Origin of the sequence: uncultured Maricaulis sp., assembly GCF_963976135.1 — a bacterium.
Classification (GTDB): Bacteria; Pseudomonadota; Alphaproteobacteria; order Caulobacterales; family Maricaulaceae; genus Maricaulis.
The window spans coordinates 1-40,568 of sequence record NZ_CAXBKN010000017.1 but is presented as its reverse complement, the minus strand read 5'-3'; the positions used below and the strand labels follow the sequence as shown (position 1 = coordinate 40,568).

Here is a 40,568-nt window from a genome sequence, read left to right as displayed (position 1 = left end):
CTAGCTGCGATGCTCCGGATTCTCGTAGTCGAAGCGGCAACCGGCTTTCCAGGCGTTTCGGTCATTGCCGTGACTGGGCAGGCCGCCGGCGGTTTTGAGCATGTGGGCCAGATGCATCAGATTCCAGCTCATGATGGTGGTGTTTCGCTGGGTGAAATCATTGTCGAAGCCGGCGCCGTCATCGCCATAGCTGGCACCGGGGCCGGCCTCGCCGATCCAGCCGCAATCGGCCTGGGGCGGGATAGTATAGCCGAGATGCCCGAGGGCGTAGAGAATGCCCATGGCGCAATGCTTGATGCCGTCCTCATTGCCGGTGATGACGCTGCCGCCGACCTTGCCATAGAAGATCGACTGCCCCTTCGCGTTCAGCTTGCCCGACTCGGCATAGAGCCGCTCGATCAGGCGGCGGCAGACCGAGCTTTCCTCGCCAAGCCAGATCGGCGTGCCGATCACCAGGATATCCGCCGCCATGACTTTGGCGCTGATCTGTGGCCAGTCATCGCGGGCAAAGCCGTGCCCGGTCATGTCGGGATAGACGCCCGGCGCCAGATCGAAATCGACCGGGCGCAGCATCTCCACCGCAACGCCATTGGCGGCCATGATGGCGCTGGAGACATTGAGCAGGCTCTCGGTGTGAGACGGCGTGCCGGCCGGTTTGAGGGTGCAGTTCAGGAAGAGCGCCGACAGGGATGAGAAGTCGAAATCATGGCCCTCACACAAGGCCTTCTGCTTCGCGTTGAGAACCATGGGCGCGCTCCTGTTTGGCTGGGCGAGATCGTGGGATGCAGGCAATGTAACGCAAAACACTTCGAGGTGACACGCACCCCTCGACCGAAAGCGCGAACCGGCGTTTGAGGTCTGTCACCTGGCGGCGATGCGGGCGCGGACCAGCTGCGCCAGGGCCGCTGGTTTTCCAGCCTGTGCCGGCGCAAACGCCGTGCTAGATCTGGAGGCCACGGGGTCAGCGGCCAGACCTTTCAGCCCGGGCATGGCGCCCGGCCGGAACAGGACCGCCAGCACAATCGGGGTTGTAGCATGGGAATTTCCTTTCAGGCGGGTGTGCTGGGCTTGAGCCTGGGCTTGATGACGGCGGCGTGCAGCGAACCGGCCGGGATGGAGGCGGCCCCGGCAGCCGGGACTGAACTGCCGGCCGCGACCGAAGCGGCACTGAATGCCCGCCTCGATGCCATGATGGAGGTTTACGCCCCGGTCGGATATTCCGTGGCGATTTTCCGCGGCGGGCAGCTCGTGTTTGAGCGCCATGACGGGCTCGAACGCCTGGGCCGGCCGGACGTGCCGACCGAGCATACGCTCTATGCCGTCTTCTCGATGTCCAAGCTTTTCTTCCTCATTGCGGTGATGCAATCGGTCGAACGCGGCGAACTCGACCTTGATGCCCCGATTGGCCAATATGTCGCCGACCTTCCCGAAGCGTGGCGGACGCTTCGCGTGCGGCAATTACTGGAGCACGCATCCGGACTGCCGGAATATTATTTCCACCCGAACGTGCCGGCAAATGCGCAGGACGCCATGACCTTGGTCCGTAACGCGGACTTCTTGAACCCGCCGGGCGATGTGTCCCGCTATAACCAGACCAATTTCCTGCTCGTTCTCAAGGCGCTGGAAGCCGTCAGCGGCCGCAGCTATGCCGATCTGGTCGGCAGCGATCAGATCGCGCGTCTCGGCCTGGAGGATTCAAGCTTTGGCGGCCGGATACTGGCTGATCAGGACCGGATCGTGCTGTATCGCGGACAGGACGCGGACGGAGCGTTGCTGGCTTCGGAATTTCCGGTCTACCCGCCCTATGTGCACTCTTCCGTCGGGCTCAATACCAGCCTGGCTGATCTGAAAGCCTGGACCCGGGCCCTGGTGGAGGGCGAACTGCTTGCCCGCCAGACCCTGCTCGATCACTGGCAGCCCATGCCACTCAATAATGGCCGCCCCGGCGCTTATGCCACTGGCTGGGAGTATCAGAACCTTGGCGAGTTCACGACTGTGGGGCATGGCGGCGGTGGCCGGGTCAATCTGATGCACGCCTTCCGGACCGGCGCGCCGGACGACAATGTGACCGTCATCTATCTCGACAATGGCGGGCCGCGCGAAACCTCGCAGCGGCGGCTGACCGCCGCGCTCGCCAATGAGATCGTGCCCGGCATTGCCACCAGGCTGCAAATCCTGTTCGAGGACCTCACCCCGGTCTACAGCGCACAGGGCTGGCCCGCCGTGCTGGAGCGACTCGATCGCCATGCGGACGCGGAAGGTCTTGACGGAGCCGGCCGGGAGGGCCTGCTCAACAGCTTCGGCTATAATCTGTTCAACGTCTACGGCCCGGCCGCGGCGCAAGACCCGTTTCGCACCAATGTCGAGCGCCATGCCAGCTCGCCCAATGTCCATGACAGTCTTGGCGAGGCGGTGTGGGCAGGCGGCGATCCTCTCTCTGCCCTTGGCCATTATCAGGCCGCGCTGGCCCTCGACCCGGGAAACCCGCGTATCGAGTCTGTCATTGCTGATCTCGAGCAGGAAATCGATACTGCCGCGGCGGCCGGCCCCGGCGAGGAATAGACAAGGCGCGCCGGCCCCGCTGCGGCGCCATGTCACCTGTGCTGCGGGGCCAGGCTTGATAAGTGTCAATACAGAACTTCGCACACGCTGGAGCGATCAATGACACTCTCCCCGACCCTGCTCAAATATGCCCGCCAGAATACGCCGCGCTATACCAGCTACCCCACGGCGCCGCATTTCCATGCCGGTATCGATGGCGATGTGTTTGGCGACTGGCTGGGGGCGCTGGACACGGATGCCGCCGGCTCGCTTTATCTCCACATCCCCTGGTGCCGCGAGATGTGCTGGTATTGCGGCTGCTCGACGCGGGCGACCACGCGCGATGAACCCGTCGCCAGCTATGCCGCGACCTTGCTGAAGGAAATCGATCTGGTCGCCGGCCGCATGGCCGGCCGGCGGCGCATCGCCCACATTCATTTTGGCGGCGGCACACCGACCATTCTCAGCGAAGACCAGCTCAGCGCCGTGATGGAAAGCCTGCGCCAGCGCTTTGACGTGCTGGATACGGCCGAAATCGCGATCGAGATCGATCCGCGCATTTTTACGGCCTCGCTGGCCAGTCATCTCGCCCGCCTGGGCTTCAACCGCGCCAGCCTCGGGGTGCAGACCTTTGATGCCGGCGTGCAGGCGAAGATCAATCGTATTCAGCCGCTTGAGACCGTCGCCGCCTGCGCTGACGCCCTGCGCGCGGCAGGCATCACCAATCTCAGCTTTGACCTGCTCTATGGCCTGCCCGGCCAGACGCTCGAGGCCTGCCGCGAGACCGTCACGGCGGCGCTGGCGCTGGAGCCCGACCGGTTCTCGGTGTTTGGCTATGCCCATGTGCCGCACATGAAACGGCATCAGAAACTGATCCGCGACGAGGACCTGCCCGGCACCGAAGCCCGCATCGAACAGGCCCTGGCCATCGCCGTCGCGGTGCAGGCGGCCGGCTATCATCCGATCGGGATTGATCATTATGCCCGCACCGGCGACGAAATGGCCCGGCAGGCGAATGCCGGGACGATGCGGCGCAATTTCCAGGGCTATACCACCGACCAGGCGAGTTTTCTGATCGGTCTCGGAGCCTCGGCGATCAGCCAGATGCCGGCGGGCTATGCCCAGAATACGGCCGATGTCGCCAGCTGGAGCCGGGCGATCGAATCGGGACATCTGGCGACAGCGCGTGGCATTGCCCAAAGCGGCGAGGATCGTATTCGCGGCGAGATCATCGAGCGCCTGATGTGTGACCTGGAAGCCGATCCCGACGCCATTGCGGCGCAGTTCGGCGGCGCCCTGGACCAGGCCGATCTCGATGATCTCCTCAGCGATGGCGTCATTCACCGGCAGGGGCGCCGGATCGCGATCGCCAATGATTACCGCATGCTGGCGCGGGTCGTGGCGGCGCGGTTTGACGGTTATCTGCAGGCCAATACCGCGGCGCGCCATTCCGTCAGCGTCTGATCGGCCCGCCAGTGCTGCAATTGCCGGGCCTGGTTTGCATTTCGGAAACCGTATCAGGCAAAGCTGCAGGCTGATCGCTATGGAGCCGAATCATCATGACGGAAAATCTCGAGGGCATGCTTGCCGAGCCGCTGGACGGTGAACGCGTCCGCGCCTTCCTGCTCTCCAATCCGGACTTCGTACGCGAGGATGCCGAACTGTTTGCGCAGATGGCGCAGCGCGAGACCGGCGAGGGAATTATCGATCTCGGGGCCGCAGCGCGAGCCAAGCTGCTGAGCGAATTGCGTCAGCTCAAATCGCTCAACTCCAGCATTGTCGAGACCGCGCGCGCCAATCTGGCGACCCAGTCGCAGATTCACATGGCCGTGCTGGCGCTGCTGGAAACCGACAATCTGGCCGCGCTCGACCGCAAGATTTCCAGCCGCCTGACCGGAGCGCTGGGCGTCGATGTCTGCCGCGTCCTCATCGAAGGACATGCGCCACTGGCGGCCGGGGAATCCATTCTCGGTGCAGCCGAGGGCTTTGTCGGCGAGGTGCTGGGCAATAAGGTCGAACGGCTGGGCCCGGTCAATCCCGACCGCGCGCACGCGCTCTACGGGCAGCAGGGCAAGCGCGTGAAATCGGAAGCGATTGTCCGGCTCGATTTCAACGGCCATGACGGGCTGATGGCGGTGGCGGCGCGCGACCACACCCTGTTCGAGTCCGGCCAGGGCACGGAATTGCTCAACTTCCTCGCCCGCTGCGTCGAACGGATGATCACACGATGGTTGCACGCGAGCTGAGCCTCCCCCTCGCCAATGCGCGAATGGTATTCGGCCAGCATCTGGCCGGCGAGCGCCGGCTGAGTCCGAAAACCGTCGAGGCCTATGGCCGCGATCTTGACCAATTTGCGGCGTTTCTCGGCAGGCATCTCGGACGCGGCGTCACGCTTGATGATCTGGCGGCATTGAAGGCGGCTGATTTTCGCGCCTTCATGGCGTCGCGGCGCCGCGACGGCCTGTCGGCACGTTCGCTGGCGCGCGCCCTCTCAGCGATCCGCACCTTCTACAGCTATGCGGAGCGGCGCTGGGGCGTCGAGAATGCGGCCCTGACCCTGATCGAAGGCCCCAGGCTGGGACGCTCCAAACCGAAACCCGTCAGCGAGGCCGGCGCCCGGGCGCTGATTGACGAGGCCGGACGCGCCCAGGGCGCGGACTGGATCGAGGCGCGCGATGTCGCCATTCTCTCGCTGCTCTATGGCTGCGGCCTGCGGATCTCCGAGGCATTGAGCCTGACCGGGCGCGACAAGGCCCTGCCCGACAGCATGCAGATCACCGGCAAGGGCGGCAAGACGCGGCTGGTGCCAATCCTGCCCGTCGTGCGCGAGGCGGTGGCAGCCTATGCCGCGATCTGCCCGTTCGAACTGACCGCCGACCAGGCCCTGTTCCGCGGCACGCGTGGCGGTGCGCTGGGACCTCGCACGGTGCAAAAGCTGATGGAAGACCTGCGCGCCCGCCTCGGCCTGGGTCCGACGGCGACGCCGCACGCCCTGCGTCACTCCTTCGCAACGCATTTGCTCGCCCATGGCGGCGATCTGCGCGCGATCCAGGAATTGCTCGGCCATGCCAGCCTGTCGACAACGCAGATCTATGCCGATGTCGAGGCGACGCGTCTGATGGCGATTTATGACGGGGCACATCCGCGCTCAAGAACGCGTTGATGCTTCGGCCGCTCAGGCGGCGAGCTGGGCCCGGTCGTGCGACCACAGGGTGACTTCAAACCCCTCTTCCGCATCCATATGCGTGGACACTTGTTTGAAACCGGCCTTTTCGAGCACCCGGTGAGAGGGATTGCGGTCGCTGCGGGTGCGGGCGATGACGCGTTTGACATTCTCATGGCCATAGGCCCAGCCCATCAGCGCGTTGACCGCCTCGGTCGCGAGACCCCGCTCGCGATAGGAGACCAGCATGGAATAACCGATTTCCACTTCGCCTTCGGCGGTGGGCGCGCCCTGGAATCCGCCAATGCCCAGAAGCCGGTTCATGATCGGCGAGACATAGACCCAGGCATACCAGCCAACCTGCTCGGGATGGGCGGCAAGCTGGTCACGATTCCACGACATCGCCGATGCATCCATCAGTTCGGGCGGCCAGGACGGCTCGCGCTCGACCCCGAGCGCCGCAAAGAAGGCCGGGCGATCATTGAGTTGCAGTTCCGCCAGCTCCCGGTCGAGAGCGACCAGCCGGAGGCGTTGCGAGACGATTTCGGTTCTGTCAGGCATTGAGCTGCGTTCCATTCACTCAACTCGGGCACCATTTCAGACCGATGGCGGCGCCGGAGTTTCGCTCTTCTGTGCGTTGTCATGCCGCATTATTCGCCGTTTGTCCTTACAAGATTTCGCGAGAACAGCCTGGCGCGGATCTGCGGATTCCGGCCAGTCCCGGCTCCCGCAGCAAACCCGAGCGTGAGTCGGAGCCTAGCAGAATTCACATCTCGTGTCAGGACTGCATGCTCCAGCCTTCCACGCCCATCGCCGCCTGACGCACCGCTTCGGTCAAGGTCGGATGCGGGTGGCAGGTGCGCGCGACATCCTCGGAGGAGGCGCGGAATTCCATGGCCAGACAGATCTCGGCGATCAATTCACCGACATTGGCGCCAATCATATGAGCCCCGAGAATCTCGTCAGTTTCCGCATCGGCAAGAATTTTTACAAATCCGTCCGTGGCATGATTGGCGCGGGCACGAGAATTCGCCTGGAAGGGGAATTTGCCCTTCTTGTATTTGCGCCCTTCCTGCTTGAGCTCGTCCTCGGTTTTGCCGACGGAGGCGAGCTCGGGATAGGTATAAACGACGCCGGGAATGACGCCGTAATTCACATGCCCCGCCTTGCCGGCTATGCGTTCGGCGCAGGCCACGCCCTCATCCTCGGCCTTGTGGGCGAGCATCGGGCCTGAGGTGCAATCGCCGACAACCCAGACATTCTCCGCCGAGGTACGGAAATGGTCATTGGCGATGACGCCGCGAGCATCAGGTTCGATGCCGACATTTTCCAGACCCAGACCTGCGGTAAAGGGCCGGCGGCCAATGCAGACCAGCACGGTGTCGGCCTCAATCGTCTCGGCCTCGCCGCCCTTGGCCGGTTCCAGCGTCACTTTCAGCGTGCCGGGATCGGAGCTGTCGACACCGGTGACCTTGGTTCCCAGGCGGAAATCCATGCCCTGTTTGGCAAAAATTCGCTGCGCGGTCTTGGCCAGCTCATTGTCCATGCCCGGCAGGATGCGGTCGAGATATTCGACCACGACAACCTCGGCGCCCAGGCGGCGCCAGACTGAACCAAGTTCGAGTCCGATCACGCCGGCGCCGATCAGGACCAGACGTCCCGGGACCTGTTTGAGATCCAGCGCACCGGTTGATGAGACGATACGCGCCTCGTCAATGGTCACGCCCGGCAGTGGCGTTACTTCGGAGCCTGTAGCGATCACGATATGCTTGGTATCGAGCACCGAAATGCCGCTATCGGTTTCGACCTGGACCTTGCCCTGGCCAAGGATCTTGCCCTTGCCGCGAATATATTCGGCACCGTTTTTCTTGAACAGGAATTCAATGCCCTTGGTCAAGCCGTCAACGGTCTCGTCCTTGTGCGCGAGCATGGCCGGCAGATCCAGCTCAACCTCGCCAGCAATGATACCCATGGCCGGAAATTCGGTCGTCGCGCTCTCGAACAGTTCGGAGGCATGCAACAGGGCCTTGGACGGGATGCAGCCGACATTCAGACACGTGCCGCCCAGCGTGCCGCGCATTTCGACGCAGGCCACTTTCAGCCCCAGCTGCCCGGCACGGATGGCGCAATTATAACCGCCGGGACCACCGCCGATAATGACAAGATCATAGGGTTCGGACATTTGGGCCTCACGGATTGGAAAGGAAGTCGGAATTGGACACGCTCACTATATGCAACCTTCTGGCAGCGAAGGTAAGGCCCGGCCTGCGGTCCGGGCCGGGTATGGCAGGCTGTCAGCCCGGCCGCTGCGGCCCGAAGCGCAAGACAGCGGCACCGAGCAGGACGGCGAAACTGGCGAGGTTCATGATGATATCGTGGATCAGGAAGGCCGGGCGGTCGACATTGAGATAGAGGGGTTCGGAGATAATCCAGATCCAGTATCCCAGATCCAGAGAAACAGCAGCGGCGGCCGTCAGAAAGGCCGGCTTGACGCCTTTCGGCCAGGCGACGATCAGCAGTATAGCGGTCGCCAGAAAGCCCGCCATATAGCTGGTCCAGATGGCCAGAAGCCAGGTGGGCACGTCCTGCAATGCCGTCAGGATGGCCGGCTCACTCGCGCCCAGGGGCAGGAACAGCCAGTCACCGGCCCAGGCTGCCAGCAAATAGGGCAGGCTGTAGGTGACGCGTCCGAGCGCGAGTATGATGATGATCCAGCGTAAGGTCTGCATTGGTACAACACTTATCCGTCGCTGGTTTTATCTTGGACCGGGTGCGCCCCGCCAGCTTCGTCCGATAGACGTCCCGGCCTAGAGATCGAACAGGAGACGCTGCGGATCTTCCAGATTTTCCTTCACGCGCACCAGCCAGGTGACGGCTTCCTTGCCATCAACAATGCGGTGATCATAGGACAGGGCGAGATACATCATCGGCCGGATCACGACTGCGCCATTCAGGGCGACCGGGCGCTCCTGGATCTTGTGCATGCCGAGAATGCCCGATTGCGGCGCATTCAGGATCGGCATCGACATCAGCGAGCCATAGACGCCGCCATTGGAGATGGTGAAGCTGGCGCCCTGCATTTCGTCAATCGTCAGCTTGCCGTCGCGGGCGCGCTTGCCCAGGCGGATGATTTCCTTCTCGATCTCGGCCAGCGACATCTGGTCGACATTGCGCACCACCGGCACAACAAGACCGCGCTCGGTGCCGACAGCGACGCCGATATCGTAGAAATTCTTGTAGATGATATCGCTGCCGTCGATCTCGGCATTGACCGAAGGAATCTCCTTCAGCGCCGCGACGCAGGCCTTGGCGAAGAAGCTCATAAAGCCGAGCTTGACGCCATGCTTGGCCACGAAAGCCTCCTGATGGGCTTTGCGCGCATCCATGATCGCGCCCATATCGGCTTCATTATAGGTCGTCAGGATGGCGGCCGCGTTCTGGGCATCCTTGAGGCGTTTGGCGATGGTCTGACGCAGGCGCGTCATGCGCACGCGTTCCTCGCGCGGCCCCGTATCGCGCGGCGCTGCGGCGGGAGCGGGAGCAGCGGCGGGCGCAGATGGCGCAGACGGAGCGGCAGCGGGCGCTGCGGCCGGGGCAGCGGCGGCCTGCAGCGCGTCACCCTTGGTGATACGGCCATCACGGCCCGAGCCCTCAATGGCGCCGGCATCGAGCTTGTTTTCCTCGATGATGCGGGCGGCCGATGGCATGGCCACGGCGTCACTGCCGCCGGCAGATGCGGCAGCGGCAGCCGGGGCGGAGGTGGCCGGAGCGGCAGAGGCTGCCGCGCCTTCGGTGATTTTCGCCACCACATCGCCCGGCGCAACGCTGTCGCCCTCGCCGACCATCAGCTCGGCGATCACGCCAGCGGCCGGTGACGGCACTTCGACAGCGACCTTATCTGTTTCGATCTCGACCAGGGCCTGATCGACGGTGACGCTATCGCCGACCTTCACCAGCCAGGCACCGATCGTGCCTTCGGTGACCGATTCGCCCATTTGCGGCACGGTCGCCTCGATCGTTTGACCGCCGCCGCTGGCCGGTGCGGGTGTCGCCTCTTCCTGAGCGGCCGGCTCGGCAGATGCAGATTCGGCCGCGGCGGCGGCTTCACCACCGGCGCTCATCGTCGCCAGCCTGGCGCCGATCTCGACGGTTTCGCCTTCCTCGACGAGGATGGTGCCAACGACACCGTCATTTTCTGCCCGGACCTCGACCGCGACCTTGTCGGTTTCGAGTTCGACGAGGACATCGTCTTTCTTGACTGTGTCGCCGGCCTTGACCGACCAGGTGCCAACGGTGGCTTCGGTGACGGATTCGCCGAGCTGTGGAACGGTGATGTCGGTCATGATGATGTCTTTCCTGTTGGCGACGGGATGGTCACGCGGCGGCCGGGGATCAACCCAGCGCCTCATTGACCAGCGTTTCCTGTTGATGCTTGTGCTTGGCGGCAATACCGGTTGCAGTCGAAGCGGAGGGCTGACGGCCGACATAGACCGGGCGTTTGGCGGCGCCGTCCAGCTTGCCGAGAACGAATTCGATATTGGGCTCGACGAAGGTCCAATAGCCCATATTGCGCGGCTCTTCCTGGCACCAGACGATCTCGGCCTGCGGGAAGCGGGCGAGTTCGGCGAGCAGCGCCTTGAACGGGAAGGGGTAGAGCTGCTCGACGCGCATCAGATAGACATCGTCGATATCCTTCTCCTCGCGCGCTTCGAGCAGGTCGAAATAGACCTTGCCGGTGCACAGGACGACGCGGCGGATCTCATTGTCCGGCTTGAGCACGGTGGTGGAATGCGAAATCTCGCCATCCAGCCGCGAGCTCGTATCAGCATCATCCCACAGGACGCGGTGGAAGGAGGAGCCTGGCCCCATCGCCGCGAGCGTCGAGACGCAACGCTTGTGACGCAGCAGGCTCTTGGGCGTCATGATGACCAGCGGCTTGCGGAAATTGCGATGGATCTGACGCCGCAGGATGTGGAAGTAATTCGCCGGCGTCGAACAGTTGGCGACCTGCATATTGTCCTGGGCGCATTGCTGCAGGAAACGCTCGGGACGGGCCGAGGAATGCTCGGGACCCTGGCCCTCATAGCCATGCGGCAAGAGCATCACCAGGCCGGACATGCGCAGCCATTTGCGCTCACCCGAGGAGATGAACTGGTCGATGATAACCTGGGCACCATTGGTGAAGTCACCAAACTGGGCTTCCCACATCACCAGCGTATTCGGTGCGGAAAGCGAATAGCCGTATTCGAAACCGAGCACGGCCTCTTCCGACAGCATGGAATCGACGACTTCATACTTCTTCTGGTCATCGCCGAGATGGTTGAGCATCGTATGGCGATCGCCCGTTTCCTGGTCGATAATGTGCGAATGGCGCTGCGAGAAAGTGCCGCGGCCGCAATCCTGGCCGGACAGTCGCACCGGGAAGCCCTCGGTCAAAAGCGTGCCGAAGGCGAGATGCTCGGCCGTCGACCAGTCAAGGCCCTCGCCGGACTCGATAGCGGCGCGGCGTGCGCCGATGACACGATCGAGCGTGCGGTGGATATTGATGCCTTCCGGCACCGTCGTCATCGCCATGCCGACGGCTTTCAGGCGCTCCATCGTCGCACTGGTCTCGCCCTTGCGATCATCGCTTTCGGGCAGGCCGAGGCCGGACCAGCGGCCGTCGAGCCAGTCGGCCTTCTCGCGTGAGAAGGACTTGCCGGCGTCAAATTCAGCCTCAAGGAAAAGGTCGAACTCGTTTTCCATCGCCTCGACTTCGGCCGCCGTCAGCGAGCCTTCGGCGATCAGCCTGTCCTGGTATTTCTTGCGGACCGGCGGCAAATCCTTGATCACCCGGTACATGATCGGCTGGGTGAAGGTCGGGTCATCGCCCTCATTATGGCCGTAGCGGCGATAGCAGAACATGTCGATCACGACATCCTTGCCGAAGAGCTGCCGGTATTCCGTCGCAATGCGCGTGGCGTGCACCACCGCTTCGGGATCATCGCCATTGACGTGGAAGATCGGCGCCTGGACCATCAGCGCCACATCGGACGGATAGGGGCTGGACCGGCTGTCCTTGGGATCGGTGGTGAAGCCGATCTGGTTATTGACGATGAAATGGATCGCACCGCCGGTACGGTGACCGCGCAGACCCGACAGGCCGAGACATTCCGTCACGATACCCTGGCCGGCAAAGGCGGCATCGCCGTGCAACAGAAGCGGCAGGACTTTCGAGCGCGGTGTGCCTGCCAGCTCGCGGCAATTCTGTTCCTGCTTGGCGCGTGCCTTGCCGAGCACGACCGGATCGACCGCCTCGAGATGCGATGGATTGGCGGTCAGCGAGAGGTGGACCCTGTTGCCGTCAAACTCGCGATCGGAGGAGGCGCCGAGATGGTATTTGACATCGCCGGAACCGAATTCTTCCTCGCCTTGGGTATTGCCGCCCTGGAATTCGTGGAAAATCTGGTGATAGGGCTTGCCCATCACCGCGCCGAGCACATTGAGCCGGCCACGATGCGGCATGCCGATAATGATGTCATCGACACCCATGGCGCCGCCGCGCTTGATGATCTGCTCCAGCGCCGGAATCATGGATTCGCCGCCATCGGCACCGAAACGCTTGGTGCCGGGATAGCGCTTGTGCAGGAATTGCTCGAAACGCTCGGTCTCGATCAGCTTGCCGAGAATGGCGCGCTTGCCGTCATTGGTGAAGCGGATTTCCTTGTCCGGCCCCTCGAAGCGCTCCTGCAGCCAGGCTTTCTCCTCCGGATTGGAGATATGCATGAATTCAATGCCGACCGGGCCGCAATAGGTGCGGCGCAGGATTTCCAGCATTTGCCGCGGCGTCGCCGTTTCCAGACCGAGATAGCCATCAATGAAGATGCTCTCATCCATCACCGACTCATCAAAACCATAGGTCAGCGGGTCGAGTTCCGGCTGCGCGCCCTGGTCGGCCAGGCCGAGCGGATCGAGATCGGCGGCCAGATGGCCGCGCATGCGATAGGCGCGGATCATCATGATGGCGCGGATCGAGGCCTGGGTCGCCTTGCGGATCGCGGCCGGGTCGGCCTGCGGCGCGGTGCGCTCCACATGGGCTGCAACTTTCTCGACCATCGCCGCCTCATCGGCACCGATATCGCCGAGCGCCGAGACCATCTCGCCATTGACGGCGCGCGGCCAGCCGGCGCGTTTCCAGCTCGGACCGGCCGCGGCGCGCCGGGAATCGGCAGCGGAATCGCCCATGGCGTTGAAGAATTGTCGCCAGCTGTCAGGAACACTCGCCGGATCGGCGGCGTAGGCGGCGGCCATCTGCTCGAGATAGACGGCGTTGGCGCCTTGCAGGAATGACGTATCCAGGAAGGATTGATTGTCGGAAGAGCGGGTCTGGTCAGACATGGGGGGAAGGCCTGAAATCGCAAAAAGATCCGTAACGGACTAAGCCGATACGGTTAACAACCATCTATGGCCGTTCTGTGGAAAACAGAAGGTTTTCGCAGGCGACTGGTGCCAACTTGCTGACAGGCGACGCCAGACATGAAAAAGCCGCGCCGGGACGGACCCGCGCGCGGCCTGTTCATGTCAGCGCAAAGGCTCAGCCCTTGAGCAATTCCGCCAGCGTGGTGCCGAGGCGGGCCGGGCTTGGCGAGACGGTGATACCGGCCGATTTCATGGCTTCGATCTTGTCTTCCGCGCCGCCCTTGCCGCCGGAGACGATGGCGCCCGCATGGCCCATGGTGCGGCCTGGCGGGGCTGTAACCCCGGCGATGAAGCCGACGGTGGGCTTGGAGCGGCCCTTCTTGGCCTCATCCTTGAGGAATTGCGCCGCGTCTTCTTCAGCCGAGCCGCCGATTTCGCCAATCATGATCATCGACTTGGTTTCCGGATCGGCGAGGAAAAGCTCGAGCATGTCGATGAATTCGGTGCCCTTGACCGGGTCGCCGCCAATGCCGACAGCCGTGGTCTGGCCAAGGCCGACCTGGCTGGTCTGGAACACGGCTTCATAGGTCAGCGTGCCGGAGCGCGAAACGACTCCGACCGAGCCCTTCTTGAAGATCGAGCCCGGCATGATGCCGATCTTGCACTCTTCAGGGGTCAGGATGCCCGGGCAATTGGGGCCGAGCAGGCGGGAACTGGATTTCTCCAGCCGCGCCTTGACCTTGACCATGTCGAGCACGGGAATGCCCTCGGTGATGCAGACGATGAAGGGGATTTCCGCCTCGATCGCTTCAATGATCGCGGCGCCGGCCCCTGCAGGCGGCACATAGATCACCGAGGCATCGGCCTTGGTGGCGTCCTTGGCTTCAGCCACGGAAGCAAAGATGGGCAGGCTTGCCGCACCGTCGAGCCCGGACGACCAGGTCGTGCCACCCTTTTTCGGGTGCACGCCGCCGACCATTTTGGTGCCGTAATAGGCCAGCGCCTGTTCAGTGTGGAACGTACCGGTCTTGCCGGTCAGGCCCTGGACGATGATGCGCGTGTCTTTATTGACGAGGATCGACATCTATTTGGCCTCCTTCACGGCGGCGACAATCTTCTGGGCCGCGTCGTCGAGATCGTCCGCGGCGATCACATTGAGACCGGATTCATTGATGATCTTCTTGCCGAGCGCGACATTGGTGCCCTCGAGGCGCACCACCAGCGGCACTTTCAGCCCGACTTCCTTGACCGCGGCGACCACGCCCTCGGCGATGACGTCGCAGCGCATGATGCCGCCGAAGATATTGACCAGAATGCCTTTGACGTTCGGGTCAGCGGTGATGATCTTGAAGGCCGCCGTGACTTTCTCGGTCGTGGCACCGCCACCGACATCGAGGAAGTTGGCCGGCTCGGCGCCATAGAGCTTGATGATGTCCATCGTCGCCATGGCGAGACCGGCACCATTGACCATGCAGCCGATATCACCGTCGAGGGCGACATAGGCGAGGTCATGCTTGGAGGCCTCGATTTCCTTGGCGTCTTCCTCGGTCGTATCGCGCAATTCCATGATGTCGGGATGGCGGAAGAGCGCATTGCCGTCGAAGGAGACCTTGGCGTCGAGCACCCGCAAATGACCGTCTTCCATGACGATCAGCGGATTGACCTCGAGCATGCTCATATCCTTCTCGGTGAAGGCCTTGTAGAGGATTTTCGCCAGCGAACCCATGTCGGCACGCGCTGTGCCGGTCAGCTTCAGCGCATCGGAAATCCGGTCCGCGTCGGCGTCGGTGACACCGGCGAGCGGTTCGATATTCAGCGTCTGGATCTTTTCCGGGGTTGCATGGGCAACCTCCTCGATATCCATGCCGCCTTCAGTCGAGACCACGAAGGCAACCTTGCCGGTTTCGCGATTGACCAGGATGGAGAGATAGAGTTCGCGATCGATATCGGCACCGTCCTCGATATAGAGGCGGTTGACCTGTTTGCCGGCCGGGCCCGTCTGGTGCGTGACCAGCGTATTGCCGAGCATTTCACGTGCGTTCTTGACCACATCCTCTTTCGAGAAGGCGAGGCGAACGCCGCCCTTGGCGTCAGGGCCGAGCTCCTGGAACTTGCCCTTGCCGCGTCCGCCGGCATGGATTTGGGATTTGACGACCCAGAGCGGCCCGGGGAGCTTGTCGGCGGCGGCCTTGGCCTCGTCGACGGAGAAAATCGCAACGCCTTCGGCGACAGGCGCGCCAAAGCTTTTCAGGACGGCTTTCGCCTGGTGTTCATGGATATTCATGTGTGCGGGCCTCGCGTGGGGAGAGATCGACAGATAGGCCGGATGGAACCCGCCTTATAACACCCGCCCGCTTCAGCGCAACGCCTTCGCTCGGACGGGTTTTCATTCAGATATGAACCACATTGGCCTGGTCATCGGGCGGCCGGGCCCGGTGGACGATATCGTTGAATTCCAGCGGCCGCGCCGGCGCGGGCATGCTCTGGTCGGCCCCGATCAAATCGCCGCTGAACAGCCGCACGCCAGCACTGACCGAAGCGCCGAGCAGGGACGCGTTCTCGACCTGGGTCAGAAAAGTCTCGGCCTTCATGTCCTGCGCGGCGGTCACCAGACCCAGCACGGCCTGGACCGTCGAACTGCTCACCTCGCCATCACCAAGGCGGTGGGGAATTTCCGTGCCGAACACACTGACGCCGCTGCCCTCGAACCGGCGCAAATCCGCGACACCATAAGGCAGGCGCGCAATGATTTTCGAACCGAAGGGCATCATGGAGCGAAACAATTCCTGCATCTGCGCCTCAGGCGCGCCGGCGGGAATCGCATCAATGCGCAGCTGGAAATGACGCCGGATCGGGACCGGGACAGATTGCAGAATCGCAAAATAGCTCATCCGTTCGGAGAGCGAGGAAATCGTGTCGTAATGCACCGGTATGATTATGCCGCAATTGCCGCCGCTCGTATGGACACGCTGGAAACCGCGCTGGGCCGCGATGGCGACGGAATGGTCGAGCAAGCGATTGAGCGGGCGCGAATCGAGGACCGAAAAGGTGTCTCGGCCATAGGCCGGCCAGCCATTGACCATCCGGCGGGCGACGCACAGATGGTGGGTGATGGCATTCATGCGGGCGTCCCAGCAGGGCTTGAAGACAATCTCGTCCCAGGGCGTCGCCCGGCTCTTGCTGGCCGCCGCCGTCCAGCGCGGCGATGTCGGCCCGGCTTCGCCACCCATCTCCGCTTCAGCCGAACCCATGGCTCGGGTTTCAGGCTCGTCTGGCTGCGTGCTGGCGATGATTTCAAGAAATTCCTCGGTCGAGACGCTGCGGGATTCCGCTCCGAGCTTCAAGCTCTCCAGCGCCCGGTCACCAAGGAAGAAGGTGCAGAGTTCGGCCGTGATTTCCGCGACTTTTTCCGCCGCGTCATCGCCGCTCAAAACGCCGAAGATAATCAGGAACCCACCCTGACAACGGAAGACCACATCGTCCCGGTCGAGTCGCTTCTCGATGAAATGGGCGCTGACATCATAGATCTTGGTACGCAGATGTTCCCAGTCAGAGCCGGCGCGTTGCTTCACCTCCTCGAGATTGAGGAATTGAAGCTGACCCATCTCGACCTTCGCGCGGCCCGCGAGCGCCAGTTTGAGTTTCATTTTGAGTTCGGGCTGCATCGCGTTCCTGCTCCAGCCTCCTAGAGAACACCCGGGAGTGCAAACAGACGGTTACGGCAGGCGCGTGGCGGGTGTTTTCAGCAGCCGGATTGGCGACAGGGGTCTAGCTCCCATATCCCAGCAATTCCTGGTCGGACTCGCGTATCTCCTCGGCGCGCGCCAGCAAGGCCGCAAATGGAACCGCCTGTTTGGGCACCGGCAAAGCGGTATCCGTGCCGATAGCATCGCCGGCAAATCCGCGGATACCGACACTGATGCCGGCGACCAAGGCTTCAAAACTGTCCACCTGGTTGAGCGCCGTTCCGGCCCCCTGCTGCTGCGCAGCCTTGGTTCGCCGGCCGAGCATTTCGATGTGCGCGTCAGAGATTTCCCCGGCGCGAATTGAAGCCGGGATGTCAGCTCCGAAAATATCGATCCCGCAATCTTCAAATCGGCTCAGATCCGTCTGATCGAAAGGAATCGTGGCGAATAGGTTTGACCCGAACCACTTCATCGAGCGGAACATGTCCTGCATCTGCGCCAGCGGTGCGTCGGCCGGAATATGGTCCACCCTCAGGAAGAAGTGCCGCCGCAGATGCGGAGGCACAACTTGCAGGATCGAAAAATAGCTGACGCGGTCAGCGACGGTTCGGATCGTGTCATAGTGGACCGGAATGCAGATATTGCAGCTATCGCCGCGCGCATACATTTTTTGAAAGCCACGCTGGGCGGCGATCGCCACGGCGCGATCGAGCGCGCTGTGCAGATCGGCGGCGCGACTGCCCAGCAGCGTGTCACGTCCATAATACACGGCACCACCCTCGAAGCGCCGGGCCAGACATATGTTGGAACAGATCGCATTCTCCGCCGCATCCCAGCACGGCTTGAAAATGATATCATCCCATTGCCGGGTCGAGTCGGCCTGCACCGGATCGGCCAGCGCCGGCTCACTCATCACATTGGCCGTTTCACTATCCTTCGAGCGCGCGATCCGCGGATTGCTCCCGGCGCCCTCTCGGCCGATCTCCACACCACCGGGGTATGGCGGCTGAGACGATTTTGAAGCCTCCCGTTCCTGCCATCGCCCGGTCGCCTTGGCCGCGTTTCGAGCTTCCGTCTGCAGGCCGGATTTCTGTGCGGGCGAAGCGGCATCGCCCTCAACCCACCGGGCGACGGGCTTGGGGACCGGCGATCCCGTTTCGCGGCCAAGCACCGTTGCGGACTTCTCGCGCTTGTCACCCTGAGCCCATTTGGCATCCTTGCCGGGCGCGTCATCGGGCGCCTTGGCCGCGCGCCGGCGCCCGCCGGCAGCGGCTTCGGCGGGATCGGCCTGGGCACTCATCTGGATAAATTGTGCGAACTCCGCCGCATTGACCTTGCGCGCGCACGCATTGATGTCGAGATTTTTGAGAATCTGGTCCCCGAGGAAGAAGACGTTGAGTTCCTGCGAGAGGACTTCGAGCCGGGCCCGTGATTCTTCCGCTGACAAATGCGCGAAAATCAGGATGAAACCGCCACGGCAGCGCACCACAACATCGTCGGGATGTACCCGCTTTTCTACGAAGTGAGCTGCGACGCTATAGATTTTCTTGCGGACATCGATCCAGCGGTCACCGGTCTCGACCTTGACCATTTCAAGATTGAGGAATTGGAATTCATTCATTTCTGCCGGAGAGCGGCCAGCCAGAGCTTTCTTCAAACGCTCCTCAAGTCCCGACGACATGCCTATTCCATTTCAACAACTTGCCCGTTCAAAGGCGAACGTGGCGAATACTGTCGGTGAAATGCGATCCGTTCAAATCATCAATAATGCATCGTTATGAAATGATTTACCTTTTTGAAATTTCGGCCAAGTCTGTCCTAGCGCAAGGTCGCCATGATGGCGCCGTCAACCGACAATCCGCCGCCCCCGCGAACACACAGATAAAAGGCCAGGGCGCCATACACGGCCGCGCTCGTCCAGGCCTGCGGGGCGACCCACCAGGCGAAAATCACGGCGGCCAGCAAGAGGGCCAGACCGACCAGACGCGTCAGGAAGCCGACGGCGAGCATGGCTGCCGCCAGATGGGCCCCCCAGACCGCGACCTGCGCCAATTGCGTGGGCGCCACCAGCGGCACGGCCCAGATCTCGGCAGCACCCACGGCTGCCGGGACCACTTCGGGCCAGTCGGCCGCATAGGCGCGGCCCCAGGCCCACAAGCCCGGGATCAGCGACCCGCGCAACGCCGCGCCGACAATCCAGTCCGGCATGAAACGCTCGGCGCGCGCTGTGGTTTCGATGTCCTGCATGCTCGTCCCCGATACCCCGGGCCTCCATCGGAGGCCGACTGGCGGCAAGCATGCATGCCGCGCCGGACGCTGGCAATCTCATGCACCTAACGCGCGAAATGGCGTCCGGCCCAGTGGTCGATCGAGACGCGTCCGGGCCCGTATCCGGCGAGAAAAATCGCCATCACCACCCATAGGGCATGCGCGCTCCACCAGGCCTCCGGATAGACGAAGACCTGGATCACCAGTGTCATGCCGAGCAAGGCCAGCGCCGAAAAGCGGGTCAACAGGCCCAGCACCAGAAGGATGGGGAAGCTGAATTCGGCCAGGGTCGCCATCCAGGCCGCGATCTCTGTCGGGATCAGGGGCAGCGCATATTCGGTCTCGAACAGCGTCAATGTCGACGCTTTCAGACTGAGCGGGATTTCCGGCAGGCGCAGATGCGAACGCTGCACCGCGAAATCATTGATCATCTCGGTGTAGGAGAAAGCCCCGGCAGTCTGCACCTTGGTCAGAAGCGAGCGCCAGAACACCCCGGCCAGGGTCAGCCGGGCGAGGAGTTTGAGGACATCGCCGGCCAGAAAGCGTTGCACCAGTTCAATCAGGCGCTGATGGGCCTGCGGCACGGTTTTGATACGGGCGGCAATCGTCATGATCTGGATCCTGCAAGAATTGAACTGGAAATGGCTTCACCGAACAGGTCAGCGGCCTTGTGGGCGGCATCGACCAGGGTGGCGGCATGGGCCGCATCCTGCAGGTTCCCGCCCTGCGCCAGCGTGGCCAGAAAAGCGTGATCGGCGGGAGCCAGGGCGCGATGGCGCACGGTGCCGCGATGGCGCCAGACAAGGGCAAAATCCGGTGCCGGCTCGAGCACGATACGCGCCGGTTCCGCATCATCGCGATTGCTGCGCCAGATCGCATAGGCAGGCCATTGCGAAGACCACAGACTAGCCGAAGGGTGCAGGCCCGGCGCCAGTTGCGGCAAGACATCCGGCGCCAGGCCTGCAAGCTGGCCGGCATCAAGGGCCGGCGCGTCGGCCGCGTGGTGGGCCTCCAGCCAGGCCCGGTCAAGGCGGGCGACATCACCGAGATAGACCAGCCCGGCCGCGGGCGCATAGGTGTCGATAAAGCCGGCAAAGCCTCCGCCATATTGGCTCATCACGGGATCAGTCGGCGGAACGGCCTGCCAATAGGCCTTGGCCATAGGCGCAAAGAAATCGGCGCCGACCAGCCGCTCGACCACCGGATATGCGGCACGCAGGACCTCGATCACGCCGTGAACGACATTATTGCGATAGACGGCCATGCGGCGCAGCGCAGACGGCGTTGTCAGCCAGGGTTCGAGCGTCGACGCATCGCTGCTCGTGATCGCGGCGGCAAAATCGGCATGAAAATCGTCAGACATGGCCGTGTTCCACCTCGCGGACGCGATCGAGCACGCCCTGCGCCCGATTACGTTCGGCAAGCAATTCGCCAAAGGCGGGAATATTATTGTCGCGCTCGATCAGAACCGGCCTGGGTCCGAGCCGTGCAATCACCGCCTCATAGAGTGTCCAGACCGCACCGGCGATGGGCGCACCATGGGTGTCGATCAGCAATTCATCGCCCAGCCCGGCATCGGCTTCATGGCCGGCAAGGTGGATTTCGCCGACCGCCTCGACCGGGATGGTGTCGAGCCAGGCCTTGATGTCGAAACCGAGATTATGGGCACTGACATGAAGATTATTGATGTCGAGCAAGAGCCCGCAGCCGGTGCGCCGGACGGTTTCGGCGAGGAAATGAGCTTCCGGAATCTCTTCGCGCAGCGGCAGATAGCGTGAAGGGTTCTCAATCAGGACCGAAAACCCCAATGCCGACTGCATCGCATCAACATGCTCACAAAAGCGGTCGAGCGCTGCGCCGGTCATCGGGGTGGGCAGGAGATCATTGAAATAGCTGCCTGAATGCACCGACCAGGCGAGATGTTCGGATATCCGCACCGGCTCATACCGGTCGATCAGGGTTTTCCAGCGCTGCAAATGCGCCGGGTCGGGCGGTTCCAGACCGCCCAGTGACAGGCCGACCCCGTGCAGCGAGACCGGCTTGTTCGCCCGTATGGCATCAAGCCAGGCCAGGCGCGGGCCGCCGGCCGACATATAATTCTCGGGATGAACCTCGAACCACAGGCCGGCCGCCTGCTCATCCAGAGCCGCGCGATAATGCTCCGGCTTCAGGCCAAGGCCTGCTGAAGGGGATGTTTCAGGGATGGACAAGCGACCTCGCCTCGCGATGCGCTCCCCAGGGGGCGGGCAGCGCAGTCAGGAGTGGTGGAAATCAGGGGCGTTCAACCGGCGTCAGCGAGCCATTGCCATAGGGCGTCTCGATATCGACGCAGGTGCCCGCCGGGACAGAGGTCCAGGCATTGCCCTGATAATCGACGGTCGATGTTCCGGCGCAGGTCGTGCCCGGACCGGCGGCGCAATCATTCTCACCGGCCAGGGCGACGCCATAGCAATGCTCCATCGCTGGCGCGTCTTGCGCAGTCCCTGCGTGAGCGACCGCGGCGGTCAGGGAAAGAGCAAAGGCGGAAGCGGCAAGGGCTGCGATACCGGTTTTTGGGGCAGGGGTTCTCATCGTGCGTAGTCTCCAGGTTCTGGCCGGTCGCCGTTGGGGGGAAGGTTTGCGACCGGCAGACGGACGATATCCATCCGCCGCCGGAACGCTACTCACGTCCCCGTCCGGTTGCTTCACCAATGCGTTATCGTTTGCGTGATCTTGCGCGAGCGCCCGATCGCAGGCCCGCCTGCTCACCGAGGGCAACCGGCTCATCGCAGGCCTCTCCCGAACATGGAGGCAAGATGAGCCGGCAATCACAAGCCCGCGAGCATGATCGTGTGCATCAGGCGCCCCGGTATGAAGGAGAGCAGGCCGGGAATGATCAGGGCGCCGTAGAACAGGCCCATGACCTGGCCGCGATGACCGCTCCGGTCGCGGCGGCGGGCCGAAAGCACCAGGCGGACAATGCCGATTATCGTCAGCGGCACGAAAATATGGATGAAGGAGAAATCGCCGCCATTGATTTGACGGATGAAGATCGCGCTGATCGCGGCTACCGCCATCAGCAGAACGAACAGCATCCCCATCGTGCGGTGTGGCAGGTTGCCCTTCGGCGCAAGCAATTGGATGGAGCCGATCAAGAGTGCCCCGACGGCGCTGAAAATATGCAGCTGGACGACGAAGGGGGCGGACAGAAAAGCTTCGGTATTCATGGTGATCTCCTCGATGGCGCTGGTCTGTGATCGACACAGAAACGCATCGCGGCAGGGATTGAAGCGCGATTGCGCAAACGGGCTGATGCGGTGCGCGAAATGCGCTAGGTGTTGATCCACGCTTCGTGAATGGACGTCATGAAACCGACCGGATCCAATAAGGGCCTGCTGCCAACCCTCGCCATCATCCTGGCGCTGGGCAGTTTTCTGTCCGTGCTTGGCCCCTATCAGACCCATCAACTCGGCTTCCCGGGCGTCTGGTTCTACTGGGTCGGACTGATGGGTCTGGGCTGGGCGTCGAATGCCCTGGTGACCCTGATTCTGGCACGCCTCACCGGTAATTGGCCCTGCCTCGCCCATTATGCCCTCGCCTCATTCCTGATCAGTGTTCCGATCACCGTCGGGGTGGTCGCGATACAGGCCCTGCTCTCCCAGCCCTTCCAAGCTGCGGCGTTGCCGGTCGTCTTCATCCTGGTCTGGGTGATTTCTGCAGCAGTCACAACGCTCGGCTGGCTGATGGAACGGCGCGCCCCTGCTCCGGAAACACCTGCCATCGGCCGGGCACTGCTCGACAAGCTGCCGCCACGCCTGCGGCGGGCGCCCTTGTTGGCACTGCAGTCGGAAGACCACTATCTGCGCGTCCATACCGGGGCGGGTGATACGCTGGTCCTGATGCGATTGAGCGATGCCATGGCTGCGGTCGGGAATCTGGATGGCCGCCAGACCCACCGCTCCTGGTGGGTGGCGCGCCAGGCCGTCGATACCGTTTCCCGCGGCGATGGACGCGCCATCCTCACGCTGAGCAATGGCGTGCAGGCCCCCGTCAGCCGCTCCCACGCGCCCGGCCTGCGGGAATCCGGCTGGTATTGAGCGCCACCGCGGCCTGCGGCGGCATGCCGCCTGATCGGGCTCTTGCCCGCCCGCGCCGCGCGTCACACACTCGCGCCACCCGATTGCCCCAGACCGCAGGATGACCGCGCCGATGAGCCCTCGTATTGATTTCAGACTGAACCCGGATCTCGACGTCGCGCATTATGCCCGCCTCTACGCCAAGACCGGTCTGGTTCAAATCCCCGACATTCTGCCGGAAGAGACGGCCAATGCTGTCCACGAGATGCTGGCGAGCCGGATTTCCTGGCGGATGGTTTTCGTGGCGCCCGCCGACGGCCAGGTCGCCGATTACGGCTCGGTCGTCTGTCTCGACCAGGCAGAAATGCAGGCCTTCGGCCGGGAGCGCCTGCAGCAGATCGTCAATGGTGTGCTGGAGATGGCGCGCAGGAATATCGGTTTCCTCTATTCCTCCTACCCGATGATCCAGGCCTATGCCGAGGGCTGGGATCCGGGTCACCCGATCCACCAGTTGACAGAATTCATGAACTCGCCGGCCTTTCTGGATTTCGGCCGCCAGGTAATCGGCGCCGAAAAACTGACCAAGGCGGACTGCCAGGCGACGCTGTATTCGCGTGGCCATTTCCTCACCCGTCATCGTGATGATGGCATGAATAACGAACGCCGGGCCGCCTACACGTTTGGCTTCACGCGCGACTGGCAAACCGATTGGGGCGGCCTGCTCATGTTCCTCGACGACAAGCAGGATGTCGAGCGGGCCCTGATGCCGCGCTTCAACATGCTCTCCCTGTTCGACGGCCACCGGATCCATTCGGTGAGCCCGATCTCGCCCTTTGCCGGCGCCGGGCGCTATCAGATCACAGGCTGGCTGCGCGACGACCTGCCGGCCTTCATCAGCTAGGTTAAGCCGCTCAATGCGCCAGAAGCACGGCGAAGGATGTGCCATCGATCAGTGAGGTCGTCTCGTCGCGGCCGATGGCACGCAATAATAGCGGCGCCCCGAATCCACCCATCACCAGGAGGTCGGCCCGCCCCGCGCTGGCCGCCTCGATCAACGTCTGGGCGGCGCTGCGCCCTTCCAGCGCAACCGTACTGGTCGTGGCGGTCACATCGTGTTGCTCGAGATAGGCCGCAATCTCGGACAATTGGTCCGACGCTTCGGCGTCACCGCCCGCGCGGTAGACGCCGACCGCCTCGGCGGCCTGCAGCATCGGCATGGCACCGACCATGGCGCGCATCGCTTCCAGCGAGCCGTCCCAGGCGATTGCGATACGCCTGAACCCGGCCTTCGCGTCACGCTTTGCCGGAAGCAGGAGGACAGGCCGGCCCGATTTTGTCGCCGCCATGCTGATTGATTGCAGCTCATGGGCTCCCGCCTTGCCTTCGGGCTTTGCCATCAGGATCAGATCACACACGCGGCCCTGATCGGCCATCGCCTCTTCGGGCAGGCCAACATATTCGATGAATTTTCCAATTACTGCATCATCGGCCTCATCAGCGATCGTGTTGAAGCTGGCATGCGCCGCGGTGCTGGCTTCCGCAGCGGCATCGGCCAGCGCTTCGAGCACGGCCTCCATTCCGTAGGTCGAAAAGGAATCGCCGAGGAAATCGGCGCCACTGGCCAGATTACGGCGGACGAAAAGCGCATCGAGGCGCGCGCCATGCTCGCCGCAAAGCCCCACACCCTGTTGCAGAAGCGGCCCGTCGGTCTGTGAGCCATCGAGCATTGTGACGATACGGCGCAGTTTCATGATGCAGTCTCCAATCTGGAAATCATTTGGTGATCGCCGGGGCGAGTCGCGCGCGATGCGTCCGCCAGTCACTGGCGCTCTGGCCCCAGATATCCACCAGAATGCCAAAGCCCGGGACTTCCACTTCCTGGCCGGTATTGGCCGAACCGATGCGCGCAGCGACCGCCTGGCTACCGCGGTTATCGGCATGGATGAGGTGGATGACGCTGTCCCAGCCGAGCGTATCAAAGGCGTGATCCATACAGGCGATCGCCGCCTCGGTCGCATAACCCTTGCCCCAGCTTTCCCGGTTCAGCGTCCAGCCGATTTCCGGCTGCGGCCAGCCATGCGGATACCAGGGCCCGACCCGGCCCAGCCATTGACCGGTCGCCTTCTCGATCACCGAAAAGAAGCCATAGCCGCGCAATTGCCAGTGCCCGGCAATACCACACAGGCTGCGCCAGGCCAGCTCCGGGGATTGCACCCCGCCGATAAAGCGGGTGGTGACCTCATCGGCCATCATGGTGCATAGCGGCTCGAAATCCGAAATATTCGTCGGACGCAACAACAGGCGTTCGGTTTCCAGGACAGGTTCGATCATGCCCTGAAAGCGACACCACCCCGCCACAAACGTCAAGTAGGCATAGAGGTGGCAAAAGCGCCCGCCTGGCCCCGCTGGCAGCGCGTTCCAATCATGGCTCGGCGATTGCACGGTGCCGCAGGGAAGCAGGCTTTAGGAGAGCATAAACCATCATGGACGCCAGCAACCGTCCCGGAGTGATACGCTTATTGATCTACATGCTCGTCGCGGCGGGCATGTCTGGCGGATTTGCGGGTTGGGTGCAGTCCAGTGAAGCGGCTCTGTGGACGGCGGACCTGAACATTCCCGACTGGACGCCAGTCGGAATTCTGCCCAACCTCATTTCAATTCTCATCATGCAATTGATCGCGATCAGCCTGTGGATCACCCAGCGCAGTGAGCGCGGCGCGTTCCGCTATGTCGCGGCTGCGCTGATATTGGGAATCGTCGCCGGACTGGTTCTGCAATTGTGCATCACCTTTGGCGGCCAGGACGTTCAGGCGGGCTTCCTCGCATCGCTTGTATTGTGGCTCTATGCGCTTTTCGCTCTCGCCATTGTCGGTCGTTGCTCCAGACCGGCGAGCTGGTTGCTCTGGCCGCTCTTCGCCTGGCTGACCTTCGTCGTAGCGCTGAGCTTCGAAGTCATGCGGCTCAACAATACCTCGACTTTCGTCGGCGGCCTCTGAGCCACAGCCGATCGGCAACAGGAAAACGGCCGCCGGATTGCTCCGGCGGCCGTACTCCATTTCCGACTGGTGCCCGGCTCAGGCGAGCGACGGATCGAGCGTCTTGCAGGCCGCGACCAGGCCTTTGACCGACTCGACCGAGACGTCGAACATCGCCTGCTCTTCGGCATTGAGCGAGATCTCGACCACTTTCTCGACGCCGCCGGCACCGATCACGACGGGCACGCCGACATACATGTCGTCCTGGCCGAACTGGCCGGTCAGATGCGCCGCGCAGGGCAGGACGCGCTTCTTGTCGCGCAGATAGGCGGTGGCCATCTCGATGGCGCTTTCCGCCGGCGCATAGAAGGCCGAGCCGGTGCCGAGCAGGGCCACGATCTCGCCGCCGCCGCCGCGCGTGCGCTTGACGATTTCTTCCATCTTTGCGTCGGTCGACCAGCCCATGGCGATCAGATCGGGAACCGGAATGCCGGCGACGGTGGAATAGCGCAGCAGCGGCACCATGGTGTCGCCGTGGCCGCCCATCACGAAGGCAGTGACATCTTCAACCGAAACGCTGAACTCATCGGCGAGGAAATGGCGGAAGCGGGCACTGTCGAGCACGCCGGCCATGCCGACGACCTTGTTGTGTGGCAGGCCGGAGAATTGGCGCAGGGCCCAGACCATGGCGTCGAGCGGATTGGTGATGCAGATCACGAAAGCGTTCGGCGCGTGCTTGGCAATGCCTTCGCCAACGGCCTTCATCACTTTGAGATTGATGCCGAGCAGGTCATCGCGGCTCATGCCCGGCTTGCGCGGCACGCCAGCGGTGACGATGCAGACATCGGCACCGGCGATCGCGGCGTAGTCATCGGCGCCGGCCAGTTTGGAATCCTTGCCGAATACCGGGCTGGCTTCAGCGATATCGAGGGCCTTGCCCTTGGCAACGCCGGCAGCAATATCGAACAGCACGACATCGCCGAGTTCTTCACGCGCGGCGATATGAGCCAAAGTGCCACCGATCATACCGGATCCGATGAGCGCAATCTTGTTACGGGCCATGGGGAGAGCTCCTCTTGAGGGAAGTGAATTGCTGCAGTGCGGTCTAACGCCGTGCGCGCGTCCGGGCAAGCGTGCTCATTCGTCACGCACCCGGGAACAGGCCTTGCGGCAATGCGGAATGCATTGTCCGCCCTTGCCCTTCCAGCCCATCTCCCGATCATGCAAGATCGCGCTGACCGCGCCTTGATGCACGCGCGACCGAATCCGGAGAGTCTGATGCGACGAATTCCAATCTGCCTGCTGCTATTTCTCACCACGAGTCCGGCCATGGCCGCCGACCTTGATGGCCTGGCCTGGATGAGCGGACATTGGCGCTCGGCCGAGGACGGGACAATCAGTGAGGAGATATGGACCGATGGTGCGGGCGGTCTGATGCTGGGCAGTAATCGAACGGTGCGGGGCGATCAGGCCGTGGCTTTCGAATTCCTGCGCATCGAGACGGACGGCACGCAGACGCGCTATTGCGCCCAGCCGGCAGGTGCCGCCGCGACCTGCTTTGCGATGACGGATCACGGCGATGGACGCGTCCGCTTCGAAAACCCGGAACATGATTTCCCGCAGGCTATCGAATACCAGCGGGACGGCGACGCCCTGACGGCAACGGTGTCAGACCTGTCCGGTGCGCATTCGCTGAGTTTTGACTGGCGGCGCGTGCCAGAATAGCCGGGGCGTCCCGCCCGGACCGCCTCAGCGCTTGATCGCCATCAGAATGCCGTCGCCAATCGTGGTGAAGGCCATGTCGACGCGGGAATCGTCGCGTATCTTGTCGGCCAGGGCCTTCAGGGCTGCGGTATCGGCATCGGCAGCGCAACGCTGCGGATCGGCGACACTGCCCGACCACAACACATTGTCGAACAGGACCAGCCCGCCCGGACGCAGGAGCTGTAGCGCCGCTTCGTAATAAGCGTCATAGCCGGTCTTGTCGGCATCGATGAATACCATGTCGACGCTGCCGGCGATCTCGCCGACCAGTCCGGCGAGGGTTTCGCGCGCATCGCCAATTCTGAGCTCGATCTGGCCATCAAGGCCGGCCTCCTGCCAATAGGAATGGGCGCGTCCGGTGTAATCATCGGAGATATCGCAGCCATAGAGCCGCGCCGCCGGCCCGTGCATCTCGTGCATGGCCAGCAGGGTCGCCAGAGCGGAATAGCCGGTGAAGACGCCGATCTCGACCGCGGTCCGCGCCTGAACCAGCCGGGCGCAGATTTGCAGGAAAGCGCCCTGCTCCGGGCTGATCTGCATCACTGAAACATCGCCCATCGCATCGGTTTCGAGCCGGCATCTCAGCTGCGCCGGATGTTCAACCCGATTGGCATTGCGAACATAGGCGGTGAGGCGGGCATCGAGCCCAAAGGACGAGGACATGGGCGTTCTCCAACATGGAAAGGGGTGGATCAGCTGGCCGGCCCAGTGTCGCGGGCCTGCCATTGTGCGGCAAGATATTCATGGCTGCGCATCTCGATCAGGCGCGAGGCGGTGCGTTCGAATTCAAAAGCACCATCGCCCTGCGGATAGAGGTCAGCGGGCTGGGCATCGGCGCTCATCACCAGCTTGGTCTTCGCCTCGTAGAGCGCGTCAATCAGGGTCACGAATCGCTTGGCCTCATTGCGCTTGTCGCGTTGAAGCTCGGGAACGCCGTCGAGCAATACAGTGTGAAACCGCGCAGCGATCGCGAGATAATCGGCGGCACCCAGGGGCCGGGCGCATAATTCCTCGAAGCTGAACCGGGCGACGCCGGCGACTTCGCGCTCGACGCGCAGCTGACGGCCCTGGATATCGAGCACGCAGTGCTGCGGCGTCGCGCCCTGGGTCAGCCGGGCCCAGGCGGCATTCATGGCCGCTTCGGCATCCGGCCCCAGCGGCGCGTAATAGACCGGTGCCGCCTCGAGCTGGCGCAGCCGGTGATCAACGCCGCCATTGAGCTCGACCAGATCGAGGCGGGATTTCAATTCCTCGATGAAGGGCAGGAAGAGCTGGCGGTTGATGCCGTCGAGATAGAGGTCGTCGGGATGGCGATTGGAGGTCGCGACCACCACGACACCCTCTTCAAACAAGCGATCGAACAAGCGTCCGAGGATCATCGCATCGGCAATATCGCTGACCTGGAATTCGTCAAAGGCCAGCAGACGGGCCTGCTGGGCCAGGGCGCGCGCCACCGGCGGGATCGGATCATCGCCGGTGCCGCGGACATATTCGGGCCGGCGCCTGCGTTCACTGTCGCTGAGGCCGCGCCAGGCGCCGATGCGGGCATGCACATCCTGCATGAATTCGTGAAAATGCGCCCGCCGCCTGGCCTCGACCGGCGCGGTATCGACGAAAATGTCCATCAGCATGGATTTGCCGCGCCCGACACCGCCCCAGAGATAAAGGCCGCGCGGCGCCGGCCTGGTTTTGCCGAACAGCGTTTTTGCGCCGGGCGTCCAGTCCTGCAGGCGCTGCGACAGCGCGGTCAGCAATCGCGCCGCACGCTCCTGGTCCGCATCCGCCGACAGCACCCCGGAGCCAACCCGCTCCTGCCACAATGAAATCGGCGTCGCCATCAGGGTAGCGTAATGACGAGGGGTTGCGATGGCGTCAATGGTGGGAGGCGGCGGACCTGTCTATCCGGCAGGCCAGAGCCGGACCACCGCAGCGCCGAGCGCCAGCAGCGTCACGAGACAGGCCAGCGCCAGCCAGACCGGTTTTTGAATCTCACGCATGCACCGCCTCCAGGGCGGCGCGCATGGCGTCGGGCAAGGGAAGGGGGCGGCGGGTCTCGCGATCGACATAGACGTGAACGAAATGGCCCTGGGCAGCGGCTTCGGCCTCACCGGGCTTGAACAGGGCGATCTCGTAACGCACGGACGAACGGCCGATTTTCGCGATACGCAGACCACCTTCGATGCGGTCGGGATAGGCCAGGGGCGCAAAATAATTACAGCCGGTCTCGACCACCAGCCCGATGACAGCGCCGGTGTGGATGTCCAGTCCGGCCTCCTCGATCAGGAAGCAATTCACGATCGTATCGAAAAAGCCGTAATAGGCGGCATTATTGATGTGGCCGTAAATATCATTGTCGGCCCAGCGCGTTGGCAGATCGCGCCAGCGGCCATAGGCGGCGCGTGGCCGCGTCTCGGTCACAGCACGGCCTCGTAACAGGCCAGGGCGGCATCCTGGGTCATCTCGCGCGGATTATTGACCAGGAGCCGGGTCACCAGCATCGCCTCCTCGGCCAGACGCGGCAAATCATTATGGCTCACACCGACCTGCGACAAGCGGGTCTCGATCCCGACCGAGGCGGCAATGCGCTCCATTTCCTCGACCAGGCCCTGGGTCGAGGCGTGCAGGCCGATATGGCTGGCGAGCTCGGCATAGAGTGGCTCGGCGGCGGGCGCGTTGAAGCGCAGGACCGGGGGCAACATCAATGAGTTGGACAGTCCGTGAGGGACGTGAAACACGCCCCCCAGCGGATAGGCCAGCGCGTGCACGGCCCCGACCGGCGCGTTGGCGAAGGCCTGCCCGGCCAGCAGGGCTCCGAGCAACATGTCCTCGCGTGCTTCAGTGTCGCGGCCATCGATGCAGGCGCGCTCAATGGCGCCGTGGAGCTTTTTGAGACCGGCCAGGGCGAGGGCATCAGAGACGGGATTTTTCTGCAGGCGGGTCGTAAAGGCCTCGATCGCGTGAACCATGGCGTCGATTCCGGTCGCGGCGGTGGTGGCGCGCGGCAAGCCATAGGTGAGCTCGGCATCAAGCACGGCGAGATCGCCATACAAGGCAGGCGAATTGACGCCCATCTTCGAACTCTCCCCGACCGTAATGACGGAGATAGGCGTCACTTCCGACCCCGTTCCGGCAGTGGTCGGGACCAGGATCAGGGGCAGGCGCGGCCCCGTCGCATTGTTGACGCCATACATTTGCGCCAGCGTCTGTTTCGAACCGAGCAGCATCGCCACCAGCTTGGCCGCGTCCATGGAGGAACCACCACCAAACCCGATCACGACTTCGGCGCCGAAGCCCCGCGCCGCATCCTCGGCGGCCCACACTACCGCCTCGGGCGGGTCGGCGACAATCTTGTCAAAGATCGCGACAGACAGTCCCGCTGCCTCCAGTGCCGCAATGGCGCCGTCGATCAGACCGGCAGACCGCACGCCGGGGTCGGTGACGAGAAATATCCGCCGCCGCTCCCCGATCAGGGGCGCTGCGACAGCCGCCAGCCGGGCAGCCGAGCCGGCGCCGACATGGATGTGCGGGACAGTACGGAAATCGAAAGCAGACATCGAAGCCTCAAACACGGTTCGCCCGCCAGGCGGGATGAGTTGGCCGTCATGGTTGCCGCGTTGGGGGCGCTAGGCAAGCTTTGGCCGGAAAATGCACCCCGGCCCCGTGCCAGAACGGGTCAGGTGTAGATGCGCTTCGCCCCACGGCAGGTAGACCAGAATCATCAAGAAATACTGGCCTCCCCGGAGGCCAAACCCTAGAGTCAAAGTCAACTAATAAGAACAAGCTGTTTGTGGATGAGCGTATGCCGATAAAAGTCAGCCTCAATGAAAATGAATGCCTGATCCTGATCGAGAGTAGCGGCGCCTTGCTGCGGCGCGAGGCGGGCTGGGGCGCCGAACGGGTCCGCGAATTGCTAAGTCAGCATCCCATTTCCGCGGTACTCTTTGATTCAAGCCAGATCCAGAAACACAACTCGCCGTCATTGTCCGGCGAGATCATTTCCGGCTTCATTCAAGCTATCGAGTCGGATGTCCTGATTGCCTATGTGAGGCCGAACTGCTGGGATGAGGCCTATTTGAGCCAGGTCGCCACAGGGATTGAAGACATCCCCGCCAGATCCCGCGTATTCGAGAATATCGACACCGCGCGCGCCTGGCTACGCGATGAAACGGGCTGTAAGGCCGCGCCGGCCTAGGTATGGAATTGGCTTCTGCCCGCGACACGGGCCGGCAGAAGCCAACAGCGTTCGATCAGGCCAGTCCGTGACTAGCTCATCGTCGGAATGACAAAGGCCTGGTCGCCGATATCGCCGGTCGGCCAGCGCTGGGTCACCGTCTTGATCTTGGTGAAGAAGCGGATGCCGTCCGTGCCGTATTGATTGGTGTCGGTGAAGGCTGATCGCTTCCAGCCACCGAAGGAATGATAGGCAACGGGGACCGGGATCGGCACATTGATGCCGACCATGCCGACATTGACCTTGGCGGCAAATTCGCGCGCTGCGAGGCCATTACGGGTAAAGATCGCAACGCCATTGCCATACTGGTGATTGCTCGGCAGGGCCGCCGCCTCTTCCAGAGTATCGGCGCGCACGACCTGCAGCACGGGCCCGAAAATCTCTTCCTCATAGGATTGCATGCCCGGTTTGACATGGTCGAACAGGGTCGGGCCGATGAAGAAGCCCTTCTCATGGCCCTGCAGTTTGAACCCCCGACCGTCGAGCAGGAGCTCGGCGCCTTCATCGACACCCATCTGGATATAGTTTTCGATCGTCGCGCGGTGTGCTGCGGAGACAACGGGACCGTAGTGGGCCGTGTCGTCGGTCGAGACACCAATGCGTAGATTGACGGCTTCCGCCTTGATGCGCGCGACAAACTCATCGGCGGTCTTCTGGCCGACCGGTACCGCGACAGGCAGCGCCATGCAGCGTTCGCCGGCCGAGCCATAGGCGGCGCCGAGGAAGTCGTTCACGACCTGGTCCATATCGGCGTCGGGCATGATGATGCCGTGGTTCTTGGCCCCGCCCATCGCCTGGAAGCGCTTGGCGTGTCTGGTACAGCCCTGGGCAATGTAATGGGCGATATTGGAGGAACCGACAAAACTGACGGCCTTGATATCGTCATGCTCGATCAGGGCGTCGACAGCAGTCTTGTCGCCATGCACGACCTGCAACACACCCTCTGGAAGACCGGCCTCGATCATGATTTCGGCCAGCCGCACCGGCACGGATGGATCCTTCTCCGACGGCTTCAGGATCATCGCATTGCCGGTCGACAGCGCCATGCCCATGAACCACATCGGGATCATCGCCGGGAAGTTGAACGGGGTGATGCCGGCGACGACACCGAGCGGCTGGCGCATGGAATAGACATCAATACCCGGGCCGGCGCTCTCGGTATATTCGCCCTTCATCAGGTGCGGCACGCCGCAGGCGAATTCGATCACTTCCAGACCGCGGATCAGATCACCCTTGGCGTCGGCGATGACCTTGCCATGCTCGGAGGAGAGAAGATGGGCAAGCTCCTCCATCTGATCCTCGACCATCATCTTGTATTTCATCAACACGCGGGCGCGGCGCTGCGGATTCATCGCGGCCCAGATGGCCTGACCCTTCTTGGCGCCGGCAACCGCATCGGCGACTTCATCGCGGGTCGCGAACTGGACGCGGGCCTGAACTTCACCGGTATTGGGATTGAAGATATCGCCGAATTGTCCGGATTTTCCCTTGAAGGCCTTGCCGTCAATGAAGTGTTGGATTTCACGCGTCATGTGACTCGCTCCCGATTTAGCTTGATGATGGCTGCGGAGGTCGCGCCATGCCGTTGAAGCTCACTTAAACCCGTGACCGGGCCGAGTCGAGGTGATGAGATGCAGCGCGGCGTGACCTTCCGTCGCGGCACTGGCGAGTTGGCAGAAGCCGCGATCGCGCTTACGCAGAATTTGTCCAAGGGATGGAGTCCGTAATGCAGTTCAAAGTTGGTCAGGCCTGGAGCATACGCGATATCGCCGAGCCGGAAGCACGCGCGGTGATCGGACGGATCGAGGCTGCGGCCGAAATGGATGGCCAGGTCGTCTTTCACTGCACCATCTTCAATGCCGCGACCGTGGATATGGGCGAAGGCCCGGAATTGCTGGTTTTCGGGCATATCCCCTTCACCCGGGATGCCTTCGCCGCTTCCGCGCTGACACTGCTCGAGGAAAAGGCCGACACGGCGGCGGCTTTCGACGAAGGCTATTACCAATGGGCCGAAGCACTGGGTGGCGCGTTCAATGTGCCGATCGCCCAGGCGATCAATGACGCCCTGCAGGCCGCGCGCGACTGACGCTCCATCCAGGGCCGCCTCATCAGGACGCTGGCGCGCGCTCAGCCCTGTTGCTGCAAACGCACAACTTGCAGATTTCCCGTTCGCGGCCAGCCCATTGCTTGACGGGCAGGCCTGCCCCCGCGATACATATTTTATGCGCGCCGGTTCAGCCCGTCCTCGATGAGGCGGGTGCCTGCAAAAATTCAATTATCCAGGGGAAAATCCATGTCGAGCAAACACTTCTCGAGTTCGTTCAAGCGTGCCATGGGAGCAAGCTGCTCCGCACTGGCGCTTCTGCTCGCGGCCCCGGCGGCCATGGCGCAGACCGAAGTCGGAACGATTGTGCCCTCCGATCCGGGAACCTCGGACACGATCCTCGATACCGCGACGGATGTTACCGGCGTTGGCATGTTCTTCCGCAATGACGGTTTCGTCTGCACCGGCACGCTGATCAATCCGCGCACCGTGATTTTCGCCGCCCACTGCGTCAATGACCGCCCGGCGAGCGATTATGGCTCCGACAGCGCCATCCAGGCCGCCTTCTCCTTTGGCGCCAATTCCCTGCCCGGCTTCCTGAGCTGGATCAACAACTCTTTCGCGTCGAACCCCGACCTGGCCGTCTTCAACGTCAATCAGATTATCTATAATCTGGAGTCACTCGCCGATCCGAATAGTTTCGGCTTTCTCGAAGGTGATGTCGCACTCTCCGTGCTCGACACCCCGGCGAGCGAAGTGCCGACCTGGGCCCTGCTTTTTTCCGCCCTGCCAGCGCCGACCAGCTACACCCAGGAGACGGGCTCCGGCTATCACGTCAATCTCACCGGCTATGGCCGCAGCGGTACCGGCGCAACCGGCGATTCCATCGGCATTGACTGGCGCCGCCGCGCCGCCGAAAACTTCATTGGTGCCCTGGTCTCCTTCGACGATCGCAACAATTTCCTGTTCGGCGCTCCGTTCGGCGATCTGCCGCAAAACCTCTACCGGCTCGATTTCGACGATCCGACGCGCACCAACCCCTACGATTTCGACCTCTACTTTGGCGATGCGGCCACCAATGAGGGCACAACGGCTGGCGGTGATTCCGGTGGCCCGCTCATCCTCGACGCCGCCAATAATCCCGGCATCAACGAAGATCTGGTGATCGGCGTCCTGTCCGGCGGCTCGCGCTTCTTTGGGCCACAGGTGTTCAGCTCCTACGGCACTGAGAGCTTCTACCAGCCGCTTTACCTTTTCTGGGACTGGATCGTTGCCAACAGCCCGTATCGCTATGTCAGTGCGGCTGAAGGTGATGGCGCCTGGGAAGATGCCAATCATTGGCTGACCGAGATCGATCCGGCTTTCCGTATTCTCGATGTCGATGGCAATGTCGTAAACGGCCTGCCCGGCAATCCGGGTGTCGGCCTCGCCGGCACTGATCCAAGCTGGGGCATGGTCTGTTTCGCACCGGGCGCGGTCAGCGGGCCGACCAATACCTGCCAGGACCTGGCGACCGGCGATGTCACCCCCTATGAAGGCGGCGCACTGGCTGAAGCCGGCAACGGCAATACGATCGGCACAGCTCCGGTTCTCGATGGAAATCTGATAGGTGTCGCCGACGTCTCGACGTCCGATTCAACGACTGGTGGGACGCCACAGAGCGATGGCGATGGTGATGTCCTCGCCCTCGTCGATGGGGAATACACCTCCGACCCGCTGCCGGATCCGACGCTCGAGAACGGCCTGCCCGGGGCCACCGGTTTCGTGCCCGACAATGTCGATCCCGATTCCGGCCTCGGCATCAATGCCCGCTATTTCGACGTCAATCTGTCGGCCGCTGGCACCACGACGCTCAGCAGCACAGTCGAGATCGACAATCTGACCATCAGCGGCAGCGCGGCGCGTCTTGATATCGGCGCTTCCGGAAACCTGACCAGCCTGACCGAAATCATGCACCAGGCCGGCAGCGTCAATGTTGATGGCATGCTGACCACCGGCGGCGACTACCTGCTGATGTCCGGCCTGCTCTCCGGTTCGGGGACGGTCAATACGGCCTATCTGACCAATATCATGGGCCTGATTGCGCCGGGCGCGATTGATGGCATTGGCACACTGACCATTGATGGCAATCTCGTTCTGGCCTCGGCCAGCGGGCTGTGGGTCGATGTGGGAGATGCCAGCGCCGACCGTCTGACGGTGACAGGACTGGCCTCGCTTGGCGGTTCGGTCCTGATCAATCCGCTTGCCGGCTATATGCCGCGCTATGGCGATGATTACACCATCCTTTCGGCCGCCGGCATTGCTGGCACATTCAGCTCGGTCAATGATCTGCCGGGCGTGCTGAATCCGGTTCTCCACTACACTCCCACCTCGGCGAATGTCCGGATTGAAGCCTCCGAATTCCACACCCAGGCCAGTTTCACCAATAACTTCCAGGTCGCACTGGCAACGGCGCTCGATCAGGGCCGGGCCGGATCCTACGGCGATCTGGCCGGTGTCTATGGCTGGCTTGATCTGCTGGAAGACGATGCGCTGACCACCGGTCTGGACACCCTGGCGCCCTATGAAAGTGTCATGTTCGACCGATCGATCCGTTCGCATTCCGACGTGCTCGGCCATGCCCTGCGCGAACAGATCGGGACGCTGGGTCTGCACAGTGCCGGTGGCGCTGATGTTCTTGCCGATGCCAAACAGGCCAATGGCCTGGCCGGCATGAGCGATCTCGGCCTGCTGGCCCGGGCAACCGTGAAATCAGGCAATTCTGCCGGCGGAACCGATACCGGCGAAATGCGCCGTGTATTCGGTGCGATCGGCCAGATCAATGCCACGGCCCGCAGTTTCGCCGGAAGCCCGGACACAGAGATCGACGGTGATTACTCGCTGATCGGGCTCGATGTGCCGGTCTCCGAATCGCTTCGTATCGGCGTCGCCGCCGGTTTTGCCAACTCGGACAATACCGCCGGCGCCGCGATCGGCAGCACCAATGTCAGCACCGAAACTGAGCAGGTGACGGCCTTCGCCTCCTATTCAACCGGCCGCCTTTCGGCCAGCCTGGCGCTCGGTTATGCCAGCCATGACAGCGATGCCACCCGCACCATTAATCTGGGCGGCGTGCTGGTCCCGGCACAGACCCGCACAACCGCCGACGAGACCACGATCGACGCCGCGGTGCGCTATGACCTCTATTCCGGCGCCAATGGCGTCTCGGTGACACCAATGGCGAGCGTGACCGCCAGCGATGTGGATTTCCAGGCCACCACAAGCTATTCGGCGATTGGCAGCCTCGATATCGATGCCCGTTCCGGAAGCAACACCATCGCCCGCATCGGCTCGGCCTTCGGACTGGAGCTGGGGACGCATATCTCCACCCATCTCTATCTCGGAGCGGCACAGCAATATGGTGATGGCGCGGAGACCTATTCGGCGGCCTTCCATGATGCACCCGGCATCGCCTTCATCGCGCCAAGCGATGTCGAGATGAACACGAATTGGTGGGAAGTCGCCGGCAGTGTGTCGGCCGAAATGAGCTTCGGCGGCACGCTGACCATCAGCCATGAGCGTCAGATCAATCGCGATTTCGCGGAAAACGAAATCACTTCACTGACCTATAGCCTGCCATTCTAGCCGCCCTCCAGGACGGATAGAGTGACAACACCCGGACGTTCCTGCGTCCGGGTGTTATTTTTCCCGTCCGCCGCGACGGAATTGCAGCCGCCGCGCGTTTAGGCTGGGTCACTCGCACTGCTTCGGAGTCCAAACCGGATGGCTCGCATCTCAGTCCTCGCCCTCGCCGCCCTGCTTCTGCTAACCGCCTGTGCCTCGCACGACGGGCCCTCCCCCCGGGGTCGCGGAGGAGCGCCGGGCGGCGGTCCGGGCAGTGCGGATGGCTTCAACATGGCTGTCCGCCTTGTCGATCAGGGCGATTATGAGCAAGCCCTGCCCATCCTGCGCTGTGTCGCCAGCCAGGGCAGCGGCTTCGAGATCGCGCAGTATCTGGCCGGTCATAGCGCCATACAGCTGGCCACCGCCGAGACCACGCCAGCCATCTTGCGTGATGAAATGCGCATTGAGGGCCTTGAACGCCTGACCCTGGCCGCGCGCGCAGGCTGGCCCACAGCCCAGGCCGAGCTGGCCCGGGAATTTGCCCGGATCGAGAGTGATCAAGCGCCGGCGCAAGCGGCCTATTGGGCCGCAGTCTATCGCCGCAATGCCCGCGACCGAACTTATGGGCTCGACAGGCTGGACGACGGGCTGGAGGCAGAAATCACGGCGCGCCTGGATGCTGCCCAATCGGCACGGATCGAAGAGGAGGCTGCGAATTTTGCGCTCGAGGCGCTGATTGCGAGCCCGGCGATCCCGGCCTGCGCACCCTATCTGGGATCCGCAGGCTTTGGCCGACAGCGTGGCGGTGCCGGTGACGGATCGGGCCGCAGGCGTCCGCCTGGCGGCGGACGCGGCGGCGGCGGTGGGGGCGGCCGCTCTGGCGGCGGCCCTGGTTTCTGAGAGGTTTACCGCGGCAGTAGCGGGGTTTAGGTACAGGCCCGGTTCAGCCCGGCTTTATCGGCCCCGTTGCGCCAGGGCGCGTGAACGGGCCCTGGTCTGTCCGCCGAACAGGGTCCGCATCAGGCCCGCCACCAAGCCAGGCTTCAGACCCCGGGGCAGCCGGCGTGGATTGCCGGCTTCGAGCAGGCGGGCCCGGGTTTCAGCGTCGTCGGACAGGCTGGTCTTGCGGAACACCGCAACATCACCCGCCACCATCTCCTGCAGGGCCCAGCTGTCATCGGCCGTCAGCGCATCCGCCAGACGGGCCGTTGAGCCATGTCCGGCACCCATCAGGACCAGGACGCCGCCCAGCTTCATCCGGCCGGCAATCTGCCGCCAATTTCCAGCCAGGGCCGGGAAGCCAAGGTCGGAGCTGATCAGGGCCGCATCGAGCTGTGAACGATCAGGCTGCGGCTTCAGACCTGATTGCTGGCTGAGGCGATCCGTATTCACGGAGCGGCGCTCGCAATGAGCCTGGAGAAGATCGATATCCGCCAGGGGCGCGATGACTTCGTGGAATGTGCCGCGCTGCAGGAAGACCGTGCCAAGCTCGGAACCGCCGATTTGCAGCGTCTTGTCACCGGGCCGGATGAGCATGGCGAGATAGTCCGCCACGACATCATCTTCGATGCGAGCCCGTTTGGCTGGCATTCTGCGCATTGTTCCGGCGGCTATCGCTGTTTGCATCGTCATGGCGCGTCCCATTCGTGAACAAGGTGTTAAGCTTGGGCACACACCTCGCAAGCGACGGGCCAGATTGTAAACAAGACGTTAACCCCGCCGGCGCCACGCCCGCAGATCTCCATTGCGCCAAACGGCGAGCCGGGCTTCTCTGAGCGGATGGACACAGATGATTCCCCGCTGCCGGCCGCGCCGAAACATGTCGTCGATGATCTGATCGAGGAGCGCGCGCCGCGGCTTATTCACACGGCGCTCTGGCCGGTCATCAAATGGATCGGCTATCCGCTGCTGGGGTATCGCCGCGCCGTCGCGATGGTCGATGCGATCGCGCATCGCACGGGCACGGATTGTCTGGAATGGTGTTCCGACTATCTCGACCTGGATGTCGAACTCGCCGGTCTGGAGAATGTGCCGGAGACCGGCGCCTGCGTGATCGTCTCCAACCATCCCGGCGGCATTGCCGATGGCGTCGCCGTCTGGGATGCATTGAAAGCCAGGCGCCCGGACCTGCTCTTCTTCGCCAATCGCGACGCGCTCAAGGTCTGCCCCGGACTGGAGGAACGCATCATCCCGGTGGAATGGCGCGACGAGTCCCGCTCACGCACCCAGTCCCGCGACATGCTCAAACGCGCCATTGAGGCCTTCAAGGCAGAGCAATGCATCGTCATCTTCCCCTCCGGCCGGATGTCGGAGTGGAGCTGGACGAAATGGCAATTGGTCGAAAAGCCCTGGCATCCGACCGCCGTCAGCCTGGCACGGAAATTCAAGGCACCGATCATCCCGCTTGCCGTGCGCCAGCGCATGCCCCTCCTGTACTATACCCTCGCCCAGATCAATGAAGAGCTGAAGGACATGACGATCTTCCACGGTTTCATGGGCAAGGCCGATGCGCACTATTCACTCGCGCTCGGCCGGGCGATGGAAATCGGCCCCGATGACGGCACTGATGTGGAAGCGACAGCGATGATGCGCGAAATCTGCGAACGCACCGCCTGGGGCGGGTAGACGCTCCGCTCAGACGTGCTGATCAATCAGGATTGGATTGCCGTCGGGGTCGGTGAGCATGAAGTGCGCCGGCCCGGAGCCCGGCTCGATCGGATCGCCAACCTCAAGCCCGGCCTGCTTCAACCGCGCCTGCAGCGCCCGCACATCCTCGAAATCGGTCAGGGTTTCGCGATGCTGGCTCCAGCCGGGATTGAAGGTCAGCATATTCTTCTCGA

The 40,568-nt window shown here is 62.9% G+C and carries 39 protein-coding genes; 13 read left to right on the top strand and 26 right to left on the bottom strand.

The window, feature by feature from the left end:
* The gene (locus AAC023_RS03975; protein ID WP_339738356.1) at nt 1-747 is read right to left on the bottom strand and encodes an NAD(P)H-dependent oxidoreductase; all 747 of its coding nucleotides are present in this window, start codon (nt 745-747) and stop codon (nt 1-3) included.
* 288 nt (nt 748-1,035) lie between these two features.
* Here AAC023_RS03975 and AAC023_RS03970 point away from each other — a divergent pair, with 288 nt between their 5' ends.
* The 4 genes from AAC023_RS03970 (at nt 1,036) to AAC023_RS03955 (ending at nt 5,704) form a co-directional block, all read left to right on the top strand.
* Nucleotides 1,036-2,562, top strand: coding sequence for a serine hydrolase domain-containing protein (locus AAC023_RS03970; protein ID WP_339738354.1), 1,527 nt, complete (start codon nt 1,036-1,038; stop codon nt 2,560-2,562).
* A 99-nt stretch (nt 2,563-2,661) separates the two neighbouring features.
* Nucleotides 2,662-4,005 carry an oxygen-independent coproporphyrinogen III oxidase gene (gene hemN, locus AAC023_RS03965; protein WP_339738352.1) on the top strand — a complete coding sequence of 448 codons (1,344 nt, stop codon included), beginning with the start codon at nt 2,662-2,664 and terminating at the stop codon, nt 4,003-4,005.
* Nucleotides 4,006-4,100: 95 nt separating this feature from the next.
* Nucleotides 4,101-4,787 carry a DUF484 family protein gene (locus AAC023_RS03960; protein ID WP_339738350.1) on the top strand — a complete coding sequence of 229 codons (687 nt, stop codon included), beginning with the start codon at nt 4,101-4,103 and terminating at the stop codon, nt 4,785-4,787.
* The gene (locus AAC023_RS03955; RefSeq protein WP_339738348.1) at nt 4,769-5,704 is read left to right on the top strand and encodes a tyrosine recombinase XerC; all 936 of its coding nucleotides are present in this window, start codon (nt 4,769-4,771) and stop codon (nt 5,702-5,704) included. Before AAC023_RS03960 ends, AAC023_RS03955 begins: the two co-directional genes overlap by 19 nt.
* A 12-nt stretch (nt 5,705-5,716) precedes the next feature.
* Here the strand turns inward: AAC023_RS03955 and AAC023_RS03950 are convergent, their stop codons facing one another.
* The 15 genes from AAC023_RS03950 to AAC023_RS03880 form a co-directional block, all read right to left on the bottom strand.
* Nucleotides 5,717-6,265, bottom strand: a complete 549-nt coding sequence (locus AAC023_RS03950; protein WP_339738346.1) for a GNAT family N-acetyltransferase — start codon at nt 6,263-6,265, stop codon at nt 5,717-5,719.
* Between the two features lie 217 nt (nt 6,266-6,482).
* Nucleotides 6,483-7,886 (bottom strand): dihydrolipoyl dehydrogenase, encoded by a 1,404-nt coding sequence (gene lpdA, locus AAC023_RS03945; protein WP_339738344.1) that lies wholly within the window; start codon nt 7,884-7,886, stop codon nt 6,483-6,485.
* A gap of 112 nt (nt 7,887-7,998) precedes the next feature.
* Nucleotides 7,999-8,433, bottom strand: a complete 435-nt coding sequence (locus AAC023_RS03940) for a hypothetical protein (protein WP_339738342.1) — start codon at nt 8,431-8,433, stop codon at nt 7,999-8,001.
* 78 nt (nt 8,434-8,511) lie between these two features.
* Complete coding sequence (gene odhB / locus AAC023_RS03935; RefSeq protein ID WP_339738339.1) at nt 8,512-10,047, bottom strand: 2-oxoglutarate dehydrogenase complex dihydrolipoyllysine-residue succinyltransferase; 1,536 nt, start codon at nt 10,045-10,047, stop codon at nt 8,512-8,514.
* 49 nt (nt 10,048-10,096) lie between these two features.
* On the bottom strand, nt 10,097-13,081 hold the full coding sequence (locus AAC023_RS03930; protein ID WP_339738338.1) for a 2-oxoglutarate dehydrogenase E1 component: 2,985 nt from the start codon (nt 13,079-13,081) through the stop codon (nt 10,097-10,099).
* A gap of 196 nt (nt 13,082-13,277) precedes the next feature.
* The gene (sucD, locus tag AAC023_RS03925) at nt 13,278-14,186 is read right to left on the bottom strand and encodes a succinate--CoA ligase subunit alpha (RefSeq protein ID WP_339738337.1); all 909 of its coding nucleotides are present in this window, start codon (nt 14,184-14,186) and stop codon (nt 13,278-13,280) included.
* Complete coding sequence (gene sucC / locus AAC023_RS03920) at nt 14,187-15,386, bottom strand: ADP-forming succinate--CoA ligase subunit beta (RefSeq protein ID WP_339738335.1); 1,200 nt, start codon at nt 15,384-15,386, stop codon at nt 14,187-14,189. It abuts the gene before it with no gap.
* Nucleotides 15,387-15,492: 106 nt separating this feature from the next.
* Complete coding sequence (locus AAC023_RS03915) at nt 15,493-16,749, bottom strand: hypothetical protein (RefSeq protein ID WP_339738333.1); 1,257 nt, start codon at nt 16,747-16,749, stop codon at nt 15,493-15,495.
* Between the two features lie 121 nt (nt 16,750-16,870).
* Nucleotides 16,871-18,409, bottom strand: coding sequence for a hypothetical protein (locus AAC023_RS03910; RefSeq protein ID WP_339738331.1), 1,539 nt, complete (start codon nt 18,407-18,409; stop codon nt 16,871-16,873).
* A gap of 197 nt (nt 18,410-18,606) precedes the next feature.
* On the bottom strand, nt 18,607-19,035 hold the full coding sequence (locus AAC023_RS03905) for a hypothetical protein (RefSeq protein ID WP_339738329.1): 429 nt from the start codon (nt 19,033-19,035) through the stop codon (nt 18,607-18,609).
* A gap of 86 nt (nt 19,036-19,121) precedes the next feature.
* Nucleotides 19,122-19,667 (bottom strand): DoxX family protein, encoded by a 546-nt coding sequence (locus tag AAC023_RS03900; protein ID WP_339738327.1) that lies wholly within the window; start codon nt 19,665-19,667, stop codon nt 19,122-19,124.
* Complete coding sequence (locus AAC023_RS03895) at nt 19,664-20,419, bottom strand: DNA-binding domain-containing protein (protein ID WP_339738325.1); 756 nt, start codon at nt 20,417-20,419, stop codon at nt 19,664-19,666. The genes AAC023_RS03900 and AAC023_RS03895 overlap by 4 nt, the downstream gene beginning before the upstream one ends.
* A complete protein-coding gene (locus AAC023_RS03890; RefSeq protein WP_339738323.1) occupies nt 20,412-21,266 on the bottom strand; it encodes a DUF692 domain-containing protein in 855 nt (284 codons plus the stop codon). The genes AAC023_RS03895 and AAC023_RS03890 overlap by 8 nt, the downstream gene beginning before the upstream one ends.
* A 61-nt stretch (nt 21,267-21,327) precedes the next feature.
* On the bottom strand, nt 21,328-21,627 hold the full coding sequence (locus AAC023_RS03885; RefSeq protein WP_339738321.1) for a DUF2282 domain-containing protein: 300 nt from the start codon (nt 21,625-21,627) through the stop codon (nt 21,328-21,330).
* Nucleotides 21,628-21,863: 236 nt separating this feature from the next.
* A complete protein-coding gene (locus tag AAC023_RS03880; protein WP_339738319.1) occupies nt 21,864-22,262 on the bottom strand; it encodes a DUF2306 domain-containing protein in 399 nt (132 codons plus the stop codon).
* A 138-nt stretch (nt 22,263-22,400) separates the two neighbouring features.
* Between AAC023_RS03880 and AAC023_RS03875 the strand changes: the two genes are divergently transcribed.
* Together AAC023_RS03875 and AAC023_RS03870 are read left to right on the top strand one after the other, a co-directional pair.
* Entirely contained in the window at nt 22,401-23,132 is a 732-nt protein-coding gene (locus AAC023_RS03875; RefSeq protein WP_339738317.1) for a LytTR family DNA-binding domain-containing protein, read from the top strand.
* A gap of 112 nt (nt 23,133-23,244) precedes the next feature.
* Nucleotides 23,245-24,012, top strand: coding sequence for a 2OG-Fe(II) oxygenase family protein (locus AAC023_RS03870; RefSeq protein WP_339738316.1), 768 nt, complete (start codon nt 23,245-23,247; stop codon nt 24,010-24,012).
* A 10-nt stretch (nt 24,013-24,022) separates the two neighbouring features.
* Here the strand turns inward: AAC023_RS03870 and AAC023_RS03865 are convergent, their stop codons facing one another.
* Nucleotides 24,023-24,862, bottom strand: coding sequence for a universal stress protein (locus AAC023_RS03865; protein WP_339738314.1), 840 nt, complete (start codon nt 24,860-24,862; stop codon nt 24,023-24,025).
* A 22-nt stretch (nt 24,863-24,884) separates the two neighbouring features.
* Nucleotides 24,885-25,442 carry a GNAT family N-acetyltransferase gene (locus tag AAC023_RS03860; protein WP_339738312.1) on the bottom strand — a complete coding sequence of 186 codons (558 nt, stop codon included), beginning with the start codon at nt 25,440-25,442 and terminating at the stop codon, nt 24,885-24,887.
* 152 nt (nt 25,443-25,594) lie between these two features.
* Here AAC023_RS03860 and AAC023_RS03855 point away from each other — a divergent pair, with 152 nt between their 5' ends.
* Nucleotides 25,595-26,107, top strand: a complete 513-nt coding sequence (locus AAC023_RS03855) for a TspO/MBR family protein (protein WP_339738310.1) — start codon at nt 25,595-25,597, stop codon at nt 26,105-26,107.
* A 78-nt stretch (nt 26,108-26,185) separates the two neighbouring features.
* On the opposite strand, the gene mdh is transcribed toward AAC023_RS03855, so the two are convergent.
* A complete protein-coding gene (mdh, locus tag AAC023_RS03850; RefSeq protein ID WP_339738308.1) occupies nt 26,186-27,148 on the bottom strand; it encodes a malate dehydrogenase in 963 nt (320 codons plus the stop codon).
* 216 nt (nt 27,149-27,364) lie between these two features.
* On the opposite strand from mdh, the gene AAC023_RS03845 reads away from it, so the two are divergent.
* Complete coding sequence (locus AAC023_RS03845; RefSeq protein ID WP_339738306.1) at nt 27,365-27,811, top strand: DUF6265 family protein; 447 nt, start codon at nt 27,365-27,367, stop codon at nt 27,809-27,811.
* Nucleotides 27,812-27,835: 24 nt separating this feature from the next.
* On the opposite strand, the gene AAC023_RS03840 is transcribed toward AAC023_RS03845, so the two are convergent.
* The 4 genes from AAC023_RS03840 to AAC023_RS03825 all read right to left on the bottom strand — a co-directional run bounded on the left by AAC023_RS03840 (nt 27,836) and on the right by AAC023_RS03825 (nt 31,404).
* A complete protein-coding gene (locus AAC023_RS03840) occupies nt 27,836-28,513 on the bottom strand; it encodes an O-methyltransferase (protein ID WP_339738304.1) in 678 nt (225 codons plus the stop codon).
* Between the two features lie 29 nt (nt 28,514-28,542).
* The gene (zapE, locus tag AAC023_RS03835) at nt 28,543-29,688 is read right to left on the bottom strand and encodes a cell division protein ZapE (RefSeq protein ID WP_339738302.1); all 1,146 of its coding nucleotides are present in this window, start codon (nt 29,686-29,688) and stop codon (nt 28,543-28,545) included.
* 151 nt (nt 29,689-29,839) lie between these two features.
* Complete coding sequence (locus AAC023_RS03830; protein WP_339738300.1) at nt 29,840-30,268, bottom strand: thioesterase family protein; 429 nt, start codon at nt 30,266-30,268, stop codon at nt 29,840-29,842.
* Nucleotides 30,265-31,404, bottom strand: coding sequence for an iron-containing alcohol dehydrogenase (locus AAC023_RS03825; protein WP_339738298.1), 1,140 nt, complete (start codon nt 31,402-31,404; stop codon nt 30,265-30,267). Before AAC023_RS03825 ends, AAC023_RS03830 begins: the two co-directional genes overlap by 4 nt.
* 245 nt (nt 31,405-31,649) lie before the next feature.
* On the opposite strand from AAC023_RS03825, the gene AAC023_RS03820 reads away from it, so the two are divergent.
* Nucleotides 31,650-32,042 carry a hypothetical protein gene (locus AAC023_RS03820; protein ID WP_339738296.1) on the top strand — a complete coding sequence of 131 codons (393 nt, stop codon included), beginning with the start codon at nt 31,650-31,652 and terminating at the stop codon, nt 32,040-32,042.
* Between the two features lie 71 nt (nt 32,043-32,113).
* On the opposite strand, the gene AAC023_RS03815 is transcribed toward AAC023_RS03820, so the two are convergent.
* Nucleotides 32,114-33,613, bottom strand: coding sequence for a CoA-acylating methylmalonate-semialdehyde dehydrogenase (locus tag AAC023_RS03815; protein WP_339738294.1), 1,500 nt, complete (start codon nt 33,611-33,613; stop codon nt 32,114-32,116).
* A 194-nt stretch (nt 33,614-33,807) separates the two neighbouring features.
* Between AAC023_RS03815 and AAC023_RS03810 the strand changes: the two genes are divergently transcribed.
* From AAC023_RS03810 to AAC023_RS03800, 3 genes are all read left to right on the top strand, one after another.
* A complete protein-coding gene (locus AAC023_RS03810; protein ID WP_339738292.1) occupies nt 33,808-34,167 on the top strand; it encodes a hypothetical protein in 360 nt (119 codons plus the stop codon).
* 207 nt (nt 34,168-34,374) lie between these two features.
* Nucleotides 34,375-37,749 carry an autotransporter domain-containing protein gene (locus AAC023_RS03805; RefSeq protein ID WP_339738290.1) on the top strand — a complete coding sequence of 1,125 codons (3,375 nt, stop codon included), beginning with the start codon at nt 34,375-34,377 and terminating at the stop codon, nt 37,747-37,749.
* A gap of 270 nt (nt 37,750-38,019) precedes the next feature.
* Nucleotides 38,020-38,628 (top strand): hypothetical protein, encoded by a 609-nt coding sequence (locus AAC023_RS03800; RefSeq protein ID WP_339738288.1) that lies wholly within the window; start codon nt 38,020-38,022, stop codon nt 38,626-38,628.
* Nucleotides 38,629-38,682: 54 nt separating this feature from the next.
* Here the strand turns inward: AAC023_RS03800 and AAC023_RS03795 are convergent, their stop codons facing one another.
* Entirely contained in the window at nt 38,683-39,318 is a 636-nt protein-coding gene (locus tag AAC023_RS03795) for a hypothetical protein (RefSeq protein WP_339738286.1), read from the bottom strand.
* A 189-nt stretch (nt 39,319-39,507) separates the two neighbouring features.
* Between AAC023_RS03795 and AAC023_RS03790 the strand changes: the two genes are divergently transcribed.
* Entirely contained in the window at nt 39,508-40,353 is an 846-nt protein-coding gene (locus tag AAC023_RS03790) for a 1-acyl-sn-glycerol-3-phosphate acyltransferase (RefSeq protein ID WP_339738284.1), read from the top strand.
* Between the two features lie 9 nt (nt 40,354-40,362).
* On the opposite strand, the gene AAC023_RS03785 is transcribed toward AAC023_RS03790, so the two are convergent.
* On the bottom strand, nt 40,363-40,568 hold a 206-nt coding region (locus tag AAC023_RS03785; protein WP_339738282.1), incomplete at its 5' end, for a VOC family protein.

What these genes read in the sequence shown, in the direction of transcription:
- AAC023_RS03940 (WP_339738342.1), bottom strand. Translation starts at nt 8,433, where the DNA reads ATGCAGACCTTACGCTGGATCATCATCATACTCGCGCTCGGACGCGTC.
- AAC023_RS03950 (WP_339738346.1), bottom strand. Translation starts at nt 6,265, where the DNA reads ATGCCTGACAGAACCGAAATCGTCTCGCAACGCCTCCGGCTGGTCGCT.
- lpdA (WP_339738344.1), bottom strand. Translation starts at nt 7,886, where the DNA reads ATGTCCGAACCCTATGATCTTGTCATTATCGGCGGTGGTCCCGGCGGT.
- mdh (WP_339738308.1), bottom strand. Translation starts at nt 27,148, where the DNA reads ATGGCCCGTAACAAGATTGCGCTCATCGGATCCGGTATGATCGGTGGC.
- AAC023_RS03880 (WP_339738319.1), bottom strand. Translation starts at nt 22,262, where the DNA reads ATGAATACCGAAGCTTTTCTGTCCGCCCCCTTCGTCGTCCAGCTGCAT.
- zapE (WP_339738302.1), bottom strand. Translation starts at nt 29,688, where the DNA reads ATGGCGACGCCGATTTCATTGTGGCAGGAGCGGGTTGGCTCCGGGGTG.
- AAC023_RS03970 (WP_339738354.1), top strand. Translation starts at nt 1,036, where the DNA reads ATGGGAATTTCCTTTCAGGCGGGTGTGCTGGGCTTGAGCCTGGGCTTG.
- AAC023_RS03975 (WP_339738356.1), bottom strand. Translation starts at nt 747, where the DNA reads ATGGTTCTCAACGCGAAGCAGAAGGCCTTGTGTGAGGGCCATGATTTC.
- AAC023_RS03955 (WP_339738348.1), top strand. Translation starts at nt 4,769, where the DNA reads ATGGTTGCACGCGAGCTGAGCCTCCCCCTCGCCAATGCGCGAATGGTA.
- AAC023_RS03960 (WP_339738350.1), top strand. Translation starts at nt 4,101, where the DNA reads ATGACGGAAAATCTCGAGGGCATGCTTGCCGAGCCGCTGGACGGTGAA.
- AAC023_RS03820 (WP_339738296.1), top strand. Translation starts at nt 31,650, where the DNA reads ATGCCGATAAAAGTCAGCCTCAATGAAAATGAATGCCTGATCCTGATC.
- AAC023_RS03860 (WP_339738312.1), bottom strand. Translation starts at nt 25,442, where the DNA reads ATGATCGAACCTGTCCTGGAAACCGAACGCCTGTTGTTGCGTCCGACG.
- AAC023_RS03910 (WP_339738331.1), bottom strand. Translation starts at nt 18,409, where the DNA reads ATGAATGAATTCCAATTCCTCAATCTTGAAATGGTCAAGGTCGAGACC.
- AAC023_RS03795 (WP_339738286.1), bottom strand. Translation starts at nt 39,318, where the DNA reads ATGCCAGCCAAACGGGCTCGCATCGAAGATGATGTCGTGGCGGACTAT.
- AAC023_RS03895 (WP_339738325.1), bottom strand. Translation starts at nt 20,419, where the DNA reads ATGTCTGACGATTTTCATGCCGATTTTGCCGCCGCGATCACGAGCAGC.
- AAC023_RS03875 (WP_339738317.1), top strand. Translation starts at nt 22,401, where the DNA reads ATGAAACCGACCGGATCCAATAAGGGCCTGCTGCCAACCCTCGCCATC.
- odhB (WP_339738339.1), bottom strand. Translation starts at nt 10,047, where the DNA reads ATGACCGACATCACCGTTCCACAGCTCGGCGAATCCGTCACCGAAGCC.
- AAC023_RS03810 (WP_339738292.1), top strand. Translation starts at nt 33,808, where the DNA reads ATGCAGTTCAAAGTTGGTCAGGCCTGGAGCATACGCGATATCGCCGAG.
- AAC023_RS03930 (WP_339738338.1), bottom strand. Translation starts at nt 13,081, where the DNA reads ATGTCTGACCAGACCCGCTCTTCCGACAATCAATCCTTCCTGGATACG.
- hemN (WP_339738352.1), top strand. Translation starts at nt 2,662, where the DNA reads ATGACACTCTCCCCGACCCTGCTCAAATATGCCCGCCAGAATACGCCG.
- AAC023_RS03825 (WP_339738298.1), bottom strand. Translation starts at nt 31,404, where the DNA reads ATGTCTGCTTTCGATTTCCGTACTGTCCCGCACATCCATGTCGGCGCC.
- sucD (WP_339738337.1), bottom strand. Translation starts at nt 14,186, where the DNA reads ATGTCGATCCTCGTCAATAAAGACACGCGCATCATCGTCCAGGGCCTG.
- AAC023_RS03915 (WP_339738333.1), bottom strand. Translation starts at nt 16,749, where the DNA reads ATGAAACTCAAACTGGCGCTCGCGGGCCGCGCGAAGGTCGAGATGGGT.
- AAC023_RS03865 (WP_339738314.1), bottom strand. Translation starts at nt 24,862, where the DNA reads ATGAAACTGCGCCGTATCGTCACAATGCTCGATGGCTCACAGACCGAC.
- AAC023_RS03855 (WP_339738310.1), top strand. Translation starts at nt 25,595, where the DNA reads ATGGACGCCAGCAACCGTCCCGGAGTGATACGCTTATTGATCTACATG.
- AAC023_RS03840 (WP_339738304.1), bottom strand. Translation starts at nt 28,513, where the DNA reads ATGTCCTCGTCCTTTGGGCTCGATGCCCGCCTCACCGCCTATGTTCGC.
- AAC023_RS03870 (WP_339738316.1), top strand. Translation starts at nt 23,245, where the DNA reads ATGAGCCCTCGTATTGATTTCAGACTGAACCCGGATCTCGACGTCGCG.
- sucC (WP_339738335.1), bottom strand. Translation starts at nt 15,386, where the DNA reads ATGAATATCCATGAACACCAGGCGAAAGCCGTCCTGAAAAGCTTTGGC.
- AAC023_RS03905 (WP_339738329.1), bottom strand. Translation starts at nt 19,035, where the DNA reads ATGCAGGACATCGAAACCACAGCGCGCGCCGAGCGTTTCATGCCGGAC.
- AAC023_RS03885 (WP_339738321.1), bottom strand. Translation starts at nt 21,627, where the DNA reads ATGAGAACCCCTGCCCCAAAAACCGGTATCGCAGCCCTTGCCGCTTCC.
- AAC023_RS03790 (WP_339738284.1), top strand. Translation starts at nt 39,508, where the DNA reads ATGGACACAGATGATTCCCCGCTGCCGGCCGCGCCGAAACATGTCGTC.
- AAC023_RS03900 (WP_339738327.1), bottom strand. Translation starts at nt 19,667, where the DNA reads ATGACGATTGCCGCCCGTATCAAAACCGTGCCGCAGGCCCATCAGCGC.
- AAC023_RS03805 (WP_339738290.1), top strand. Translation starts at nt 34,375, where the DNA reads ATGTCGAGCAAACACTTCTCGAGTTCGTTCAAGCGTGCCATGGGAGCA.
- AAC023_RS03800 (WP_339738288.1), top strand. Translation starts at nt 38,020, where the DNA reads ATGGCTGTCCGCCTTGTCGATCAGGGCGATTATGAGCAAGCCCTGCCC.
- AAC023_RS03815 (WP_339738294.1), bottom strand. Translation starts at nt 33,613, where the DNA reads ATGACGCGTGAAATCCAACACTTCATTGACGGCAAGGCCTTCAAGGGA.
- AAC023_RS03845 (WP_339738306.1), top strand. Translation starts at nt 27,365, where the DNA reads ATGCGACGAATTCCAATCTGCCTGCTGCTATTTCTCACCACGAGTCCG.